Here is a 57,671-nt window from a genome sequence, read left to right on the forward strand (position 1 = left end):
CAGCCGCGCCGATGATAGTGTGGCAGCTGCCATGTGAAAGTAGGTCACTGCCAGGCACCCAATTTAAAAAGCCCTTCACTGATGTGAAGGGCTTTTTTTCGTCTGCGTTAACCGTGAGTGGTGAATACTGCACGAAGGTAGGCACTGCTTTAGCTGTGCAATATTGCGCAGCAATATCTTTGCTCAAGCCCTCCATCTACCACCCCATTGCTAAATTTTAATCAATTCATCGCAACGGTAGGTTTGATACCAGAACTATGACTCACGCACACAATTTTAACATGGATCTCATGTCATTCGGCTGTGTGTTGGCTTGGAGAAAATCAATTGTTATTAATGGGTTAACTTATGACTCTGAGCGCTGTAGCTACGGGTCAGTATTAATTTTCGATATAGATATAGATCACATTTGACTCATTAATGTGAACATTTGCATCACATTAAAATAACACTTATGTTTTTTTTGCGGTATTATGAAGCTGTCTCCTCACCTGGCTAACGCTTTGCAGTGGAGAATGGAGGGCAGTGCCAAACGTCTCAACAGGATGTTGGCCAATAAAAACAGCGGGCAGTGAATGCCGGCGCATTGGCAGCAATTAACAAAGGGATCTGTTATGACCCAGAAAACAAGCACAACACCAAGCAAGAATCATGACTTGCTGTATTCATTACATGATAAACCTGGCTTCTGGCCTTCTTCATTCGCCGCCTTGCAGCATGTACTGGCCAGTTTGGTTGGGGTTATCACACCGACCCTGATCGTAGGTGGTGTCTTGGGGTTGGGCGAACACATTCCTTACATGATCAGTATGGCGTTGATTGTTTCAGGTGTGGGAACTTTTATTCAGTGTCGCCGAATCGGTCCCGTGGGTGCCGGTATGCTCTGTTTACAGGGTACGAGCTTTGCGTTCTTGACCGCCATATTATCGGCCGGCATGATCGTCAAGAGTCGCGGTGGTAGCCCTGAAGACATACTGGCAACGATTTTCGGTGTCAGTTTCTGTGCGGCCATTATCGAAATTTTCTTGAGCCGGGTCATTCATAAGTTACAAAAGATAATTACTCCCGTCGTCACCGGAACCATCATTATCCTGATTGGTATTCCCTTGATTAAAGTGGCGATGACCGATATCGGTGGTGGTTTTGGTGCCGAAAACTTCGGTTCTCTCGATAACTTGTTGTTGGCAGGCATAGTGCTGTTTAGTGTTATTCTGCTGAACCGTTCGAAGAACCCCATGATCCGGTTGGCCGCAGTGGTTATCGGCTTGGTATTGGGTATGACCGTTGCCTTCTTTATGGGACGCCTGGACTTCTCCAACCTGAGCAACCTGCCAATCGTTTCTGTTCCGGTTCCGTTCAAGTATGGTTTTCAGTTTGATTTGGCTGCCTTTATTCCATTGGCCATTCTGTTCTGTGTCAGTGCCATGGAAACAACAGGTGATTTGACGGCAAACTCCACCATCTCCGGAGAGCCAGTAAAAGGCCCGATTTACATGAATCGTATCCGTGGCGGTGTGTTGGCCGATGGCGTGAACTCCATGATTGCCGCTACCTTCAACAGCATGCCTTCTACTACCTTTAGCCAGAATAACGGTGTTATCGCCCTGACGGGTGTAGCCAGTCGGTTTGTCGGTATCTACATTGCTGCCATTCTGGTCATCATGGGTATTTTCCCCATCATTGGTGGCGTACTGCAGCAAATGCCCAAGCCCGTTCTGGGTGGCGCCACGCTAATTATGTTTGGTACTGTGGCCGTTGCAGGTATCCGTGTATTGTCTCACGCCAAGCTGGATCGTCGCGACATGATGATAGTGGCTATCTCGGTAGGCTTGGGTATCGGTGTTTCCAGCGTGCCTACAGTGTTGCAAGAGTTGCCAAAAACTCTGGCCAACATTCTGAGTTCACCGGTTGCCATGGGTGCCATTAGTGCCATTCTGCTGAGCATTATCCTGCCCGAGCAGAAGCATGAAGACGATGAGATTGAGGTGGTCGATACTACCTCGGCAGATCCTATGGCGGAAAAAAAATAGGTGAAGTTAGTTAACACTAACCTATAACGTAGTACTACAGCGCTAACCCTGGCTCACCTTCCCGGATTGTGTGTCAGGGTTTCTTACATCCGGGGTTATGCACACTTTCATTTTTATAGGAGTCGAAAGTCTTATGCAAAGCCCAAAAAGTATCTGGATAAAGCATCCATTGGCAACCTTGAGCCCCGACCACGCCGGTGGTCTGGTGGTGACAGATAACCGCATTACCGAGCTGGTCGCGGCAGGTCAAACGCCCTCTTTACCAGTCGATGAAGTATTTGATGCCAGTCAGCATGTCTTGTTGCCGGGCCTGATCAACGCCCACCACCATTTTTATCAAACCCTGACCCGTGCTCATCCGGTTGCCTTGAACAAGGCATTGTTTTCCTGGCTGACGTCACTGTATCCGGTATGGGCCAAATTACGGCCGGAAATGGTAGAGGTTTCTACCCAAATCGCGCTGGCGGAATTATTGATGTCGGGCTGCAGTACGGCCAGTGATCATCATTATTTGTTTCCGCAGGGGTTGGAAGATGCCATCGATATTCAGGTGGCACAGGCAAAACAACTGGGTGTGAGGGTGCACTTGACCCGTGGCTCCATGAGCCTGGGAGAAGAGCAAGGCGGTTTGCCACCACAAAGCACGGTCCAGGACGAAGCGACCATTATCGCCGACAGCGAGCGCTTGATAAAACGCTATCATGACCATCAGTCGGGCGCCATGGTTCGGGTCGCGCTGGCCCCTTGTTCGCCATTTTCGGTGAGTACCGAGCTGATGAAAATGTCGGCTCAGCTGGCAGAGCAGCATGATGTGCAGTTGCATACTCATTTGGCTGAAACCCATGATGAAACGGCATTTTGTCAAAAAATGTTCGGTATGCGCCCTGTCGATTATCTGGAATCGGTCGGCTGGCTCAGTAATCGAGTCTGGCTGGCTCATGGCATTCACTTCAATGACGAAGAGATAGGTCGGTTGGGTCAGGCAGGGGTGGGCATCGCTCATTGTCCTTCTTCCAACATGTTGCTGGCATCTGGCCAATGCCCGACGCTCGATTTGGAAGCGGCGGGTTGTCCGGTCGGCATAGGTGTGGACGGCTCCGCTTCTAACGATGGCTCCAATATGATCACCGAAGTGCGGCAAGCCCTGTTATTGCAGCGTTTGCGCTACGGTGCCAATGATATTACCCATCATAAGGTACTGGATTGGGCAACGCGCGGCTCAGCGGCCTGTTTGGGACGTGACGATATTGGCAAGATAGCCGTGGGCAAACAAGCCGATCTGGCGCTTTTTCGCCTGGACGATATTCAATTTGCCGGAGCGGGTGACCCATTGGCTGCGTTGGTATTGTGCGGTGCCAAACAGGCCGATCGTATGATGGTGGCGGGTCGCTGGCGACTGATTGATGGCACAGTGTGTGGACTCGATATTGAAGCCCTGAAAGCGAGACAGCGCGAATTGGCAGCACAGCTTATTTAATGATATCAGTCTATTACTAACCTAAAGATAGTTCAGGGCGCCATTATCGGCGCCCTTTATTTTGGCCATATTTTGTCGTTATGCCTGCATTATCTGTTGCTATCTGGTATAAACAGAGCCCATTTATCAAGACAAAAGATACGGGTATGCGTTGGGATCTTAAAGGCTGGGCCGCGCTGCATGTGCTGGCACTATTACTGTTTTTTACCTGGTGGTTTGGCTATTGGCAAGGGCTGGACGAAGGCATCTTCTGGTGGTTTAACCAGCGTCTGGTTACGGTGTCCGGTTTTGCCGAGTTCGTGGCGTTTGTCAATCAACGATGGATTGACGGTGCGGTCGCTATCTTGATGGCCGGATTCGTGTTCCGCCATGCCTGGCAAGTGACAGGGCGTGAGCGGGCTAAAATGGGCTGCTTGCTGTTGCTGATGGCCGGCTGTTTTTCACTGCAGGCGGCGGCCGGTAAAGCCTTGCCCGTCGAGCGAGCCAGCCCGACCATTGTGTATGAGCAGGCGGAACGGGTGAGTCAGTTGGTGCCCGAGATCAAGGCTAAAGACGCGTCGGGCGACTCTTTCCCCAGTGATCATGGCATCGGCTTCGCCACTTTTTTATTATTTGCCTGCTATCGCTTCCCACGTCGCTATTTATACGTGGTTGCGCCTTTGGTCTTCATTCTGGCTATGCCCAGAGTCATGTCGGGCGCGCACTGGTTTACCGACTTTATCTGTGGCTCCATCCCCTTGGCACTGATCACCGGAGCCTGGCTATTCCATACGCCTCTGGCTCATAGACTGACCGAGATTATGGTGACGCCAGTAGATAAATTGCTCACAAGATGGCGGCTGCAAGGCTAAGCCAGACCCTTGAGGTAGCTGTCAGCGAGCCGTTAAGCAAGGCACTAGGCAAAGGGCGACATTCGTGTCGCCCTTTTTATTACCTCACGCAGACAGGGTGACGCGTTCGCTGCAGGGCAGTATGTCGTAATCGACCATCACGGTTTCATTGGCAAGGTGACGACGCAGCATGTCGAGTGCGGCAAAGGCCAGCAAGCGGCGTTGAGAAAGCGGATCACGAAAGTGCATTTGCAGGGTTTGCACCTGGCAGCCTTGCTCGGTTTTCAGTGCCACAGGTACCCCTTGTGGCCCTTGGGCGCCAATGGCCAGGGTCATCGGTCGGGCAGAGGCCTGTAGCCAGTTTGCCAGATCCAGAGCTTCATCCGGCAATCCCGCCAGATAATGCCCTTCAAACTCCCGGGTAATGGTGCTGATGGTATCGGTCAGGCGCCCGCCGCTGGCATCTTCAAAAACCATCAAGTCTCTATCCAGCAATTTCGGACCAAGACTGGCGGCAAAATTCATCTCATCGCGCGCGACCAGATGCGTACCTACCTGTGCCAGCAGTTGGGCTTCGGCGATGGCAATGATGTCTGCGTTATCGGTTTCAATAATCAGTTTCAACTCTATGGTCGGCAGGTTGGCTCGATAGCCCAGAGTGACGCCGGAAGGCCAGGTTAAAGAGTCCAGCTTGTCGCTTAGCCCAGATTCCGAGAGTCCGAACAAGAAAAAACGACGCACCTGACTGTGACCATTTTGGCCCAGTTGGCGACGCATTCGCGGCAAGATCTCGTCTGTCATCATCTTTTTCAGCTCGGATGGCACGCCGGGCGTAAAGAAAAAGATGGCGCGATTAAGCTTGACCGCAAAGCCGCAGGCGGTGCCGACCGGGTTATCGACCAGCTCGGATCCCTGAGGCAACATGGCTTGTTTGCTGTTGCTTTTGGGCATGGCACGATTGCGGCTGGCATATTTCTGCTCCATGACATCCAGCCAGTGCTGATTCAGCTCGAGCGGCACACCGGCGGCGTCGGCCATGGCCTCGGCACTAATATCATCGGAGGTGGGGCCTAGCCCGCCGTTGACGATCACCAAATCGGCATGATGGCTGCGTTGTTCGAACAGCTCTACCAGATCGGCCTTGTCGTCACCCACGGTGAAACGGCGACGAACCTGCCAGCCCTGTTCCAGCAGTAGCTGAGAAAGCCAGCCGGCATTGGTGTCGGTAATTAACCCGGTGAGTACTTCATCACCTGTGCTTACCAGTTCAATAACGGGTTCCATAGTTGTCTTGTCCTTAAGGGGCGTTGGGCTGATTTTAACGTATATTGCGGCTTTGGCACACGTCAAGGATGACAAGACCCGCTGCTTTGTTGTAGATTTCTAGATGTCTAGACTTTCTTACCGATGCTGTACATGGAGTGAGCAAATGCCCATCAGAATTCCGGATCGCCTGCCAGCGGCCAATGTCCTGTCTCAGGAAAACATCTTCGTGATGACGGAGACCCGAGCGGTCAATCAGGAAATCCGCCCGATGCGCGTGCTGTTGCTTAACCTGATGCCGAAAAAAATTGAAACCGAAAATCAGCTGCTGCGCATGCTGTCCAACTCGCCGCTGCAAATTGGCGTCGACTTGCTGCGTATTGACGATCGCCCGTCAAAAAACACTCCCCAGTCGCACCTCGAAAGCTTTTATCATGACTTTGAACAGGTCAAGGATCAGTTTTATGATGGCTTGATTATTACCGGTGCTCCGCTTGGGCTGACCGATTTTTGCGATGTGGTGTACTGGGACAAAATAGAGCAGATTATCGACTGGGCCAAGAGTCATGTAACTTCTACCCTGTTTCTATGCTGGGCGGCGCAGGCGGGACTCAAAATACTTTATGGGCTGGATAAACGTACCCGATTAGAGAAGCTATCCGGGGTGTATGAGCACAATAACCTGGATCAATATGATCCCCTGGTGCGGGGCTTCGACGATGTGTTTTTGGCACCGCATTCTCGCTATGCGGATTTTCCGGTCGAGCTGTTGCGCGAAAAGACCGATTTAAAAATACTGGCGGCATCAGACAAGGCCGGCGTGTATCTGGCAGCCAGCCCGGACGGGCGTCAGGTGTTTGTCACCGGGCACCCCGAGTATGATGCCCATACTCTGCATAATGAATATCTGCGAGACTCAGAGGTAGGTATAGAACCTCAAATGCCGGAGAATTATTACCCCGATAACAATGCGGATAATTCACCACGAGCGACCTGGCGCAGTCATGGGCATTTGTTGTTTGCCAACTGGCTCAACTACCATGTTTATCAGTTGACGCCGTATGATCTGAACACACTCAGTGCCACCGGCGAGTCGCTCACCCGAGACTGAATACGATCATACGCCAGTTTCTCCGTTATACAGGGGCTGATACAAAAACGCCGACCGCATAATAGGGTCGGCGTTTTTCCAGGTCAAAAAGCTATCTACTCGATGGGAAAACCGGCCTTTTCAGCGGCTTTGGCCTTGTTGATCATGGGGGTAATGGTCATGCCCTGCACGATAATCGAGAACAAGACTATGGCGTAGGTCATCATTAAGATCAGATCTCGCAGCTCGATTTGGCCATCTGTGCCCAACTTGATGCCGGCAGGAATAGACAGCGCCATGGCCAGCGACAGGCCACCCCGTAAACCGCCCCAGGTCAGAATGCGTATCGAGAACTTGTTGTAGCCCCGAAAGCGGCGAAAGCCGACATAGGGCAGGGCCACGCTGATAAAGCGACCGGCCAGCACCAGAGGAATGCCGCACAGCACCAGAATCCAGGCTTGCCAGTGGAATTCCACCAACAGCATGGCCAGACCAATCAGCAGGAACAGCAGGGCGTTCAAGAATTCGTCCAGCAGATGCCAGAACTGATCCAGATATTTCTCACTCTGTTCGGAAAAGCCGGTATAGCGGGTCCAGTTACCGATCATGATACCGGCGACCACCATGGCCAGCGCGCCCGACACACCCAGCACATTGGCCAGCGCAAAACCGGCGGTCGGAATGCACAGCGTCATCAGTAGCTCCATGGAGCCGTCATCGGTGGCGCTGATCATCAGGTGTGCCATCAGGCCCAGCAGGGCGCCAAAAATGATGCCGCCAACCGCTTCATGAGTGAACAGTGTCATCACAGAGCCAAAAGTCGCTTCTGTGCCATTAAATGCGACGGCAAAAATGGTCAGGAAAATCACCAGTCCAATGCCGTCGTTAAACAGTGACTCACCTTCTATCTGGATGGCAATCTGCTCCGGTGCCCCCAGTTTTTTCACGATGGCCAGTACGGCAATGGGGTCGGTCGGGGAAATTAGCGCACCAAACAGCAGGCAATAAATAAACGGCAACGGAATGGCGGCGACATAGGCTAACAGCCAGAGGCCCGCAGCCACTATGGCGGTAGAAATCAGCACGCCAAAAATGACCAGTATCGATATTTCCCACTTCTGACTTTTCATGGCGGGCAGATTGATGCCCAGGCCACCGGCAAACAGCAAGAAGCCCAGAATCCCCTGCAGCAGAAACTCGCCAAAATCGACGGTTTCCAGGGTGGTAACCGCGTGGATCTGCAGTTCTGGCCAGGTGGTTTTTCCTAGAATTAACATCAGGATAGAGATAATGAGGGCGCCAAAGGTAATGGCAATGGTGGTTTGTATTTTCATTATGTATTGATTGACGAAAGCGATCGTGATCGCCGTAGCCGCCAAAAAACACAAAGTGTAATAGACGCTCATAAAGACAGTTCCGATTTAGAGATTTTATTATAGTTGCAAGCTAAGTTAGCTGGTCGTTGCCAGCGGTGCATAGTGTGCCTTAATTGCATAATCTTCCCTAGAAAAAACTGCGGTTAAATCGCGCACTTTTGCCAATTTTTCGGGCTTTTTTATTATCGGCCCTGTAGATGGCTGGATTTCCAATCACGTATTTTGTGATAGCATGGGGATCGCTTAAGGAATCAGGTTGTAACAGGAGTTAGCAGTGTCCAGATCCCCCGTTTTTTCCCAGCTCGAACAGGCTCTCGCCGAACGTATTTTGATCATCGACGGTGGCATGGGCACCATGATCCAGTCTCATCGACTGGACGAAGCGGCTTATCGCGGTGAGCGCTTTGCCGATTGGCCATCCGATCTGAAAGGTAACAATGACCTGCTGGTGCTGAGTCAGCCTGAGCTGATTGCCCAAATTCACAGCGACTACTTTGCCGCTGGCGCGGACATCATAGAAACCAACACCTTCAACGCCACTCATATCGCCATGGCCGATTACCAGATGGAATCGCTGGCAGTAGAAATGAACTATGAGGCGGCCAAACTGGCACGCCGGGTGGCGGATGAATGGACGGCCAAAGAGCCCCATAAACCGCGCTTCGTGGCCGGGGTACTGGGCCCAACCAACAGAACCGCGTCCATTTCTCCCGATGTAAACGATGCCGGTTACCGTAACGTAACCTTCGATCAACTGGTGGCGGCTTATACCGAAGCCACTCAGGCATTGCTCGACGGTGGCGCCCACTTGATCATGATCGAAACCATTTTCGATACCCTGAACGCCAAAGCCGCGGTATTTGCCATCGAAACCCTGTTCGACAAGCTGGGAACCCGAGTGCCGGTGATGATTTCGGGCACCATTACCGATGCCTCCGGCCGTACCCTGACCGGCCAGACCACGGAAGCCTTTTATCACTCGCTGCGTCACGCCAACCCTATTTCCTTTGGCTTGAACTGTGCGCTTGGCCCCAAGGAATTACGCCAATATGTAGCCGAGTTATCCCGCATCAGCGAAACCTATGTCTCGGCGCATCCCAATGCCGGCCTGCCCAACGCCTTCGGTGAATATGATCTGGAAGCCGATGAAATGGCCGAGCATATTCGCGAATGGGCCGAAAGTGGCTTTTTGAACCTGGTGGGGGGCTGCTGTGGCTCCACGCCCGAGCATATTCGGGTAATGGCCGAGGCGGTGGCTGGCATCAAGCCGCGGGTGTTGCCCGAGATCTCGGTTGCCTGTCGCTTGTCCGGTCTGGAGCCGTTTCAGATCAGCGCCGACACCATGTTTGTCAACGTGGGCGAACGGACCAACGTCACCGGTTCTGCCAGGTTCAAACGGCTGATAAAAGAAGAGAAATACGACGAGGCGCTGGAAGTGGCGCTGCAACAGGTAGAAAGCGGCGCCCAGATCATCGACATCAACATGGATGAAGGCATGCTGGATGCGGTGGCCTGTATGACTCGCTTCCTCAACCTGATTGCCGGCGAACCGGATATCTCCCGCGTGCCCATCATGCTCGACTCTTCCAAATGGGAAGTGCTGGAAGCAGGCCTGAAGTGTATTCAGGGCAAGGGCATAGTGAACTCCATCTCGATGAAGGAAGGGGTTGAGCCGTTTATCGAACAGGCCAAACTGGTGCGCCGCTACGGTGCAGCCGTGATCGTGATGGCGTTCGACGAGGTCGGTCAGGCCGATACCCGGGAGCGAAAGTTCGAGATCTGTCAGCGGGCCTATCGCATTCTGGTTGATGAAGTGGGCTTTCCGCCGGAAGACATCATTTTCGACCCCAATATTTTCGCCGTGGCTACCGGTATCGAAGAGCATAACAACTATGCGGTCGAGTTTATCGAGGCGGTGAAAGACATCAAAACCCACCTGCCGCATGCCATGATTTCCGGCGGTGTGTCCAACGTATCGTTTTCGTTCCGCGGTAACGAAGTGGTGCGCGAGGCCATTCACTCTGTGTTCTTGTATCACGCGGTACGCAACGGCATGGACATGGGCATAGTGAATGCCGGTCAGCTGGCGATTTACGAAGATATCGAGCCCGAGCTGAAAGAAAAAGTCATCGCCGTGGTGCTGAACGAGAACGAAGATGCCACCGAGGCCTTGCTGGAAATCGCCGAGCGTTATCGTAACAGCGGCAGTGAAGCGGTGGATCCACGAAATCTGGAATGGCGCAGCTGGCCGGTAAACGAGCGTCTGGCCCATTCACTGGTAAAAGGTCTGACCGACTTTATCGAGGAAGATACCGAAGCGGCGCGACAGGAAGCGACTCGTCCGTTGGACGTGATCGAAGGTCCCTTGATGGACGGCATGAACGTGGTGGGCGACCTGTTTGGCGAGGGCAAGATGTTCCTGCCGCAGGTGGTAAAGTCGGCACGCGTCATGAAGCGCGCCGTGGCCTACCTCAACCCCTATATCGAGGCCAGCAAGGAAGTGGGCCAGACCAACGGCCGCGTGGTAATGGCCACGGTCAAGGGCGACGTGCATGACATCGGCAAGAACATCGTTGGCGTGGTGCTGCAGTGTAATAACTTTGAAGTGATCGACTTGGGTGTAATGGTGCCCTGCGAGAAAATCCTGCAAACCGCGCGCGAAACCAATGCCGACATGATAGGCCTCTCTGGTCTTATCACACCGTCACTGGACGAAATGGTCAACGTGGCCAAGGAAATGCAGCGCCAGGGCTTTACCATACCGCTGCTGATCGGTGGCGCTACTACATCCAAGGCGCACACGGCGGTTAAAATCGAGCAGAACTACGATGAGCCTGTGGTCTATGTATCCAACGCTTCCCGCGCCGTAGGCGTGGTGCAAACCTTGCTGAGTAAAGAAAACAAACCGGCGTTTGTGGATCGCCTGAATAAAGAGTATGACGTGGTGCGTGATCAGCACGCCCGCAAAAAGCCGCGTACCAAGCCGATCCCCCTAGCCAAGGCGCGCGCCAACAAGGTTGACGTCGACTGGGCAAACTATGTGCCACCGGTACCCGCCAAGCCGGGAGTACACGAGTTCCATAACACGCCGATTTCTATCGTGCGCGAATACATCGACTGGTCTCCCTTCTTCATGACCTGGGGCCTGGCGGGCAAGTATCCGCGTATTCTGGAAGACGAAGTGGTGGGCGCTGAGGCCACCAAATTGTTTGCCGATGCCCAGGCCATGCTCGATAAACTGGAGCAGGACGGCACACTCAGTTGCGCCGGTGTGATTGGCTTGTTCCCGGCCAACAGTGTGGGTGACGACGTAGAAATTTACGCCGATGAGTCACGCAGTGAAGTGGTGCAAACGCTGCGTTTCCTGCGCCAGCAAACCGAGAAAAAAGACGGCTTTCCCAACTATTGCCTGGCGGACTACGTGGCCCCCAAAGGCACCCAGCCCGATTATGTGGGTGGCTTTGCGGTAACGGGGGGGATTGGAGAAGAAGACATCATTCGTCGTTATAAAGAGGCGGAAGATGACTATAACGCCATCTTGGCGGGTTCGGTGGCTGACCGTCTGGCGGAGGCCTTTGCCGAGTATCTGCACCTGCGGGTGCGCCGTGAATACTGGGGTTACGCTGCCGACGAGCAGCTGGCGAACGACGAATTGATCCGCGAAAAATACGTCGGTATTCGTCCGGCACCCGGTTATCCGGCCTGTCCCGAGCATACCGAAAAAGGTACGCTGTGGGACTGGTTAGAGGTAGAAAAACGTATCGGCATGAAATTGACCGAGTCCTACGCCATGTGGCCCGGTGCTGCCGTGGCCGGCTTCTACTTTTCGTATCCGGATACCCGCTATTTTGCGGTGGCACAGATTCAGGAAGATCAGTTGCTGGATTATGCCGATCGCAAGGGCATGACACGCGAAGAAGCAGAAAAATGGCTGGCGCCCAACCTGAGCGCCTAACGGTGTTGAGCGCTAGACGCTATTGAAGCTGACTGTGATTGACAAGGCGCCATTGGCGCCTTTTTATTAGTGAATTCTCGGCTCAACAGCACTAGCAATCACCTATTTACGGCAGGAGCGAGTATGCTTATCTGTAGGGTAGCCATCGCGTGAAAAACGGGCTGGTATCCTGCAATAAATGGCTGATTAAAAGCTGGACAGAATTCAGGCGATAACGTAGCTTCTGCGAAATTTATATTACCTTCAGACAGAGGGCCTGCCATGGCGGTTGCAACACCTGTGAAAAAGATGAGATGGCTGCTAGTAATGGTGCTGTTGTGTGCGGGAATCGGGCAGGCCAGCGCCGAGGCCAACCCTCGTTATGCGGCCATAGTATTGGATGCCGACAGTGGTGAAGTACTGCATGCGGCGCATGCCGATGCGCCGCGCTATCCGGCCTCGTTAACCAAGATGATGACGCTGTATCTGCTGTTCGACGCCATGGACAAGGGCCTGATGCGACTCGACACCGCCATGCCGGTGTCGGCACATGCGGCCTCCATGCCACAAACCAATATATCGCTGAAAAAAGGCGACCGGCTACGGGTGCGTGATGCTATTCCGGCACTGGTGGTACGCTCGGCCAACGATGCGGCTGTGGTGGTTGCAGAGGCGCTGGGTGGAACCGAGAGCGAGTTTGCCAGGATGATGACGGCCAAGGCCAAGGAAATGAAAATGACCTCGACCACGTTTCGCAATGCCTCTGGGTTGCCTAATGCACAGCAACGCACCACCGCCCGCGATCTGTCTATCCTGTCGATGCGATTGATGCAGGATCACGCCGATTATTACCACTATTTTTCGACGGCCTCTTTTACCTATGGGGGGAAAACCTACAATAGCCATAATCGCATGATTAAAAATTACCCGGGTACCGACGGCATGAAAACCGGTTATATCAATGCCTCGGGCTTTAACGTGGCGACCTCGACACTGAGAGGCGATCATCGTTTAATCGGCGTTGTCATGGGGGGACGCTCGGCCCAATCGCGCGATGCCGAAATGGTGGCATTGCTGGACAAGAGTTTTATACGAGCCGAACAGTTGGCCAAGTTGTCGCCCAAGGCGGCCAAACGCAGCCCAGCAGCCCCACCCAGCAAGGTGGTGGTGAGCACGCAAACGGTGCGCCAGGTGACTCGCCAGGCAACCAATACCCAGGTTAAAACGCAGCCGCCAGTCGTGGTCAAGACACTACCTCGGCCACTGGTTGGGGCTTCGCAACCTCAGGCCGTGTCCAGCGGACGTTTGTCTGCCGATTTGGGGTGGGCGGTGCAGGTGGGTTCTTTTCGTGCCTCAGAGCAGGCAAGGGATCGGGCCTCGGATGCGGCTCGCCGATTGGATGATATCGAGTTTGCTCAAGTTGCGGTGAACGAGGTGAGTATCAGTGATCGCACCTTGTTTCGGGCACAGTTGATTGGCCTTCAGCAAGAGCAGGCCAAACGCGCCTGCGAGCGTTTGGTGCTTCAGGGCATGGACTGTCTGGTCATTAAAATGCCGAACAGTTAAGCCTTTCGGGCAGCGGTATGCCTTAAGCGGTAATCGTTCATACACAGGGAAATACGAAACATATCCTGCCTGTCGTGATGCCGGACCTGCTTTGGCATCTTGCCAGAAAAAGAAATAGAAAAAGGGGCAACCTGAGTTGCCCCTTTTTGGGTCGTCTGCTTGGTTTAATCCGTAAACCGATATTGCTCCCTGCAATCCCTGACGTGCCTGTTCCCTGTTGGCGTTCCCTTTCCCGATCCGTCGGGCTGTCCCTGATGTCATCCTGACCGTTCGTCTTCCTGACTGAACGTGCCTCTCCATCCTGGAGGTATCCCTCTACCACGCCCGTGGTTGTCCTGTGCCGTCTTGGCAGCCTGTCATCCTGACTGGCTCTGTGCTCCCTGCGAGATAAATAATACCCCGATTCTTGAATCATTTTGCTCATCATAACAGTGATCTTGTTGCCTGTTAGTGCTTGAGTTTTTATCAAGGCTTTGAAAATAAAGAGTAATATATTTTTTTAGTGGCTGAAGGCGTCATCAGAAAGCGAATATTCCTCTCGCTCTTTGAGAGATCTCGCACAAGGAGTAACGCCAAACTCTTCTATTCAGGGCGCTGCGTTGGCTGTTGATGCTCGTGTTCCAGCAACCAGGCCTTGCGCGCGATGCCGCCGGCATAGCCCACCAGCTTGCCACTGGCGCCAATGACCCTGTGGCAGGGAATAATCAGCGCGATGGGATTGCGGCTATTGGCCAGCCCCACGGCGCGAACGGCCTTGGGATTATCGATCTGCAAGGCGATATCTTTATAACTGCGGTGCTCGCCATGGGGAATGCGTTGCAATGCCTGCCATACCCGCTGCTGAAAGTCGGTGCCTTGGGGAGCCAGTGGCAATTCAAAATGCTGGCGCTGGCTGGCAAAGTACTCATCCAGCTGCCGGCAGGCCTGATGTTGCAGTGGTGAGCCAGGGGCCATGGATTGTGTTATTTCATCACTAAAATGCAAGGCCGTAATCACTTCCGTCTGAGTGGCGTCGATGTCGGTTTCCAGGGTAATCCATCCCAGTGGGCAGGCGTGGGTGCAAAGGCTAGCCATGGCTGGCTCCTGTATAGATAGCGAGAGATAAATAATGAAGAGCGAGGTGCAAAGGCGAGGTCGCCTGCGATGCGGTGGCTTTTCTCCTCACACTTTACTCCTCACTGTGCATAAGATCACTCAGTTGCCAGACATCGAAGGCGGGCTCTTCGTAAGGATGTGCTTTGCGCAGTGCCGCAATGGCAGGGCGGATCAGGGCATCGTCACATACCAGCTCAACCCGTACCTCTGCTACCTGCTCAAGCGCGCCCGCCTGGCCGATAAAGGGAGTGGCATTGGCCAAGGGTCTGAACTGGCCGGTGCCACGGGTTTCAAAGCAGCATTGCTCGTAATCGCCGATTTTGCCGGCACCGGTTGCAAATACCGCCGCCTTCACCTCGGCAAGATGTGACTCGGGGACGAAAAACACCAGCTTATACATGACAACCTCAACTTATTATCCAAACGCTTAGATTAGGCTTTTTTCAGAAACTTGGGAATTGGACAGGCAGATATTCCTGGCCATGGTACCGCGTCTGACAGTAAAACCACATTCTTTACATCCAGCTCCTTGATCCGGGTAGCCGAGTTACCGGCAGTCAGGCCAGTACCTTTACTGCCGGTTCCAGGCTGCACATGCTATCGTTCAGGCAGCGCCAGTGGTTTTGATCCTGTGGTGAGTTTAGCTCTTGCTGACAGATGGCACTCAACAAAGCGCAGTGTACTGCGCTGTCTTCATCGTGCGGTCACAGCCTTGCTCGCGACGGGCTAATCATTATTGTGCTATCAACGCGGCTTGTGTGCCCATTGTCATAAAAAGACGGCGGATCCCAGTATAAAACCACCTTGCTGTTGTGGTTATGATATTGATGCCGGACAATAAAAGTCTCGTATGAGTTGTTTTATCAGGGGCCCACGCAATGGAAAATAACGTCCCAACATTAACTATAAAAGCGGATAGTGCCCAGCTGCAGGGCGCCTGGACGCTAGAACATTACGCTCAGCTGAAACGCCGTCTTGGCGCAGTAAAACCGGCCTTGCGGCGGTTAGAGGCAAGCCAGCTGAGCGAACTGGATACGGCCGGTGCCGCCTTGTTGGTCGAGCTGCTGGGTGCCCGGGCGTTATGCCAGCTGCTGCCCAACGCCACTGGCCTGTCGGTAGAGCGCCAGGCCTTGCTGTTGGCAGTGGCCGAGGCCATGAGTGATCATGAGCCGCCAGCGCAACCTCCATCCAGCTGGAGCGACAGCCTGGCCGCTCTGGGTGAACAAATGCTCAGTGGCTGGCGGCAGTTTGTCTTGCTGCTGGGGTTTTTGGGGCTCACTCTGAGCACGCTGGCCGGCACTGTGTGGGTGCCCAGTCGCTGGCGTGTGACGGCTCTGGTGGCACAGATACATCAATGTGGCCTTAACGCCGTACCTATTGTCGCCTTGCTGACCTTTCTGGTGGGGGCCGTGGTCGCCTTTCTGGGCGCTACCGTACTGGCCAACTTTGGCGCCACCATTTACACGGTCGACCTGGTGGCTTATTCCTTTTTACGCGAGTTTGGCGTGCTGCTGACCGCCATTTTACTGGCGGGGCGCACCGCCAGTGCCTTTACTGCACAACTGGGCTCGATGAAAGTTAACGAAGAACTGGATGCGCTGCGTACCCAGGGGCTGGATCCCATTACGCTGCTGGTATTACCCCGTATGCTGGCGCTGGTGATTGTGTTGCCCCTGCTGACCTTTATTGCCATTTTGTCCGGTTTTTTGGGCGGCGCCATGGTGGCGTTACTGTCGCTCGATATTTCACTGACCCAGTATTTGTCCATAGTGCAGCAAGTGCCGATCCGACACCTGTGGATTGGTCTGGGCAAGGCACCTGTATTTGCCTTGTTAATTGCGCTGATTGGCTGTCTGGAAGGGTTCAAGGTGGAAGGAAGCGCTCAGTCGGTGGGGCAGCATACGACCTCCAGTGTGGTGCAATCGATCTTTGTGGTGATTTTGCTGGATGCCATCGCCGCGCTGTTTCTCATGGAGATGGGATGGTAAACAACGCTGAAAATACCGTGATCGAGGTACAAAAGCTGGTGAATCGCTTTGGCAGCCATGCGGTGCACGATCAACTGGATCTGGCGGTGTATCGCGGCGAGATCCTGGGCGTGGTGGGCGGATCCGGCACCGGCAAGTCGGTATTGCTGCGCTCCATCGTTGGGCTGCTGCAGCCCAGGGCCGGCATCGTCAAGCTGTTTGGTCATGACTTGCCGGCGTTATCCGACGAGCAACGCAGTCAGTTGCAAAAGCGCATGGGGGTGCTGTTTCAAAAAGGCGCCTTGTATTCGTCGCTCACCCTGGAGGAAAACGTGGCGCTGGCTTTGATTGAGCAAGCGGGTTTGTCACGCCGGGATGCCACTGCCTTGGCGGTGGTCAAGCTGGCATTGGTGGGGTTGCCGGCCGCGGCGGGCAGCAAGTATCCGGCCGAGCTATCGGGCGGTATGATCAAGAGAGCGGCACTGGCGCGGGCCTTGGCGCTGGATCCCGATATTCTGTTTCTGGATGAACCGACCGCCGGGCTGGATCCCATTGCCGCTGCCGCCTTCGATCGCTTGTTGTTAACTTTGCGCGATGCTCTTGATTTAACGGTATTTTTAGTAACCCACGATCTTGATACCCTTTATGCCTGTTGTGATCGTGTGGCGGTATTATCGCAAAAACGGGTCTTGGTGGCGGATCGGCTGGAGGTAGTGGCCGCCACCGATGATGACTGGATCCGCGATTATTTTCATGGTCCTCGTGGCCGGGCCGCTCAGCAGTCGGCCAAATCATCTGCTCAGGAGTAAACCATGGAAACCCGAGCTCATCATGTATTGATTGGTATTTTTACCCTGGCGGTGGCCGCCGGTATTTTACTGTTTAGCTTGTGGTTGGTTAAAGCCGGCAGCCAGCAGGATTCGCGTTTATATGACATCGTCTTTCGCGAGGCAGTCAGCGGCTTGAGTGTAGGCAGTGCCGTTGAATACAGTGGTATTCGTGTAGGGGAAGTCGAGCAGTTATCGCTGGATCCGGACGATCCGCGTCAGGTGTGGGCGCGAGTGAGAATTGCTCGGCAAACACCGGTTAAAACCGACACCCGAGCTCGCCTGGCGCTGGCCAATATAACCGGCGCCGCCAATATTCAGCTCAGCGATGGCTCCCCCGACAGCCCGCGGCTGCAAGCCGAAGATGACGCCATCCCCGTGATCGTGGCGGACCCCTCGCCAATCGCGCAACTGCGCTTGAACAGCGAGGAGTTATTGAGTGGCTTCAAGTCGCTGATCGAAAATGCCAATGCGTTATTTTCCAAAGAGAACGGTGAACATTTCAGCCAGACACTGGCCAACCTCAATGCCACGACCGGCGTGATAGCCGAGCAGAAAACCGACTTGCGTCAAGGCATACAGGATTTGGTGCAGGCCAGCCAGCAAATGAAAGTCACCATGGATCACGCGGCAACGCTGCTGGGCAAGCTGGAAGGGCAGTTCAATGATAACGGCGAGCGATTATGGCGCAATGCCGATCAGGCGGCGGCATCGCTGGCGCGCAGTTCGGCACAGATTGAGCGGCTATTAACCCATAATCAGCAGGCACTCCATTCGGGGTTGCAAGGTATGGGCGAGCTGGAACCGACGTTGCGCGAGTTGCGCAGCACGCTGGAAACCCTGGGGGAGGTATCACGCAAGCTTGAGCAAGACCCGAGTGATTTCTTGCTGGGTGGCGAACGCATCAAGGAGTTTCAGCCATGATCATGACGCAAAGACTTGCCTGCTTTAAACTGGCTAAAAATATGCTGTGGCTGCTGCTGCCGGTGATACTGGGCGCCTGTAGCCTGCTGCCCGAATCGTCACCGGTGACCTTTTATCGTCTGCCCCCGCCACAGCTGGCCACCCCCCAGAAGCCGGTTGTGCAACGGGCGGTTACGCTACGGGTCAATCGGCCCGAAACCAGCGGTTTGCTGTCGGGTAATCGCATTGCCGTGATCCCGCAACATAATCAGCTAAGCGCCTATCAAGGGGCGCGCTGGGCGGCCAGCGTGCCGGTGCTGTTTCGCGATCAGTTAATTGAGACTTGGCAACAGCCAGGCGGTATTCAACATATTATTAGCGACAGTGAGGCATTGCAGGCCGAGATTGAGTTAAGAGGCACTCTGCGCGCTTTTCATACCGAATATCGCCAGGGCAAGCCGGTCGTGGTGATCCATTTTGATGCGCAGCTGGTTGATCCAGGAGACCGGCGCCTTGTCGCCAGCCGACGTTTTGCCACCGTAGCAGCGCCGGTAACCGCCGAAGTTCCCGACGTAGTGACGGCGTTTGGTGTGGCTCAGGCGCAGTTGAGCAGTGAAATACTGGATTGGATATTGATGACCATGGAGAGCAGGGAGCGGCGTTAAATGAGCCAGCCCAAAAGAAGGCTACGCCAGTTGTTTACCGGTCCGTCTAGGAGCCTGCTGCCTCTGGTGATGATGGGTTGCGTCATTGGCGTGGTCGCGGGCCTGGTGATGGCCAGTTTTATTGCTTTGTTGAACCTGGTGCTGGGATGGTTGAATGGCGCCACGCTGGAAGACTTTGAGTCGCTGTCGTGGGGCTGGCGCCTGGGCTTGCCTGTGCTGGGCAGTGTGTTGCTGATTCTGCTGTATCGTATTACGCCGACCTCGGCCCAAACGGTGGGGCTGGCTTATGTATTGGAGCGTTTGCAGTTTGGTCGCGGCCGCTTGCCACTGGCCAATACCCTGTTTCAGTTTGCGGCGGCGCTGATTTCACTTGCCTCCGGGCATAGCGTGGGGCGAGAAGGGCCGGCCATACAGATGGGCGCCGGGGTGGCCAGCCTGCTGGGCCAGTACACCCACAGGCCGCCCAGCCAGCTGCGTTTGTTGATAGGCTGTGGTACGGCAGCCGCTATTTCTGCAGCCTTTAATACCCCGCTGGCAGGTGTGTTGTTTGCCATGGAAGTGGTGCTGATGGAATACAGCATCCTGGGATTCGCGCCCATTATTGCCTCGGCCATTACCGCTTCTGCTTTTACTAGCTCACTGGTGGGCACGCACTCGATATTAACGCCCACTCGCTTGTCATTGGCTCATTATGGCGATATTCCCAGTTTGCTGTTAACGGGTATCTTGCTGGGACTGGTGGCGGTGCTGTTTCACACCCTGGTACGGCTGTTTTTGCGCCTGCCACTTGAATCCAGAGCCGCCCGATTACTGCTGGCCGGAGTGATCACCGGCTGCCTGGCCTTGCTGGTTCCTCAAATTCTGGGATCAGGCTACGATACGATCAATGCCACTCTGAGTGCTCAGCTTCCCTGGCTATTGTTACTGTTGATTTTGGCGGCCAAACTGATTGCCACCGCCGCCGCCATCGGGCTGGGAGTGCCGGGTGGGCAAATCGCCCCCATGCTGATGTTGGGCGTGTGTGCCGGTGGCATGGTCGGTGCCTGGGTGCCGGGCGGATCTGAGCCGGGTTTATATGCGTTGCTGGGCATGGCCGCCATGATGGGCGCCATGCTGCATGCCCCATTGGCGGCGATTGCCACTGTATTGGAGTTGTCACTGAGTGCCGAGGCAATGTTTCCGGCCATGACGGTGGTGCTCACCGCAAACCTGGTATGCCAGCATGGCTTTCGCCAGCCTTCCTTGCTTTTGACCTTGCTTAAGCAGCAGGGGCGCCTGTTGCAAACGCACCCCTTGCGCGCCGCGCTGGCGCAGCGTTATTTGTCCGAGCTGGCCAGTTTTCGGTTTGTGGAAATCGACCTGACGGCGGATCATAACTTGGCGGCGATTCTGGCGCAGCCATTACCCTGGTTGGTGATCCGGCAGGCAGAACAATGTTATTTGCTGAAACGCGACGTGCTTGAACAGGCCTATCAACAGCAGGATCCTGAGCAAGCCGTTACCCTGGCGGAGCTGCTGGCGCCCTTGCTGAATGCCAACCGACAATTACAGGAGCTCACCGAAGACACCTCTTTGCTGGCCGGCTTCAAGATTTTACAAAAGGAAGATATTCGCGGTTTTTTAATCCCGGTTGGCCGTCAGGGCATGGGGTTGGTTACCCGCAGGAGGCTGGCAAAAATGCTTACCTCGGATGAGTCTATGTATTGAAGAACAGCGCCGAGCGTCCAGCACCGAGCTAAAAAACCGAACCAGCGGGTTCGGTTTTGTTGTTTATAGGGGGGAGTGCGTTAGCCAGGCGCTTGCGCCGTTATTTGGGTTAACGCCTGTTTGGCGTGTTGTTGCCATTTTCCGGGCAGGGCGGCGGCGTGGCGCAGGCTGGTTTTTGCTTTTGCGGTCTGCCCCAGGCCTTGCTGGGTCAAGCCTAAATTAAGCCAGGCGGCGGCCAGTGTCGGGTCCTGCTCGGTGGCTTGCTTAAAGGCCTCGGCGGCGGCTTCGGGAGCGCCGTCGGCATGGCGGGCATTCCCCAGCGCAAACCAGCCCAGGGCATGTTCCGGCCAGCGGTTAACCACGGCTTGCCAGGCAGGGATGGCGGCACCGGCACCCGCCGTTGCTTCAAAGGCGGCGATGCTGTCGGTGGCGACCTGTGGCGAAACCGTGTGTGGTAACTGACCTGCCGGTAATGCCACCATGGCCCAGCGATCGCTGCGTGCCCAGGTGGCGTCGAAACGGCTCATGTCGGTCACCTGCCGGGATTGTTCACCACTGTGCAGTAGCAGCTGCTCTCTGGAGTGGTCGTAGCCGATCACGACCGCATAATGCCACATCGGCATTATGGGCAGTGCCAGATTTTGCAATACCACCACCGGATGCCCCGCACCCACTTCCGTTAACAGGGCCTCAAAACCGCCGGTTACCGGGTAGCTGATGCGTTGATGGCGGCGAACGGTAGCCAGCATTTCGGGTTGCACGCTGCCTTCTCGACCAGGCAGAAACACCTGCGGGATCAGCTGATCAACGCTCACGTCTTTGCCACTGGCGCCCAGCGCCATGGCCAATGCGGCAGGGCCGCACTGGTAGTCCCGCTGACTGTGAAACGGCACACCGGTCACATAAGACTGGGTGGGTAGTTGCGCCAGGGTGCTGGCAGATAGCTGAGGCTGGGCAGCGCAGCCGCCAAGCAGCAGGCCGAATAGTAAAACGCCCGCCAGGCGGACGTTTTTTAAAGATATTGAGCGGTTCATTAACGAGTGAACGGAAAGACGTTGGTCAAGCCCAGCAAGTCGGTCACCAGCAGCACGATAAAGACGGTGAGCAAGGCACCAATCACGGCATTGGCACCGGCGGGCATATTATCCAGCTGGTCGGCCATTTGCAGTACTTCCTGATCCGACAGCGCGGCTACCCGGGCTTCCACTTCGTTCAATTCCACACCATAATTGACCAGCTGCTCGCGCACGTCGCTTCTAGCCAATAAATCATTGATGCGTTCACGCTCTGCACTGACCTGCACGGCATCCAGTGCACTCTGGGTAGATACCAGCTGGCTGGGCTGTGCCTGTACGGCCATCGGCATGGTGCCCATCATTAAAGACAGAATCAGTAATGGATTAAGAATTTGAAATAATTTTTTCATGGTGATTATGCTCCTGAAAAAGTGAACCCCGATAGCGGGTAATGACTGCAGGCGTTCTGCCCAACTGCAGTATGACTCTCATCTTCGTTTGATTTATTAATATTAAGCGTAGCGAATCTCCATTTAAATGAGGATGATAGCAAGCATCTAGCTGTTTTGCTGGCGTCAGCTTTCGTCGACATCAGTGCCGGAATCGTTATTCATCAATGTCTTAGCCCCATTTGAATCATTTCTGGATTGCGACAATTATCGACACTCACTCGCCCTGGCCCCTTGCCCAGCAATAGCAGAGTGGCCGCGAGCCTCTTTTTAGTTTTTAGCACAGCTTTTTACTTTTAGCTCTGCGTGACGGCTGTCTTTATACGTTAGTGACATGTTGAAAAAGGATCATCATTATCAAGGTATTGAGTATGGCCCAAGGTGCCGGGCTGCTGCTGTCCGTTTTGCTATGCAGTTTGCCAGTACACGCAACCCATCAGTCTGTAGAGCAGTTAACCGTCGAAGTCATCGAGCGGTTGCCTCACGATACCCGGGCGTTTACCCAGGGGTTGGTGTGGCACCAGGACATGCTTTATGAAAGCACTGGCCTGTATGGTGACAGCAGCCTGCGCAAGGTGAATCCGCTGACCGGCGAAGTGCTGGCCAAACTTGCGCTGGATCCTGCTTATTTTGGCGAAGGGCTGGCACTGGTGGGCCAGCAGCTTATTCAGCTGACCTGGCGTGAGGGGCTGGCGCTGGTATATAACCGGGACGATTTAAGCTTGCAGCAGGCATTTCAATATGGCGGCGAAGGCTGGGGCCTGTGCTTTGATGGCCACGAGCTATGGATGAGTGATGGCTCCAGCCGTTTATACCGACGTAGCCCACACGACTTCGCCCTGCAAGGGCAGTTAGTGGTCACACTCAATGGCCAACCTCAACCTAAGCTGAACGATCTGGCCTGTGTGGGGGGGCACATTTATGCCAATATCTGGAAAGAGCCGCGGCTGGTGCGGATCAACAAAATCAGCGGCCGTATCGAGGCCGAGATAGATGCCAGCGCGCTGGTGGCAGAAAGCGGGAAGGGAAGAGATCCGGAGGCGGTACTGAACGGTATCGCCTATGATGAGCAGGCCGAGGTGTTTTACCTGACCGGCAAGCATTGGCCCACCCTGTTCAAGGTGAAATGGCAGAATAAATAGCACCGAGCATCAAGCGCCCAGCTAAACACCTGCCGTCATCCTGATGGAAATCAGGGTCTGTTTTGAGTTTTTTAGTGGTTTGTAAAAAGATACCGGGGCAAGCCCGGTAAGACGGCATGGGAATGGTGTCTGTCTTTAGTTCGGCGCAGTCATTCCCAGCATGGGCCGCAAGAAGCGGGCTGTGTGTGAACTGGTGTGAGCGGCCACTTGCTCCGGGGTGCCTGCGACCAGTATCTGACCGCCACCGCTGCCGCCTTCCGGACCCATGTCGACAATCCAGTCGGCGGTTTTCACCACATCCAGGTTATGCTCGATAATGACCACCGTATTACCGTGGTCGCGCAGCCTATGCAGCACGGTCAGCAGCAGCTGAATGTCCTGAAAATGCAGGCCTGTGGTGGGCTCATCCAGAATATATAGCGTTTGGCCGGTATCGCGCTTCGACAGCTCCTTGGCCAGCTTGACCCGCTGCGCCTCACCCCCCGACAAAGTGGTGGCCGACTGGCCGAGACGAATATAGGACAGGCCTACGTCCATCAGGGTTTGCAGCTTGCGATGAATGGCCGGTACGGGGGCAAAAAACTCGCAGGCGGCTTCTACCGTCATATCCAGTACTTCATGAATGCTCAGCCCCTTGTATTTTATCTCCAGGGTTTCGCGGTTATAGCGCTTGCTCTTGCACACATCGCAGGGCACGTACACGTCGGGTAAAAAATGCATTTCTACCTTGATCAGACCATCGCCCTGACACGCCTCGCAGCGCCCGCCCTTGACGTTGAACGAGAAGCGGCCCGGTTTATAGCCCCGGGAGCGGGCTTCATGGGTGGCGGCAAACAGCTCTCGAATCGGGGTGAAAATACCGGTATAGGTGGCCGGATTGGAGCGCGGGGTGCGGCCAATCGGGCTTTGATCGATATCCACTACCTTATCCAGCTTGTTCATGCCCTCTATGCTGCGATAAGGGGCCGGCTGGCTCACGGTGGCCTTGTTCAGCTCACGGTGGGCGATAGGGAACAGGGTATTGTTGATCAGAGTCGATTTACCCGAGCCGGACACGCCGGTGACGCAGGTCATCAACCCCAGTGGTATTTCCAGGTCGACGTTCTGCAAGTTGTTGCCCTTGGCCCCCTTCAGGGTGAGCCAGTGCTCACCCACAGGCGTGCGCTCGGCAGGAATGGCAATGCACTTGGTGCCGGACAGATACGCGCCGGTCAGGGAATCGGGATTGGCCATCACTTCGGCAGGCGTGCCCTGGGCGACGATATAGCCGCCGTGCACGCCGGCACCCGGGCCAATATCCAGTACATGATCGGCGGCGCGAATGGCATCTTCATCATGCTCCACCACAATCACCGTATTACCCAGGTCACGCAAGTGGGTCAGGGTAGAGAGTAAGCGTTCATTATCCCGTTGATGCAGGCCAATACTGGGCTCATCCAATACGTACATGACACCGACCAGGCCGGCGCCAATCTGGCTGGCCAGACGAATTCGCTGGGCCTCACCGCCCGACAGCGTATCGGCGCTGCGCGACAGCGTCAGATAATTCAGGCCCACGTTAACCAGAAAGCCGAGGCGGGCGACAATTTCCTTGAAAATCTTGTCGGCAATTTGTGCCTTCTGGCCGACGAGTTCCATGTTGGTAAAAAAGGCATGGGCCTCGCCAATAGCCATGTCTGCTACTTGCGGCAGAGTATGGTCGGCCACAAACACGTTGCGCGGGCCTTCTTTCAGGCGGGCGCCGCTGCAGCCGGGGCAGGCGCGGTGACTTTGATATTTAGCCAGCTCTTCGCGCACCGAGTTGGACTCGGTTTCGCGGTAGCGGCGTTCCATATTATGCAGAATGCCTTCAAAGGGGTGCTTGCGTACCAGCACATCGCCACGGTCGTTCATGTACTTGAAGTCGATACTGGTGCGACCCGAGCCATACAATACTGCCTGTTGCACGGCCTCGGGCAGCTCCTGATAGGGCACTTCCAGATCAAAGTCATAATGCTCGGCCAGGGACTTGAGCATTTGATAATAGTAATAGCTGCGCTTGTCCCAGCCGCGAATGGCGCCGCCAGACAGGCTGAGCTCGGGGTTGCTGATCACCTTCTCGGGGTCGACAATCTGCTGCACCCCCAAACCATCACAGGTGTCGCAGGCACCGGCCGGGTTATTGAAAGAAAAGATCCGCGGCTCCAGCTCGGCAATGGAGTAACCACATTGCGGGCAGGCGAAGTTGGCGGAAAACACCAGTTCGGTCTGGCTGCTGTCGTCCATGGCCACCACCGAGGCGATGCCGCCGGACAGTTCGAGGGCGGTTTCAAAGGATTCGGCCAGGCGCAGCTGCAGATCGTCGCGCACCTTGAAACGATCGACCACCACTTCAATGGTGTGTTTCTTTTGCAGTTCCAGGGTCGGTGGATCCGACAAATCACACACTTCGCCGTCGATGCGAGCCCGGATAAAGCCCTGGGCGGCCAGGTTTTCGAGCAGCTTGGTGTGTTCGCCTTTGCGATCCCGTACCACGGGAGCCAACAGCATCAGCTTTTCGCCTTCTGGCTGCTCCAGCACCTTGTCGACCATCTGGCTGACGGTTTGTGCCGCCAAAGGCAATGAGTGAGTCGGGCAGCGAGGCTCGCCAACCCGGGCAAACAACAGGCGCAGATAATCGTAAATTTCGGTGATGGTGCCCACGGTGGAGCGCGGGTTATGAGACGTGGACTTCTGCTCGATGGAAATGGCGGGCGACAGGCCTTCTATGTGGTCGACGTCCGGTTTTTCCATCAAGGAAAGAAACTGGCGGGCGTAGGCCGACAGTGACTCAACGTAGCGACGCTGGCCTTCTGCATAAAGAGTATCGAAGGCAAGCGACGACTTACCCGATCCGGACAGGCCGGTAATGACAATCAGCTTGTCTCGGGGCAAGTCCAGACTGATATTTTTCAGGTTGTGGGTTCTGGCTCCGCGAACTTCGATTTTATCCATCTGCAACATCACCTTGGTGTAAATTCGACCGGCTAGTATGGCACTGGATCATAAGCCCGCCAAGTTAGAATAAGGATTAATCTTGACTGCGTCCCCGTGCTAAACTAGCGCCTCTTTCCATCTTATGTGACTGCGCAAGAGGACTCATGAGCGACGAGCACGGCTTCAGCCCCCGCGAACGACGGGCTTCCTTTACCCTGGCGAGCATCTTTGGCATGCGAATGCTCGGCTTGTTTATGATCATGCCGGTGTTCGCGTTATACGGTAAAGACCTTATTGGATTTTCGCCCTTGTGGGTGGGGATAGTGATCGGCATTTATGGCCTGACCCAGGCGGTACTGCAAATTCCGGCCGGTTGGCTGTCGGATCGCATCGGCCGCAAGCCGGTCATTTATGGCGGCCTGACGTTATTTGCCCTCGGCTCTGTCGTGGCCGCCATGTCGGATTCGGTGTACGGCGTGGCCGTTGGCCGCGTGCTGCAAGGCTCGGGCGCCATTGCCGGTGCTATTCTTGCGTTGGCCGCAGACATTACCCGAGAAGAAAATCGCACCAAGGCCATGGCCATTATTGGTGTGTGTATCGGTATTTCGTTTGCCATTGCCATGGTGTTGGGCCCGGTATTGGCATCGCTGTTTGGGCTGTCGGGGGTATTTTGGACGACGGCGCTGCTGGCAGTAGTCGGTATTTTAATGGTGCGCTTCCTGCTACCGGACTCGGTGCACCGTGGCCAGATCCGTGATGTCACAGCCGCCCCCGAGTTGTTTGGCCGGCTGTTAAAAGACAAGCAGTTATTACGGCTCGACTTTGGCATCCTGTTACTCCATTTGACGCTGACCGCGGTGTTTGTGGCCTTTCCGCTGACTTTGCTCGATGCTGGTCTGGCGGCCGAGCATCACTGGTGGCTGTATCTGCCTGCTTTGTTACTGTCGTTTGTGCTGATAGTGCCATTCTTGATCCTGGGTGCACGGCGCAACATGAACAAGCAGCTGTTTCAGGCTTCTATTCTGGTGATGATGGTGGCGCTGATCCTGATGGCGGCAGGCAAGGGACATATTGCCGTGCTGGCGCTGGCCATGGTGCTGTATTTTACCGCCTTCAACTTTATGGAAGCCTCGCTACCGGCGTTCTTGTCGATGTTGGCACCGGCGGGGGCCAAGGGCACGGCGATGGGCATTTATTCGACCAGTCAGTTTTTTGGTGCCTTTTTAGGGGGCGTGCTGGGCGGTTTGCTGTTTCAGCAGCTGGGCGGCTCAGGGGTGTTTTTGCTGGTCGCGGCCTGCATGGCAGTCTGGTTCTGGCTGGCAGCGGGTATGAGCAATGTCAGCAAGGTGCGGTCTCATATCTTGCCCATCGGTGTTAATATAGAAAATACAGAACGCCGAGAGCTTTTACTGGCGCAACTGTTAGCGTTGCCCGGTGTGCATGAAGCCTTGATTATCCCGGAAGAGGGATCGGCCTACCTTAAGGTAGACGGCAATATTTTTGAATTGGATCGAGCGCAAAGCTTGATTAACCTGTAAGTACGGAGCGAGTTATGGCCAATAGAGGCATTAATAAAGTTATCCTGATCGGCCATCTGGGTCAGGATCCGGAAGTGCGTTACTTGCCTAATGGTAATGCGGTGGCAAATATTACCTTGGCCACCAGTGAAACCTGGCGCGACAAGCAATCCGGCGAGCAGAAAGAACGTACCGAATGGCACCGGGTGGTGTTTTTCGGCAAGTTGGCCGAAATTGTCGGTGAATATCTGCGCAAGGGCTCTCAGGTGTACGTTGAGGGCCGTCTGCAAACCCGTAAGTGGCAAGACCAGAGCGGCCAGGACAAGTACACCACCGAGGTTGTGGTCGATATGGGCGGCACCATGCAAATGCTGGGCGGTCGTCCACAGGGCGGTGGTCAGCAGCAGGGTGGCGGCCAGGGCAACTGGGGCCAGCAAGGCGGACAGCCACAAGGTGGTCAGCAATATGGTGGCCAGCAGCAGGGCGGTCAGGGCAACTGGGGTCAACAAGGCGGTCAACCACAAGGTGGCCCGCAATCTGCACCTCAGGGACAACCACAATATGGCCAGCAGAAACCTGCCGGGCCACAAAATCAGCCCGCCCCGGCGCCCACCTACAATGAGCCGCCAATGGACTTCGACGACGACATTCCGTTCTAGGATTCATTTGAGTTTGTTCTGTGTGTTCAAGCCTCCGCGAAAGCGGGGGCTTTATTTTTAGTGAAAGCTGAGTCATTAATGCCAGAAAGTTTAAATAACAGAGCTATCTGGTGACTCTGTAACCATCGGCGAAGAGTCGATTTCAACGCCTGTTATCGCGTAGCGAAAACAATCAGCGGTCATGGTTTAAAGCAATAAAGAAGGCCAGCAATGATGCTGGCCTTGAGCATTAAGAAAGTGAGCCAGGTTGCTAAACCGGGACGGTTTCTTTTTCGTCGATGACCGCGGCGCCTATGATGTCGCCGGTGACGTTAGAGGCGGTGCCGCCCATGCTGATCAGCGCATCTACACCGGCAATCAATGCCACAATTTCCAACGGCAAACCGAACAGACTCAACACCGCAGACAAGGTAACCAAACCGGCGGCGGGGATGCCGGCGGTGCCTATGGATAATACAGTGCCGATCACGACTATGGTCACGAAATCAAACCAGGCCAAATCCAGCCCCATGATGTTGGCGGCAAACACCAAGGAAACCCCCATACGCAACGCGCCGCCATCGGAATTGAAAATGGCCCCCAATGGCAGGGCGAAGTTGGCGGTGCGATCCGATATACCGGCCTTTTTGGCGGCTGCAATGGCTACCGGCAAGGTGGCCAGGCTGCTCGAAGTAAAGAAGGCGGTGGCATAGGCTTCTTTGGTATTGGCAAAAAACGGCCGTATCGAATGGCCCGACATTTTCAAAAAGAAGGTGTAGACCAGTGACCACAATAGCAGCAACCCCAGGTAGAAGGTGGCGGTAAACATCAACAGCGAGGAGAGCGTTTCCCAGCCTTGAGTGCCAAAAGTCGCGGCGCTGATCGCAAATACGCCGATGGGCGCATACAGCAAGATCCCCTTCAATAACTTGTAGAAAAGCTCGTTAAAAGCAGAAAACAACTGTTCAAGCAGGGCGCCGTGGCTTCTCATCTTTTCATCATCGGCAAAGCACATGCGCGACATGGCCATGCCCATGATGATGGCAACAAACAGAATGGCCATTAAGTCGCCCCCCGAAAAAGCAGCAAAGATATTCTCGGGCACTATCTTGATCAGCATATCGGAGACAACGGGAATATCCGGCTGTTTGACCGTAATATCGGGCAGTGACAACTGGTTACCCGGGCTGAGCAACAACGCCACAGATACGCCGATGAGTACCGCCATGGCGGTGGTGGCTGCATAGTAGAGAACGAGCTTGCCGCCCAGTCTGCCCATCTGTCGGATATTCATTCGGCCAATAGCGAGTGCGACCGTTAAAAAAATCACCGGCGTGGCTATCAGGCTTAACAAACGAATGAATATGGTCCCCAGAGGTTTGAGCACCGCCGCCTGCTCTTGGAACACAAGCGCCACCAGAATGCCGAGCAGGAAGCCGGCCGACATCTTGATCACCAGTGAGGTGTCGTTATATTTCTTCCATATATTCATCAAAACTCGACCAGGTTGCTTGGGGTTGGGATGCCGGCCGGCATCACTGCAGAAGCCATTAAAATAGCTATCAAGAGCCGTTTATCATTGCTGGGGGTTATATCCTTAATCTCTGCATCTCCTGTTACTGTTTTTCGTCACCCGTCATCAATCATTCAGTGAGCCACAGCGGCGTGCAGCTGAATGGTCTGTATGCCAGCCGAGCTTATGGTACATGAAAAGCTCAAGACCGTTGAAAGGCGAGGTTAGTTTCAGTGGCAATAAAATGGCCCACCGGAAAAGGCCGTGATAAGCCAGCTGGACGATAAATGTTATTACATAATGCTACGTATTTGGTCGTGTTGACACAAAGTGACGCACCAAAGCGCAAACATTGCTTAAATAACGATAAAAACGCGTTATGGGTGTCTGTAGCATTAGCGTTGGTGTTTTAACGACTAGGCTAGGATAATGATCAATATGGGTTGTTCAGCGTAGTTTTGGATCGTAACAACAGCATTCAGGGAAGAAGGCCGGAACTTACCGGTATTATAGTCAGGGATTTTTGATGAAATTTACCAATCAGCTTACTGCCACTATCAGTTTGTGCATATTGGCGGCCGTGATGATGGTGCTGATAGGGGCTGGTATCAGCTTCTATCAAATGGGGGCTGTTTATCAGCAGCGCCAGGTCGACTCGGTAGTGCGTCTGGTGAATGAAACCTGGAAAACCGGAACCGAGCAGCAAGAGATTATCGATACCTGGCTGCCGGCATTTCTGGATGTTAACGATATCATCGACTTGGTGGTGTTGCAGGAAGACAAGCCCCTGTATCGCTATGATGCACCGCAGTCGTTGTCCGCCAACGAGTTGTCACTGGAATATCAACGCTCGCTAAGTGCCTACCCTCAGTTAAGCCTTCAACTGGTGCTGCGGCCACCTTTCTACCAGTTGGATCATTCCATGGCCGCGCTGTCTGGCGTTACCGGGGCTATCTTGCTGGTGTTTCTGGGCACCCTGTTTATTTTACGCTGGTTCAGGCGTCAGTTGCGTGGTGCCGAGCTACTCGATTTGCGTGGGCAGTTTATTCTGCAGGGAAAGCTCAAGTTACTGCAGCATGATCCCAAGGAAGAGTGGCCGCATTTTGCCAGCCAGGCATTGGACAAGCTACTGCTTGAGCTTAAAGACGCGGGCAAGGAACGCAGCCGGTTCGATACCTATATGCGTGCCAATGTGTTTGTGGACAAGAAAACCGGTATCGGCAACCGGGTATTCTTTGATAATCGGCTGGAGGCGGCACTCAACGATTCTGCCAGTCATTCCGGCGCCTTGCTGTTGGTCGAACTGCAGGATCTGGAACAAATCAATTATCACCTGGGATACGAGCGTGGCGATGAAATATTGTCTTCCGCCTCCATTTATTTAAGCCACTTCATTCGTCGTTTTCCCGGCGCCCTGCAGGCGCGTTATAACGGCAATACCTTTGCCTTGCTGTTTCCCAACCTGGTGGAAAGCGAAGCCCTGGAAGCCGCGCGGCAGGTAATGAAATTATTGCGCCGGCTGCACTGGCCAGATGATGTGAGTGATCCTGCCCTTTATATCGGTGGTGTCTGTTTTCGCTATGGAGAGCAGTTGCTGCAGGTTCAGGAAGAAGCCGAATTGGCTCTGCGCAGTGCGGCCCTGCAGGGAGGTGACGGCTATTTTATGTACTACAAGGGCGTTACCGAAGAAAGCATGGGCAAGGGCACAGTGCGCTGGCGCACCCTGCTGAGTCGCCTGCTGGAGCAGGATTTGATTATGCTGGACCGCCAAGGCGTGTTTACCGACGCAAAAAAGCCACCCATCAAATACGAGCTACTGGCTCGTATTCATGATGAGCAGGGGCGGGAATTGTCGGCGGGGCACTTTTTGCCGATGGCGGAAAAATGCGGCTTGCTGAAAGAGCTGGACAAGGCGCTGGTGGTGCGCGCACTGGCACTGTTACAGCAAGATGAGCAAGAGACGACTTTGTCGCTCAATGTCTCGGCAGACAGCCTGCTGAACGGTGACTTTCATAGTTGGCTGGTATTTGAGTTGATCCAGCGGCCCAAGTCGATGCTTAACCATCTGGTGATTGAATTGTCGGAGGCCCAGGTCAGCCGTCATTTTCAGGCGCTGAGCAAACCCCTGCGTGCTCTCAAGGCATTGGGATGCCGGCTGGCGGTTGATCATGCGGGGCAGGATGTGGTGAGTGCGCAATATATCAAAGACTATGAGCTGGACTATCTTAAACTGCATTCCAGCCTGGTACGGGACATCAACAGCAAACCCACCAACCAGATGGCGGTAAGAAGTTTGATTGGTAATTGTGTCGGCACGCAAACCCAGGTGATTGCCATGGGCGTGGAAAATGCTGCCGAATGGCAGTGTTTGTCGCAATTGGGAATCCACGCCGGTCAGGGCTACTTTTTCGCCTGTCCAGAGCGCTTAGCGCAGCCCTTGCGTGCCACGAGCTCCCTGCAGGCCCCCGGTGTGAATAAACACTAACCGGCTGCCCGCAGGGTAGACACCGGCAGCAATATCGCGAAACAACCCCAGCAGCGCCTTGCCGCTGTAAATGGGCTCTAGCGGTATGCCAAGTTGGCTGGCCAGTGTGTCGATCTCGGCTCTATCACTGGCGGAGCATTTGGCGTAACCGCCACCATGATGGTCAAGCATCAGCTGCCAGCCGGCGTCCTGCGCCGCCGGTGGATACAGGCGACAGATTTCATCGGTTAACCAGTGGGCTCCCTTCAATACCGCATAGCCCCTTACCCTGCAGTGGGCCGAGCGGGCCGACAGCAGTCCCGCCAGGGTGCCGCCGCTGGCCACCGGTAATATAACTTCATCTATCTGCTGCTCTGCTTGTCTCGGCTCTTGCCATAACTCTTGCCACAATTCGGCCACGCCGGGTAAGGCCAGGGCGCAGCTGCCACCTTCAGGCACCATTAGGTAACCCGGGTAGCGGAGCGCCAGTTCGGCCAGCCAGTCGGCATCCTGGCGGCGGCGATATTGCTGGCGGTCGACAAATTCCAGTGTCATGCCCCAGTGGCGGGCGTCGCTCAGGGTGGGATTGTGACGGCTGCTTGCTTCTCCGCGAACGATACCGACGGTGGGCAGGCCCAGCTGATGACCTGCCGCGGCAAGGGCATGCAGATGATTGGAGTAGGCGCCGCCAAAACTGAGGATGCCGAGGGCTTGATCCGACAGGGCCTGGCGCAGTATATATTTTAGTTTGCGCCATTTGTTGCCGGAAATCGTGGGGTGCAACAGATCATCACGCTTGAGCCAGAGTGTCAGACCGTGTCGAGACAGCAGCGGATGGCATAGCGGTTGCAGCCCTTGAGGTGAGGAGGGTGATGAATAGAGGCGGTGCCATGAAGATAACGTCATCACGAAAAATAAAATAAAAGGAATAATTGGCTAAGTCTAGGGAACTTATTGTTTTATTGAAACTCATACCGGCTCATGTGTGGTTTTAGGTATGCTTGTTCCTTGCCAGTAATAGGCTGCATTGATAAAGTTAGCCGCACTTTTTCTGCTTTCTTAATCCAGGGTCTCCTTCAGCATATGTTTAAAAAGCTAAGAGGCATGTTTTCCAACGATCTTTCGATCGATTTGGGCACGGCCAACACACTCATCTACGTTAAAGATCAAGGCATTGTTCTTAACGAGCCTTCTGTTGTGGCCATTCGCCAGGAGAGATCCGGCCAAAGCCAAAGTGTTGCCGCCGTCGGTCATGCTGCCAAACAAATGCTGGGCCGAACCCCGGGTAATATTGCGGCCATTCGTCCCATGAAAGACGGCGTGATTGCCGATTTTTATGTGACCGAAAAAATGCTGCAGCACTTTATCAAACAGGTGCATGACAATAATTTCTTTCGCCCCAGCCCTCGGGTTCTGGTGTGCGTGCCTTGCGGCTCTACCCAGGTAGAGCGCCGAGCCATCAAGGAATCGGCGCTGGGCGCCGGTGCCCGCGAAGTCTACCTGATTGACGAACCCATGGCGGCGGCCATAGGTGCGGGCTTGCCCGTGTCCGAGGCAACCGGCTCCATGGTGGTCGATATTGGTGGCGGTACCACGGAAGTGGCGATTATCTCGCTGAACGGTGTGGTGTATTCGCAGTCGGTACGAATAGGCGGCGATCGTTTTGACGAGTCTATTATCAATTATGTGCGCCGTAACTATGGCTCCTTGATTGGTGAAGCCACGGCCGAGCGTATCAAGCACGAAGTGGGTTCTGCCTATCCGGGCGATGAAGTACTGGAAATTGAAGTACGCGGTCGTAACCTGGCAGAAGGGGTGCCCCGCAGCTTTACCCTTAATTCCAACGAGATTCTGGAAGCACTGCAAGAGCCGCTGTCGGGTATTGTGAGTGCGGTGATGGTGGCGCTGGAGCAGTCTCCTCCCGAGCTGGCGTCGGATATTTCCGAGCGCGGTATGGTACTGACGGGCGGTGGTGCCCTGTTGCGTGATCTCGACCGTTTACTGATGGAAGAAACCGGCATTCCGGTCGTTGTGGCTGACGATCCCATGACCTGTGTGGCCCGTGGTGGCGGCAAGGCATTGGAGATGATCGACATGCATGGCGGAGACTTGTTCCATTACGATTAATAACGAGGCCGAGCTGCTCGGCCTGTCTATTGCCCCATGAAACCGATTTTTGGTCGAGGTCCCTCTCTCCCTATCCGCCTGGCGTTGGCGGTGGTGTTGTCGTTGGTACTGATTATTGCCGACAGCCGCTACCAAAGCTTTAACTGGGCCAAGGTGTACCTCAATTCATTGGTCAGCCCCTTGCAGTATATGGCGAACAGTCCCCGGATCCTGCTTGATTCGGCATCCAGCCAGTTGATGTCGAACCAGGCGCTGCTGTCCCAGTCACAACGACTGGAGCAGCAGTTGTTTTTGCTGCGAGATGATTTGCTGCGCCTGCGTCATCTGGAGCAGGAAAACAAACGGTTGCGCGACTTGCTGGGATCACCGGTGCGTTTCGATACCCGCCGCATGGTGGCTGAGATTATGGCGGTCGACACAGATCCCTTCTCTCATCAGGCGGTGATAGACAAAGGCAGCCTGGAAGGGGTGTTTGAAGGTCAGCCGGTACTGAACGAGCAAGGGGTGGTGGGCCAGGTGATTTCGGTGGGTAAAACCACCAGTCGCGTGTTGCTGATCACCGATACCAGCCATGGTATTCCGGTGCGGGTGGCGCGTAACGACATTCGGGCCATTGCCAGCGGCAGTGGCCAGCTGGACCGACTGCTGCTGCACAATATCACCCGCAATACCGATATCCGAGAAGGCGACATACTGCTGAGTTCCGGCCTGGCGGGGCGTTTTCCGGAAGGTTACCCTGTGGGGCGGGTCAGTCGCGTTGGCTACGAAGAAGGTCAGCCCTTTGCCGATATCCGGGTACAGCCTTTTGCCGCTTTGGACCGGGTTCGCTATTTGTTGCTGCTGTGGCCTGCGCCCAGAATCATTGATGTGGATGCCGCGGTCGCCCAGCGCCCCGACACCGGTGAGCAAGTATCCCAATGAGAACTTTTTCTTTTAAAGGACGTTTGGTCATTGCCGTCAGTTTACTGCTGGCGCTCATTTTATCGATTCTGCCGCTGCCCGATCTCATTGCTCCCTTTCGACCAGACTGGCTGCTGGTCACCCTTATTTACTGGACCATAGCCCTGCCGCACAGGGCCAACGTGGGCACGGCGTTTTTTTCCGGTCTGGTGCTGGATGTGCTGCTGGGTTCCGTACTGGGCATACATGCACTGGCGCTGGTGATCCCGGTGTATTTAGCGGCCTACCAGTTTCAGCGCATGCGTAACTACTCGGTCTGGCAGCAGGCTTTTGTAGTGGGGGCGCTGGCCATTATCAACAAGCTGTTGATCTTCTGGGCCGCCTACATGAACCGGGACGTGCAGCTCGACTATCATTACTTCTGGTCCATCGTCAGTAGCATGGTGTTCTGGCCGTGGATCTTCCTGCTGTTGCGCAAATGTCGTCGCCAGTTTGCCCTGTCCTGAGATTGTCTATGATGCCCCGGATTTATCTTGCCTCTGCTTCTCCTCGCCGCCGTGAACTACTTGCCCAATTAGGCGTGACCTTCGAGTTGCTGCTGCCTCGGGTTGAAGAGTGCCAGGCCGATGAAGATGCCGCTACCTATGTACTGCGCCTTGCCCGTGACAAGGCGCGGGCCGGTCTGGCCATGGCGCCTCAGTCTCTTCCTGTGCTGGCCGGCGACACCATAGTGGTACTGGACGGTGATGTGCTGGAAAAACCCCAAGATCAGGCAGACGGTTATGCCATGCTGCGGCGCTTGTCTGGCCGTACCCATCAGGTAATGACGGCGATGGCGCTGGCATGCCCCCAACAGCTGATAGACGTGACCGTTTGCACCCAGGTGACCTTTCGCGAGCTGAGCGACGCCGATATTGCGCGATACTGGGCCAGTGGCGAACCCACCGACAAGGCTGGCGGTTATGGCATTCAAGGGCTGGGAGGGCGCTTTGTCACACGCATTAATGGCAGCTACAGCGCCGTGGTCGGCCTGCCATTGGTAGAAACAGAAGCCCTGTTGCGCCAGGCCGACGTGCTGTTGGACTGATGATTCGGGTCTGTTGCACTTTACGGTTAAACGAGGTTGACGAAAAACGCGTTTGGCCGACCCCGCAGGTTTGCAAAAATCACCCTGAAACATCAACCGTCCCTCAACCCACCGTCATTCTATGGTAGTTTAGGGAACATTAACTTCTTCTATGGACGGTGCAAGCATGTCGGCAGAATTGATTATCAATGTGACTCCCGCAGAAACGCGAGTCGCGCTAGTAGAAAACGGAATTCTGCAGGAAGTGCATGTCGAGCGTCAGTCACGCCGCGGTATTGTCGGCAATATCTACAAAGGCAAAGTCAGTCGGGTGCTGCCCGGCATGCAGGCCGCCTTTGTCGATATTGGCGGCGAACGAGCCGCCTTCCTGCACGCCTCGGATATAGTGCCTCACACCGAATGTGTCGATACCAAGGAGCAGGCGCATTTTCAGGCTGGTAACATTGCCGAGCTGGTCCGTCAGGGCCAGTACATAGTGGTGCAGGTAGTCAAGGATCCACTGGGCACCAAAGGCGCCCGACTGACCACGGATATTACCCTGCCTTCCCGTTATCTGGTGTTTATGCCTGGCAGCGCCTACGTAGGGGTGTCGCAGCGTATCGACTCGGAGCAAGAGCGCGATCGGCTCAAGCAAATCGTGGGTAGCTATGTGGATGAGCAGGGTGGTTACATCATTCGCACCGCCGCCGAAGGCGTAGGTGAAACCGAGCTGGCACAGGATGCGGCTTTTCTTAAGCGCTTGTGGCGTAAAATTCAGGAACGTCGCGGCAAGACTTCTTCCTGCTCCATGTTGTATGAAGATCTGGGGTTAAGCTGTCGTATCGTACGCGATTTTGTGGGGACCGAGCTGGACCGGATCCGCGTTGATTCTCGCAGTACTTGCGATGCACTGGGGGGCTTTGTCGAAGAGTTTGTGCCTGAATTGTCGGGTAAAATCGAGTATTATCACGGTGAGTCGCCCATTTTCGATCTTTATGATGTGGAAAATGAAATTCAGCGTGCGCTGGACAGAAAGGTCGAGCTCAAGTCCGGTGGTTATCTGATTATCGATCAAACCGAAGCCATGACCACGGTCGACATCAATACCGGTGCCTTTGTTGGCCATCGCAATCTTGAAGAAACCATTTTCAACACCAACACCGAAGCCACTCAGGCCATCGCCCGTCAGCTACGGCTGCGTAATCTGGGCGGTATCATCATCATCGACTTTATCGACATGTACGATGCCGATCACAAACGTCGGGTGCTGCACAGCCTGGAAATGGCGCTGGCAAAAGACAGGGCCAAAACCAACGTCAATGGTTTTTCTCAGCTGGGGTTGGTGGAAATGACCCGCAAGCGCACCCGAGAGAGTCTGGAACATGTACTGTGCGGCGCCTGCCCCGAATGTAATGGTCGGGCGCGGGTAAAAACCGTCGAAACCGTCTGCTACGAAATATTGCGTGAAATCACCCGGGTCAACAAGGCTTACGATGCCGACAAGTTTGTGGTCTATGCCGCACTGGCGGTGGCGTCTGCGCTGCAAGAGGACGAGTCGCACATGCTGGCCGAACTGGAAGTCTTTATCGGCAAGCAAGTGAAAGTCAGTAGTGAACCTCTGTATAACCAGGAACAGTTTGATGTGGTGATGATGTAGTGTCTGTGGTGTTTCGGCGAAGCGTGAACTGGGCCTGGCTAAGCCTGGCCGCGACGGCAGTGTTGCTGGCGGTGCTGGTGACGCTGTTGCGCTTTGGCTCGCCCTGGCTGGCCAGCTGGCAACAACAGTGGCTTGGGCAACTGCTTGATGAGCAGCAGTTTACCCTGGAGGTGGGACAGCTTGGTCTCAGCTGGCAGGATTATGGCCCGGTACTGGTGGTGGGCCAAGTAAGCCTGCATCAGGAAGATGCACCGGCTATTACCCTGCGGCGGGCTCTGGTGAATGTCCAGCTGTGGCAAAGCCTTCGCCAGTGGCGGCCGGTGTTGAACGAGCTGACGCTGGAAGGCCTGCGACTTCCCATTACTCTGGGGGCAAATGCCGACGCCAAATCGCAGGCCATCGACTGGAATGGCTTGCAGCATCTGGTGCTGGAAGGGGTTGAGCAGTTTTCTCTGCAAGACGCCTTGCTTACCGTCAGCAGCCCGGACAAAGACTTGTTCGAACTGCACCTTCCCGATTTACACTGGCAAAATGCCCCCGGCCTGCATCAGGGCCAGGGGCGGCTGGGCTTTGGCTCTGATGTCAGCCAGCAATTTCAGCTCAGCAGTCATTTTACCGGGCCACTGGATCGGCTGGATGGCAGTATTTATCTGCAGGCCGATGGCGTAGATGCATCCGAGGTACTCAGCCGGATTCGGCCTGACGATTCGGCAGTAAGCGCGAAGGTAAACTTCGAATTCTGGCTCGAATGGCAGCAGGGGCAACTGAGTGCCGGTGTGCTTGAGCTGGGTGAAAATCGCCTCGGTTGGGGCGAACAGCATCAGGTTGCCATCAAAGGGGGCCGCATTCAGTGGCAACCCACCTCGGCGGGCTGGCAATTGGCCAGCAGTAATATCGATATTAGTGTGGATGACGAAGCCTGGCCGAGTTGGCATGTGCAGCTGGACCGGCATCAGGATCGTCTACAGGGGTATCTCAACCGCCTTACCTTTACCGACCTGGCGTTATTGGCCCAGTGGGGTGAAAGCTTCTGGCCCGGTCCGGCCCGGCAACTGGCGGGCATAGCGCCACGCGGTGAGCTGACCGAGGTGTATTTTTCTGCCGACGCCAATGCAGACCATTGGCGCTGGCAGGGCGAGCTGCACGACATCAGCACCCAGGCCTTTGACTGGGCGCCGCAAACCCGGGGGCTGAATGGTCATTTCGTGGTGGCGGCAGACGGCGGAGAGCTGAATATTCAACAGCAAGAAGCTGTCGACTGGACCTTTGACGAGGCGTTTCGGGGGCCCTGGCCCATGCAGCGATTGTCTGCCGAGCTGCAATGGCAAAAACAAACCGAGGGATGGCTGCTGTGGAGCCGCGAGCTGGAGGTAGACACCCGGGATCTCACCTTGCAGGGCTGGTTCAGCCTGCTGCTGCCCCGGCAGGCGTCGCCTTTGCTCAGTGCCTCGGCGCGCGTAGATGTGCTGCGAGCAGAGCAAGCCTACAGTTATTTTCCCGAGCCGCTGATGGGGCCGTCCTTGGTGGACTATTTGCAAGGCGCCATCGTCGGCGGCCAGGCTAAAGGAGCCGAGGTGCTCTGGTATGGCCGGCTCAGAAATTTTCCCTATCACGACGGCAAGGGTATTTTTCAGGCGCGGGTGCCATTGCGTCAGGCACAATTCCGTTTCGATCCCCATTGGCAGCCCTTGTCGGACTTAAGCCTGGATTTGCTGTTTGAAAACGAGGGCCTTTATATGCAGGGCAGCCAGGGCCGGCTAGGGGCGGTCAATGCCAGTGCCATCGATGCCCGTATCGTTCCGCTGAACGAAACCGCCAAGCTGGAGCTGAGTGCCGAGATCAGCGGTGAAGGCGAAGCGGTAACCGCCTATTTGCAGGACTCTCCACTGGCCAGCTCCGTGGGCATCACCCTGGAGCAGGTACAAGTAAGCGGCACGCTGGCTGCCCGTCTGGCCCTGAGCATTCCATTGCATGGGGGTGAGGTGGGGGTTGATGGACAGGTAGATTTTGCGCGTAACCAGGTGCGGGTCAAGCCCCTTGATTTACCGCTGCGTGAGGTGAGTGGTCGTTTGCTGTTTGACAAGCAGCAAACCCAGTTCAAGGATCTGCAGGCCCAGTGGAATGGACAGCCATTGCGGCTGGATTACACTGGCCAGGATACAACAGAAGGTTATGAGGTAAAGCTGGGAATAAAGGGGCAGTTGCAGGCAGCAAAGCTGCACTCCTTGTCTTCGCCGTTAACGCAGTTATCCGGCACTGCCGACTGGCGTGGCCAGCTGGATTTGACCCTGCCTGACCAAGGCCCGCTGCACTACCGCTTTAGTGCGAACTCGGCGTTAACCGGACTCGGTAGCCGGTTGCCAGCGCCACTCGATAAACAAGCCGGACGTCGTCAGCCCAGCCAGTTAACGGTGACAGGCGGTGTTGAACAGGCACAGCTCGAGCTCAACCTGGGCGAACACATTCATGGTCAGGCCAGGCTGGCGTTTGCTGATTCGGGCGCTCGGGTGCAGCAGTTATGGCTGTCGGCCGGTGCCGGTGTGAATGCCGCCTTGCCCAGGGCGCCGCTGGATATCGCGGTGCGGGTACCGGATCTGCCACTGGATGACTGGTTGGCGTTACTGAGCAATCTGCAGGCGTCCTCGCCGGGTCATGACGGTGCTACGTCGGCCAAAAGCGGTATCAGCTGGCCCAGTCCGTATCGGGTGGCGGTACAGGCCAACCGGGCGCAGCTTTGGCAGCAGCCTTTGAATCAGCTTCAGTTATCCCTGACTCCCCAAAGCAAGGCTCGGCATCAGTTGCGCATTCAGGCCGAGCAGGCCGCCGGCCTGGTCAGCTTTGGCGGGGAACAGCCGTTGCAGGCCGACTTTACGCGCTTGTGGCTCGGCCAGGATTCAAAGACGGCCACATCCGCCGGCAGCAAGCCCTTTCCCGAGATAACAATAGAGCCCAGCCAGATACCGGCACTGCAGTTTCAGTGTGATGATTGTCGCTGGCAGCAGTTGGCACTGGGCAAGTTGTCATTCGAGTTGCAACCACAGCCAACAGAAAATGGCATACAGCTTGCCAACCTTGTTGTGGATGGCCCCTTGCTGCAGGCTCAGGCTCACGGCCAGTGGTTGCAGCAGCAAAGTGTTAACCTGAGTCGCCTGGAGTGGCAAAGCAGCAGTGGCTCTTTACAGCGGCTATGGCAGGCTCTGGGCAAAGAGTCGCCCTTTAGCGATACCTCGGCTCAACTCGACGGTGAATTGCGCTGGCTGGACGTGCCCTGGCAGCCCGAGCTTGCCAGCATGAACGGATCTCTGGCGGTCGACACCGGGGCCGGCGTATTACGCGAAATCAACGACCGGGGAGCCGGCCTGCTTTCCGTGTTCAGTCTGGAGTCGGTATTGCGCCGCCTGCGGCTGGACTTTAGAGATGTATATGCCGAAGGTTTTTATTTTGATCGCATCAGTGCCAGTGGCGTGCTGCGCAATGGTGTGCTGCAAAATGATGACTTGTTACTGAAGGGGGCGGCGGGCGACTTGCGCGGCCAGGGTCAGGTCGACCTGGCTGCCGAACAACTCGATTATCAATTCGAGCTGACGCCCAATTTAACCGGTAATCTACCTGTGCTGGCGGCGTTTGCCGTGACGCCGGTGGCCGGACTGTACGTGCTGGCCTTGTCCAAGGTGCTGGGGCCGGTTGTGGATGTATTTACCCGCATTCGCTATCAGGTCAGCGGGCCGCTGGCACAACCCAGTTTGACCGAGCTGGGCCGGGACAAAAAACGGGTCTCGGTACCAGAATAAACTCGGCCTCGAGCGCTCTCACCACACTCAACATGGGTGGCTGTTTGCTGTAGGCTTCATATTGTATGTACCTAGCATTCAACTTTACCATGGTGATGGGCAAGGTGTGGAGACACCATAAACAAGGAGCAGACGATGGAGTTGGTCGCGATACAGATTAATGCCGGATCCGATTGGGAGGCCAATCGATCCCGTCTGGCCAGCTTGTTGCAGCAATTACCTGCCCAGCGTCCGTTATTGGTGTTGTTACCCGAAAATAGCGTGGTATTCGGCAGCAAAAAAGCCATACAGCAAGCGGCTGAACCGCTGGGCGAAGGTCCGATTCAGGCTCAGTTCAGTCAGTGGGCGAAAGAGCTGGGCATCTGGCTGGTGGTTGGCTCCACGCCAACTCGCATCAAGGGCAGTGAACGCCTCCATGCCACCAGTCTGGTCTATAACGAGCAGGGCGAGCTGGTCGGGCACTATCACAAGTTGCACCTGTTTGATGTGGATGTGGCCGATAACCAGGGACGATATCGAGAGTCCGACAGCTTTGCGCCCGGTGATGATCTTTGCGTGATAGACAGTCCCTTCGGGCGTTTGGGGTTGTCTATCTGTTATGATTTGCGTTTTCCCGAATTATATCGGGCGCTGCGGGCCAAGGGCGCCGATATCTTACTGGTGCCGGCCGCCTTTACCCGGGTCACCGGTCAGGCGCATTGGCTGCCCCTGCTGCAGGCCCGCGCCATTGAAAACCAGTGTTATGTGCTGGCGGCTGGCCTGTATGGTGAGCAAGGAGAGCGGCAAACCTGGGGACATTCGGTGATTATCAGCCCCTGGGGAGAAGTCGAGCGCTGTTTGCCCAAGGGCGAAGGGCTGATAGTGGCGCCCATAGATACAGAGCGACTGGCCCTTATTCGTCGGCAAATGCCAGTGGCACAACATGCCCGCTTAAGCGCGGTTTGGAGAAATGAATGAGTATTGAACAAATTAACCGCAGTATTCTGGTGCCCAACGAACTGGATATGGCGTTGCTGGATGCGCAGCTGGCGCGACTGAGCCGGCATCAGATTGATTTTGCCGATCTGTATTTTCAAAACAGCGTGCACGAGTCCTGGGTGCTGGAAGACGGCATCGTAAAAGACGGCAGCTACAACATAGAGCAAGGTGTGGGCGTGCGCGCCGTCAGCGGTGAAAAAACCGGTTTTGCCTATTCCGATGAACTCACGGCCAGCTCGCTGGATCAGGCGGTGAGTGCCGCCCGGGGCATTGCACAAAAGGGCGGTGATGGTCGCTTTAAAATCGGCCAGGAGCGTCCCGTGACCAGCCGCTATATGGCGGTGAATCCGCGGGACAGCCTGACTCGCGAGCAAAAAATCGAGCTGTTACAGCAGATGGATGCCTTTGCCCGCAGCCTGGATCCGGCGGTGCATCAGGTGATTGCGTCTATTTCCGGTGTTTACGAAGAAATTATGGTGCTGGCTACCGATGGTACGCTGGCCACCGACCTGCGCCCATTGGTGCGTCTGAACTGCTCGGTACTGGTCGAGCGCAAGGGCCGTCGTGAACGTGGCGGCAGTGGTGGTGGTGGCCGAGTGGGCTACGAGTTTTTCCTGGAAGAAGTCGACGGCCAGCCCAGAGCCATGGGCTACGTAAAGGAAGCGGTACGCCAGGCGCTGGTGAATCTGGAGGCCATTGATGCCCCAGCAGGTACCATGCCGGTGGTACTGGGTGCCGGTTGGCCGGGGGTCTTGCTGCACGAAGCGGTAGGTCATGGGCTGGAAGGCGACTTCAACCGCAAGGGGTCGTCGGCCTATGCAGGGCGTATCGGTGAAAAAGTGGCGTCCAGCCTGTGTACCATAGTGGATGACGGCACCCTGGACAATCGTCGCGGCTCCTTGTCCATAGACGATGAAGGCACGCCTACCGGCTACAATGTGCTGATCGAAAACGGCATACTCAAAGGCTACATGCAGGACAAGCTGAATGCGCGATTGATGGGCATGGCGCCCACCGGTAACGGCCGTCGTGAGTCATACGCCCATCTGCCGATGCCGCGGATGACCAATACCTATATGCTGGCCGGAGAAGCCTCGCCGGAAGATATCATCAAGAGCGTGAAGAAGGGCATTTATGCCCCCAACTTCGGTGGTGGCCAGGTCGATATTACTTCGGGTCGATTCGTGTTTTCTGCTTCCGAAGCCTATCTGATTGAAGATGGCAAAATCACGGCACCCATCAAGGGCGCGACCCTGATTGGTAACGGGCCAGAGGCCATGAGCCAGGTGTCCATGGTGGGTAACGACCTGGCCCTGGATGCCGGCGTGGGTGTATGTGGCAAAGACGGCCAGAGCGTACCGGTCGGCGTTGGCCAGCCCACCCTGAAACTGGACCAGCTGACCGTGGGTGGTACACAATAAGAGACAGCTGTCAGCGGTAAGCTTCAAGCTATCAGAAAAAGATCACTGCACTTTATGCTAGGGCGTTTCAGCAGCCAGATACAGAGTTAACTTTTTCTGGCGCTGAAATCAGCCCCCTCATTATCAAAAAAGGCACCGCATCTACTGATGCGGTGCCTTTTCTTTAACTGACAGCTTACGGCTGACCGCTGTTTTTTTATTCTTCTTCAATATTCGTTTTCAGATACTGAAACAACTCGCGGTAGGCGGCGGGTGGCAGGCCGGCGGCCAGCTCCTTGCGGCCGGTGCGAGCCAGCTGGCGCAGTTTTTGCCGATCCAGATGACGGTGCTCGAACATCAGCGCATTCACGCCTTTATCACCTTCCTTGATCAGGCGGTCACGCCACTGTTCCAGCTTGTGGAACTTGGCGTTGGCCACGGCGCTTTTATGCTCGAAGCCGGCCAGTGCCTTTTGAATGTCGGTCACGTCCCGGGTGCGCATCAGTTTGCCGATATAGGCCATGTGGCGGCGCAGACCTTCCCGCTTGTTATGAAGTTTGTGTGCCAGATCAATGGCTTCCTGCAAATCTTCATCAAGAGGAACCTTGGCCAGTTCATGGGGCTGAAGCTTGACCAGTGTCTCGCCCAGCTTCTGCAGGGCGCGACTGTCACGCTTCATTTCACTTTTACTGACCCACTCTATTTCATCGTCTTGCTCTGGGGCATCGTCATGGTGGCGCATAGCTTTTCCGTCTTTATTAAGAATTACATATATATTAACAGCTTCTCCCAAGGCGCGCAGGGGTCTGTTATGCTAACTGCAAACTGAGCCAGCGATATTAATCATGACCCCAGCAGATATTCAAAACGAACAGCGCCAGCTAGAGCTGGCAGTAGAACAGGCACTCGCCAGCGCCAAGCGCCTGGGTGCCGACACCGCCGAGGTGTCGATCAGCAAACAAACCGGCTTGTCGGTGAATACCCGCAACGGCGAGCTGGAAAATATCGAGTTCAATAAAGACGGTGCACTGGGCATCGCAGTCTATCGGGATGGCCGTAAAGGTTCGGCCTCTACTTCCGATTTACGGCCCGACGCCATCGCCCGTACCGTGGCGGCGGCGATGGACATTTCGCGCTATACCACCGAAGACCCGTTTTCCGGTTTGGCGCCTGCCGAGTCATTGGCCTGGGATGCCCCCGAGCTGGAGCTGTGTTTTCCTCATCCTCTTGAGCCCGCCGATGGCATCGAGCTGGCCTTGCGCTGTGAACAGCAGGCGCTGGGCCGCGATCCGCGCATCAAGCAGTCGGACGGCGCCAGTTTCTCGACCAATCTTGGCATCAAGGTCTACGGCAACAGCCACGGCTTTATCAAAGGCTATGCCGGCAGCCGCTTTGGCATGAGCTGTGTCTTGATCGGTGAGCAAGACGGCGATATGCAGCGTGAGTATGGCTATACCTCGGCGCGTAGCTTCGACGACCTCTGGACGCCAGAGCAAGTTGCCGATGAAGCGGTCAGCTGCACCCTGGGCCGCCTGGGTGGGCGCAAAATAGGTACTACTCGCGCGCCTGTGCTGTTTCATCCCGACGTAGCCGCCAGCCTGTTCGGTCATCTGGTGATGGGCATCAGCGGCGGCAACCTGTATCGGCAGTCATCCTTTTTGCTCGATACCCTTGGGGAACGCATTTTCCCCGACTGGTTCGATATTCACGAGCAACCGCACCTGCACAAAGGGCTGGCCAGCTCGCCGTTCGATAACGAAGGCGTGCGCACCATAGACAGGCGCATTATCGAGCAGGGGCGGCTGCAAACCTATTTGCTGACCAGCTATGCGGCGCGCAAGATGAATATGGAACTCACCGGCCATGCGGGCGGCATTCATAACTGGACCATCGCCAACACCGGTCAGAGCCATGAGCAACTATTGAAAATGATGGGCACCGGCCTGCTGGTGACCGAAATGATGGGCCAGGGCGTCAATATCGTGACCGGTGACTACTCACGGGGCGCGGCCGGCTTTTGGGTCGAGAACGGCGAGATTGCCTATCCGGTGGAAGAGATCACCATTGCCGGTAATCTGAAAGACATGTTTGCCGGTATTCAGGCGGTGGGTACCGATGTTGAAACCCGCTCCAGCCTGCAAACCGGCTCTGTGTTGATCGATGAAATGAAAATCGGCGGACAGTAACTGCAGAGAATTGGGACTGGGGACTGGTGATTAGGGATTAGCTACGTTTATCGCCAATCTACTATTCCCTATTCCCTATTCCCTATTCCCTATTCCCTATTCCCTATTCCCTATTCCCTATTCCCTATTCCCTATTCCCTATTCCCTATTCCCTATTCCCTATTCCCTATTCCCTATTCCCTATTCCCTATTCCCTATTCCCTATTCCCTATTCCCTATTCCCTATTCCCTATTCCCTATTCCCTATTCCCTATTCCCTATTCCCTATTCCCTATTCCCTATTCCCTATTCCCTATTCCCTATTCCCTATTCCCTATTCCCTATTCCCTATTCCCTATTCCCTATTCCCTATTCCCTATTCCCTATTCCCTATTCCCTATTCCCTATTCCCTATTCCCTATTCCCTATTCCCTATTCCCTATTCCCTATTCCCTATTCCCTATTCCCTATTCCCTATTCCCTATTCCCTATTCCCTATTCCCTATTCCCTATTCCCTATTCCCTATTCCCTATTCCCTATTCCCTATTCCCTATTCCCTATTCCCTATTCCCTATTCCCTATTCCCTATTCCCTATTCCCTATTCCCTATTCCCTATTCCCTATTCCCTATTCCCTATTCCCTATTCCCTATTCCCTATTCCCTATTCCCTATTCCCTATTCCCTATTCCCTATTCCCTATTCCCTATTCCCTATTCCCTATTCCCTATTCCCTATTCCCTATTCCCTATTCCCTGGTCAGTGAATCAAGAGCAGGGTCGCCAGGCCCAGGAAGGACAGCAAGCCGATAATATCGGTGATGGTACTGAGTGCCATGGAACCGGCGAGCGCGGGGTCGATATTGAACTTGCGCATCACCAGCGGAATCGCGGCACCGGCCAGCCCGGCGACCGACAGGTTGATAAACATCGCCAGGCCAAGCACCATGCCGATTTGCCAGCTCTCTTTCCAGAAGCCGACCACTATGGCTACCATCAGTGCCCACAAGATGCCGTTAAGCAAGCCCACTAGCGCCTCTTTGGTCAGCAACCAACGGGCGTTGCTGTTACCGATATGGCCTACGGCCATGCCACGGATCACCAGTGCCAGGGTCTGATTGCCGGCAATGCCGCCCATGGAGGGCACTATGGTCATCAATACCGCCAGGGTAGCCAGTTGTGACAAGGTGGCTTCAAACATATTGGACACGCTGGCGGCCAGCAGGGCGGTACCCAGGTTGATGGTCAGCCAGATGGAACGACGTCGGGCACTGGTGAGCACGGGGGCAAAGGTGTCTTCGTCGTCGTCCATTTTCGCCATCGCCATCATGGTGTGCTCGCCATCTTCACGAATGATATCGACCACATCATCTATGGTGATCCGACCCATCAGTTGATAGTTTTCATCCACTACCGGGGCCGACAACCAGTCGTGCCGCTCGAACAGCTTGGCTGCCTCGGTATCGCTCATTGTCAGTGGAATGGCTTCCACCTGAGTGTCCATGGCTTCGGACACGGGAGTGTCGGGATCCTGTACCACCAGGCTGGCCAGCGAGATATCGCCCAATAGCCGGTTGTTCTGATCGACCACATACAGGGTGTCTGTGCCTTCCGGCAATTCGCTGTGCAACCGCAGATAACGCAGTACCACTTCTATGCTGATATCGGAGCGTACGGTAATGAACTCGGTGTTCATGATGGAGCCGGCGGTATCTTCCGGATACGACAGCGCCTGTTGCGCCCGTAGCCGGTCTTGTTCGTCCATTTCCGTCAGCACCTGGTTCAACAGCTGCTCGGGCAGGTCGCGCAGCACATCGGCCAGATCGTCCGACTCCATGTCTTCCAGAGCGGCGGCCAGCTTGCTGGGCTCCATCAGTCGTACTATGCCGTCTCTGACTTCTTCCGAGAGTTCTTCGAGAATTTCGCCGTATTCATCGGGATCGATAAGCTGCCATAGCACTTTACGGCTGGGAGTCGGAGACGCTTCCAGCAACCAGGCCACATCACCCGGGCGCATTTGCTGCAAACTACGCCGAACGTGCACGAACATGCCGCTGTTAAGAGCCTGGGTTATGTTGACCAGATGATCTGGGGTGCTGGGTTTTTCGGGGGATTCTGTCATCTGGTGTTCCGCTTAAATATGAAACGGCTGAGCAAGTTTTGTTATTCAGCCTCGTTGAAGCGGTCGGCGACAAGACGAGAAACGGCGTTCATGGCCGCTTCGGCATCCTGACCTTCGGCGACCACTCGAATGGCGTGGCCCTGGGCGGTTTCCAGCATCAACAGGCCCATTACACTATTGGCGGGGGCCTGTTTTTCCTGGCTGCATACGGTGACGGTGGCATCAAATTGTTGTGTCAACTGTACCAGCTGAATGGCGGCGCGGGCATGAAGCCCCAGCTTGTTGACGATTTGGAGATCGCGCTCAATTCTCGACATATTGCTTTTCCAGGGTGCGGTGGCGCAGCTGCACGCTCTTGCCCATTTTTTTAAACGATTGGGCCAGCTGCTCTACCAGATACACGGATCTGTGCTTGCCGCCGGTACAACCTATGGCCACGGTGACATAGCTGCGATTGTTGCGTTCCAGATGCGGCATCCAGGTGACCAGCAGGTTTTCAATCTGCCACAGGTATTTGGTGACTTCAGCCTGGCTGTTCAGGTAATTGGCCACCGGCTCGTCCCGGCCGGTAAAGGGCCTGAGCTCGGCTATCCAGTGGGGGTTGGGCAAAAAGCGGGCATCGAACACGAAGTCCGCGTCTTGCGATATGCCAAACTTGTAGCCAAAGGATTCGAACACCCAGTTCAATTCACGCTCTTTCTTGCCCAGAATGCGGGCGCGAATGATTTCGCTAAGATCATGAATACTGAGATCCGAGGTGTCGATGCGTAAATCCGCTTCCGAAGACAGGGGAGACAGTAAGTGGGTTTCCCGGCGAATGGCTTCATCCAGTGTCAGGCTGAGTCGTGACAGGGGGTGGAGCCGGCGGGTATCGCCAAAGCGGCGGATCAGTGCCGCATTGTCGGCATCAATAAAGATGCTGGACAAGCTCACGCCCTCCATGGCGCGGACCTCAAGCAGACAAGCTTCCAGCTTGTCACTGCTATCAGGCAGGTTGCGTACGTCAATACTCACGGCAACTTCACCGGGTTTGTCGCGGCGCATTTTAACCAGGTCGGGTAGCAGCTCTACCGGCAAGTTATCGACGCAGTAATAGCCCAAATCTTCGAGTACCCGTAACGCGACGGTTTTCCCCGAACCAGAACGACCACTGACGATCACCAGCTGCATAGTATCCTCCTCAGGAAGAAATCATGATTTGATAGAGTTCGTCATCACTGCTGGCTTGACGCAACTGTTTGCAAATTTGTTTGTCACTGAGTTTTTCTGCAATCAATGACAGGGTTTTAAGGTGCTGTTTGCACTCTTGCTCGGGAACTAACAGAGCAAAGACCAAACCGACCGGCTGGTTGTCGATAGCATCGAATTCCACCGGTTCGGCAAAGGTGAGTAACACCGCGGTTGCCCGGTTTTCATCGCTGATGCGGCCATGAGGAATGGCGATACCATTGCCTATGCCGGTACTGCCCATTTTTTCTCGTGCCAGCAGACAGTCAAACAACTGTTGACTGCTGACATTCAAATGCTGGGCAGCCAGTTCGCTGATGATTTCCAGAGCGCGTTTTTTGCTCGTGCAGGGGACTACACTGCGCGTGCAGTCCCTGCTCAGTATGTCGGCGACTTCCATGGTTATTTTTGCTTGAGCTTCTCTTTGTGTTTGATGACTTGACGATCGAGTTTATCGAACAGACCGTCAATGGCCGCGTACATGTCTTCATGTTGAGCATTGGCAAAAATTTCGCCGCCGCTGAGGTGAATCTTGGCTTCTGCCACTTTCAGCAGTTTTTCCAGGGTGAGAACGACGTGTGCGTTGGTCATGTTGTCGAAATGACGCTCCAGTTTGGAGAACTTGCTGTTTACATAATCACGCAGCGAGTCTGTGATTTCTACATGGTGTCCAGTCAGGTTTATTTGCATAACGTCTTCCTTCTAGGTCTGCCTTAAATCAGGCGTTTACGCTGATTGGAAGGGGGGATGGCCAGTGACTCCCGGTATTTGGCGATGGTCCTTCTGGCCACCTGTATCCCCTGTTCGGCCAGTAATTGCGCGATTTTGCTATCGCTCAATGGCTTAGCCGGGTTTTCTGCTACCACTAACTTTTTGATTAATGCCCTAATGGCGGTGGAGGAACATTCGCCGCCGGTATCGGTTCCTACATGGCTGGAGAAAAAATACTTCAGCTCATACACCCCCTTGGGGGTGTGCATAAATTTCTGGGTCGTGACCCGCGAGATGGTGGATTCGTGCATTTCCACCACTTCGGCTACCTGGTTCAACACCATGGGTTTCATGGCCTCGGCACCATACTCAAAGAATGCCTGTTGTTGGTCAACAATACAATTGGCAACCTTGAGCAAGGTCTCATTTCGGCTTTCCAGACTCTTGATAAACCATTTGGCGTCTTGCAGGTGGTTACGAATAAACTGGCCGTCGTCCCCGTTTTTGGCACCTTTTGCCATGGCGGCATAGGTTTGATTAAGCCGCACCTTGGGCATGGCATCCGCGTTCAGCTCTGCCACCCACGCGCCTTGCTGTTTGCTGACCAGCACATCGGGAATCACGTACTCGGAGCTCGATTGCAAGATGCGGTTACCCGGCCTGGGTTCAAGCTGCTGGATCAAGGCCAGCACGTCTCTCAGTTCGTCTTCTTTCAGCTTGGTTTTGCGCTGCAGGGTGCGGTAGTCACGATTGCCAAGCAAGTCCATGTGGTGCTCAATAACCGACAGGGCTTCTTCCAGCCAAAGGGTCTCGGCAGGCAGAGACTCGAGCTGAATGCGCAAGCATTCCTGTACGCTGCGCGCGGCCACGCCGAGAGGATCGAAATGCTGGATGCGTTTGAGAACGGCTTCTACCTCGTCCGCTTCAATATCCTGCTCGCCGCCAGATACGCTGGCCAATATGCCTTCTATGTCGAGGTCGAGATAGCCGGCTTCATCAATGGCATCGATAATGGCCAGGGCGATGGCTTGGTCGGTATCACTGAAAGGCGTCAGGTGCATTTGCCACAGCAGATAATCCTGCAGGGTTTCGGTGGTTTCCCCCTGGTATACCGTTTCTTCTATGCCTTCGGGCAGGCCGGCGCTTCCGCTGCCACCGGCAGAGGCGGTATAAATCTCGTCCCACTGGGTATCCATCGGCAGCTCATCGGACAGCTTGTGCTGTTCCATGGCGGTATCGGTGGCCATTTGCTCATTCTGTTGCGGCGCCATGTCGATGGCGTCCTGATCCTCCTGTTCTTCTTGTTCGAGCAGGGGATTATTATCCAGGGCCAGTTGAATTTCCTGCTGCAGCTCCAGACTGGACAGCTGCAGCAGACGAATGGCCTGCTGCAGCTGGGGGGTCATGGTCAGCTGCTGACCCATGCGTAACTGAAGAGATGCCTTCATCGTTGAAAAAATCCTTCCATGTCAACCGCTGGGCTCACCGGCGGCAAAGCTAGAGGCTGAACTGCTCACCAAGATAGACTTTCTTGACCTGCTCGTTATCGAGTATTTCGGCCGGCGTACCGGCGGCAATACGATGACCATGGCTCACAATATAGGCACGTTCACACACATCGAGCGTTTCCCGTACGTTATGGTCGGTAATGAGTACACCCAGGCCACGATCCCGCAGGTGCAGAATGATTTTTTTGATATCGAGTACCGAAATGGGATCTACGCCCGCAAAGGGCTCATCCAATAAAATAAAGCGTGGATCCGCCGCCAGTGCCCGGGCAATTTCGACGCGCCGGCGCTCGCCGCCCGACAGGCTCATACCGATGCTGTCACGAATATGAGTGATATTAAACTCTTCGAGCAGCTGCTCCATTTTCTCTGTACGGTCAGCGGCGCTCAGCTCCTTGCGGGTTTCCAGCACGGCCATCAAGTTGTCGGCCACGCTAAGACGACGAAAAATAGACGCTTCCTGAGGCAAATAGCCGATGCCGGCACGGGCTCGCACATGCATCGGCTGATGGCTGATGTCCTGATCATCTATGGTGATGCTGCCCGCATCGCGCTGTACCAGCCCCACTATCATGTAGAAGGACGTGGTTTTACCGGCACCATTGGGGCCTAGCAGGCCAACAATCTGGCCGGTTTTTACCGTCAGGCTGACATCGGCCACCACTTGGCGTCCTTTGTAACTTTTTTGCAAATTACGGGCTTTTAAGGTCGCCATCTTTAGTTTTGAGCCTCTTTATCATTCATGTTTTGCAGCTGCTCGGGCAAAAATATCGTGGTGACACGGTCTTTACCGCCCTGGCTTTCGGCTTCCATCTGTTCGCGGTCTATGTGATAGCGAATACGGTAGCCGGTAACGATATTGTCGTTCTGCTTGATTTTGGCATCGTTCAACAGCGTTATGGTGCGAGCTTTTATATCGTAATGGATCTGTTTTGCCTCGGCATTGATCGGCTGACCGCTGTCCAGTATCTGATAGTAGGTGGCCGGAGAGCCATGAGCCGTCATGGATTGCAGACCCTTGTCGTTGCGGATCACCACCAGCTTGCTGGCCCGCACATCCATGGTGCCCTGTTTGACGACCACATTGTCGGTAAAGGTCACCTTGTTATCTGCCAGCTCTACCAGTTGACGACCGGCATCTATGGTTACCGGCTGCTTGTAATCAGACTCTTTGGCCTGAGCCAGATTCAGGCTTAATGCCAACAGGCCGCCAATGCTAAGGAGTAACGTACGTTGCCCGGGTTTCATGCAGTAATTCCACCGTTTGTTGATCGATTTTTCCCAGCAGGCCCAGGCCCTGAGCCTGATAGTTGGGGCTGGTTAACTGTACCGCCCGGTTAGAGCGCAACTGGTTATTGATAAAATCCAGTTCCAGGTATTCGGTTGTCAGGGTGTGTACCACCGCATCCGGTTGTAGTCCCTTGCCCACGACGGTGCCGTTCAGCACGGCGTTGTCGTTGGTATTTAAAATGCCCTCGTCACCGCTGAGCCGCCATTCGGGCTGGCCATCGGGCGAATAGAGCAAGATAACAGGTTTTTCCATTAGGGTCATGGCCAGCGGTTCATAGTGCTCCGCATAGTCGGCATTTAACCCGCGATAGGGCAGGCCCAGCTGATTGTATTGTACGCTGGCCAGATTTTTGGCAATAAAATCCGGATGATAGTTCTGCTGGGTAACCGGTTGTTCGGCGGTGGGGTTGAACCATTGCCAGCACGCCAGTGCCACGACAAACAGGCCAGCAAACCAACCGGTTTGACGACTCATATGCTCATTCCCTGGGCGTGCAGCAGCATGCCTCGCGCTTCCAGCATCAGGTCGCATAATTCACGCACTGCGCCCCGGCCACCGGACAGACGGGTTATATAATCGGCTTTTTGCCGCACCAGCGGGTGCGCATCGGCCACTGCGACCCCCAGGCCGCAGTCCAGCATGACCGGCAAGTCGACTACATCGTCGCCGATATAGGCGACGTGTTCCGGGGTGAGCTCAAGATCGGCCAGCAACGCCCGATAGCTGTGCATTTTATCACACTGGCCTTGATAAACGTGCTGTACGCCCAGTGATTTCATGCGCTCAGCCACAATGGATGAATTACGGCCGGTAATCACTGCCACGGCCATTCCCGCATTTTGTATTGCCTTGATGCCAAAGCCGTCTTTGGTGTTAAAGCTTTTGTATTCTTCTCCCTGGTTGCCCAGGTAAATAGCACCGTCAGACAAGACGCCATCTACGTCGCAAATCAGTAACTGAACCCGAGCCAGCTTGCGCCATACCGTGGTGGCAACCGGGCCATATAAACCGGATTCTTCCATTAGATCACTCCTGCCAGTAACAAGTCGTGCATATTGAAGGCGCCTACCGGATGTTGTTCCTCGTCCAGCACCAGCAGGCCGCTGATTTTTTTCTCTTCCATCAACTGTACCGCTTCCGCCGCCAGCATGGTGGCGTGTACCGTGGTGCAGCGTCGGGTCATGACCTGCTCAATAGCAGTGTGGTGCACATCTATCTTCTGATCCAGAGTACGCCGCAAGTCGCCGTCCGTATACACGCCAACCAGTCGTTGCTGATCATCCACCACGGCGGTAAAGCCAAGGCCGGTGCGGCCAATTTCCAGCAGGGCGTCAATAATCAGGGTAGTGAGTGCCACCCTGGGCACCTTGTCGCCTTGATGCATCAGATCGCCGACGCGTAGCAGCAGCCGCTTGCCCAGAGCCCCACCGGGATGGCTGAGTGCGAAATCGTCGGCGGTAAAGCCGCGAGCTTCCAGCAGTGACACCGCCAGTGCATCACCCATTACCAATGCGGCTGTGGTGCTGGCGGTGGGCGCCAGACCCAGGGGGCAGGCTTCTTGCTCTACGCGGGTACACAGATGCACATTGGCCTCGCGCGCCATGGTGGAGGCTGGATTGCCGGTGAGGCACACCAAGGGAATGGCCCGGCGTTTGAGCACCGGCAACAAGGAGATGATTTCGCTGCTCTCACCGGAGTTGGACAAGGCCAGCACCACATCATTCTTGCTGATCATGCCCAAATCGCCATGGCTGGCCTCACCCGGGTGCACAAAAAAGGCCGGCGTCCCTGTGCTGGCCAGGGTGGCCGCAATCTTGTGGGCAATGTGACCCGATTTGCCCATGCCGGTCACTATGATCTTTCCCGTGCACTGAAACATAAGCCGACAGGCATGATTAAAGGCCTGGTCCAGATATTGATAAAGGCCGTCAATGGCCGCCTTTTCAATATCCAGCACGCGCTGGGCCGTTTTCTGGTAGTCAAATTCCACAGTCATATATTCCTCCACAAACAGACCCTATGCGCGGCCATTATAGAAAAGCTTGTGTTGATAAGCGACTGGCAATCGGCAACGCAGACGATGCAAACGCCTATTATTTGCGAGACCCACCACAAAAAAATGGCTTTATTGCATTTCCCAGTCATTTAATGGCGCACCAGGAGGTTAAAAACCGAGTCTTGGTTGCCCATCTACCTGGGAACTCATACAATTCCTTCTTTTCGTTGGGGAATCAGTTTGAGCCAGAACCTTGTTGAAATAAGGGATCTTTGCTTTGGCCACGGTGACCGGCCGCTGTACGACAACATCAATCTGCAGATCCCGAAAGGCAAAATTACCGCCATCATGGGCCCCAGTGGGATAGGTAAAACCACGCTGTTAAGACTGATTGGCGGCCAGATAAAGCCCAGCCATGGCGAGATACTGTTTGATGGCCAGTCGATTCCTGCCATGAGCCGCTCGCGGCTGTATCGGGAACGACAGCGTATGGGCATGCTGTTTCAAAGCGGTGCCCTGTTTACCGGCATGTCGGTCTTCGACAACGTAGCTTTCCCGTTGCGCGAGCACAGCGGCTTGCCGGAAGCCATGATTGAGACTCTGGTACTGATGAAGCTGGAAGCCGTGGGGTTGCGTGGTGCCGCACGGCTCATGCCTTCCGAGCTGTCCGGTGGCATGGCTCGTCGTGCAGCTTTGGCGCGAGCCATAGCGCAAGACCCCGAACTTATCATGTATGACGAGCCGTTTGCCGGCCAGGATCCGATCAGCATGGCGGTGTTGGTCAAGCTGATTGCCGAACTCAATAAAGCCCAGGGGCTGACCTCTATTGTGGTCACCCACGATGTGGATGAGGTGATGAATATTGCCGATTACGCCTACATTATCGCCAATAAAAAAGTGATAGCGGCAGGTACGCCAGAAGAACTGCGACAGCAAACCGACGCGCAACTGGTGCAGTTTCTGCAAGGTCAGGCCGACGGTCCGGTGGCTTTTCATTATCCTGCACCCTCATTCAGGGAGTCATTAACCCATGTTGATTGATGTAATAGGGCGCCTGGGGCGTCGGGGCATCGATGGTCTGACTGCCGGTGGGCGAGCCGGCATCATGCTGCTGCACACCCTGGTGGGACGACCACAGCCGAAAAAGCATTTTCCGTTACTGGTGGAACAATTGCGGGTGGTGGGCGTGCAGTCGGTCGCCATTATACTGGTATCCGGCCTCTTTATTGGTATGGTGTTGGCGCTGCAAGGTTATAACGTGCTGGTGGATTTTGGCGCCGAAGGCATGCTGGGGCCTCTGGTTTCCCTGTCGCTGTTGCGCGAATTGGGACCAGTGGTGACCGGTCTGCTGTTTGCCGGCCGTGCCGGCTCCGCCTTGACCGCCGAGCTGGGCCTGATGAAAACCACCGAACAGCTGTCGAGCCTGGAAATGATGGGTATAGATCCGCTGCGCCGAGTGGTAGCCCCGCGCTTTTGGGCCGGGATTATCAGCATGCCACTGCTGGCACTGATGTTCAGCCTCATTGGTATCTGGGGTGCCAAGCTGGTGGGCGTAGATTGGCTGGGCGTTGACGAAGGGGGGTTCTGGTCTGCCATGCAGGCGGCCGTCGACTTCAAGCAGGACATTATGCAGGGCTTTATCAAGAGTCTGGTGTTTGCCCTGGTGGTGACCTGGATTGCGCTGTTCAATGGCATCGATGCCAAGCCGACGGCAGCCGGGATCAGTCAGGCCACGACGCGTACCGTGGTTCATTCTTCTTTGGCGGTACTGGGGCTTGATTTTGTCCTCACCGCCGTCATGTTTGGATAAATAGTGATGAAATTCAGCAAACTAGAATTCAGCGTTGGCTGCTTTATGTTAGCCGGAATCGGGGCCTTGCTGCTGTTGGCGTTTAAAGTGGCGGGAGTCAGCGTTAACGGCCAGGGGGAAAGCTATACCCTTTATGCCAAGTTCGATAATATTGGCGGACTTAAAGTACGCTCGCCCATCAAGGTGGGTGGAGTCGTGGTGGGTCGAGTCAGTGAAATAAAACTGGATCCTAAAGATCAGGTGCCTGTGGTGACGTTAGTCGTTAGTCGCAGTGCCGGTGAATTTGCCGAAAGCAGTACCGCAGCCATTCAGACCTCGGGATTGCTGGGTGAACAATATCTGGGGCTGAGCCCAGGTTTTGCCGATGAAGAGATGGGTATCGGCATGCTCAAGGATGGCGATACCATTACGGACACCCAGTCGGCACTGGTATTGGAAGAGCTGATTGGAAAATTCATTTACTCTATTGGTGATAACTAAGCCATAGCCCACTCCCTAGG

At 55.1% G+C, this 57,671-nt stretch carries 49 protein-coding genes; 27 read left to right on the top strand and 22 right to left on the bottom strand.

The features are described 5' to 3' along the window. The coding region (locus tag IEW52_RS15675; RefSeq protein WP_229667770.1) for a hypothetical protein at positions 1-187 on the bottom strand (187 nt) is incomplete at its 3' end. A 427-nt stretch (positions 188-614) separates the two neighbouring features. On the opposite strand from IEW52_RS15675, the gene IEW52_RS03350 reads away from it, so the two are divergent. From IEW52_RS03350 to IEW52_RS03360, 3 genes are all read left to right on the top strand, one after another. Continuing rightward, entirely contained in the window at positions 615-2,030 is a 1,416-nt protein-coding gene (locus tag IEW52_RS03350; RefSeq protein ID WP_188628668.1) for a nucleobase:cation symporter-2 family protein, read from the top strand. Between the two features lie 133 nt (positions 2,031-2,163). Then, on the top strand, positions 2,164-3,507 hold the full coding sequence (locus IEW52_RS03355; protein WP_188628669.1) for an 8-oxoguanine deaminase: 1,344 nt from the start codon (positions 2,164-2,166) through the stop codon (positions 3,505-3,507). Between the two features lie 146 nt (positions 3,508-3,653). After that, on the top strand, positions 3,654-4,358 hold the full coding sequence (locus IEW52_RS03360; protein WP_188628670.1) for a phosphatase PAP2 family protein: 705 nt from the start codon (positions 3,654-3,656) through the stop codon (positions 4,356-4,358). Positions 4,359-4,442: 84 nt separating this feature from the next. On the opposite strand, the gene IEW52_RS03365 is transcribed toward IEW52_RS03360, so the two are convergent. Continuing rightward, positions 4,443-5,621 carry a CinA family nicotinamide mononucleotide deamidase-related protein gene (locus IEW52_RS03365; RefSeq protein ID WP_188628671.1) on the bottom strand — a complete coding sequence of 393 codons (1,179 nt, stop codon included), beginning with the start codon at positions 5,619-5,621 and terminating at the stop codon, positions 4,443-4,445. Between the two features lie 145 nt (positions 5,622-5,766). Between IEW52_RS03365 and metA the strand changes: the two genes are divergently transcribed. Continuing rightward, a complete protein-coding gene (gene metA, locus IEW52_RS03370; protein WP_188628672.1) occupies positions 5,767-6,711 on the top strand; it encodes a homoserine O-acetyltransferase MetA in 945 nt (314 codons plus the stop codon). Between the two features lie 95 nt (positions 6,712-6,806). On the opposite strand, the gene IEW52_RS03375 is transcribed toward metA, so the two are convergent. Then, on the bottom strand, positions 6,807-8,096 hold the full coding sequence (locus IEW52_RS03375; protein ID WP_188628673.1) for a cation:proton antiporter: 1,290 nt from the start codon (positions 8,094-8,096) through the stop codon (positions 6,807-6,809). A 244-nt stretch (positions 8,097-8,340) separates the two neighbouring features. Between IEW52_RS03375 and metH the strand changes: the two genes are divergently transcribed. Continuing rightward, positions 8,341-12,021, top strand: a complete 3,681-nt coding sequence (gene metH, locus IEW52_RS03380) for a methionine synthase (RefSeq protein ID WP_188628674.1) — start codon at positions 8,341-8,343, stop codon at positions 12,019-12,021. A gap of 288 nt (positions 12,022-12,309) precedes the next feature. Further along, positions 12,310-13,566, top strand: a complete 1,257-nt coding sequence (locus tag IEW52_RS03385; protein WP_229667771.1) for a D-alanyl-D-alanine carboxypeptidase — start codon at positions 12,310-12,312, stop codon at positions 13,564-13,566. A gap of 582 nt (positions 13,567-14,148) precedes the next feature. Here IEW52_RS03385 and IEW52_RS03390 read toward each other — a convergent pair. After that, on the bottom strand, positions 14,149-14,640 hold the full coding sequence (locus IEW52_RS03390) for a methylated-DNA--[protein]-cysteine S-methyltransferase (protein WP_188628676.1): 492 nt from the start codon (positions 14,638-14,640) through the stop codon (positions 14,149-14,151). Positions 14,641-14,734: 94 nt separating this feature from the next. Next, positions 14,735-15,061 carry a YqfO family protein gene (locus IEW52_RS03395; RefSeq protein ID WP_188628677.1) on the bottom strand — a complete coding sequence of 109 codons (327 nt, stop codon included), beginning with the start codon at positions 15,059-15,061 and terminating at the stop codon, positions 14,735-14,737. A gap of 478 nt (positions 15,062-15,539) precedes the next feature. Here IEW52_RS03395 and IEW52_RS03400 point away from each other — a divergent pair, with 478 nt between their 5' ends. From IEW52_RS03400 to IEW52_RS03420, 5 genes are read left to right on the top strand one after another with little or no spacing between them, the layout of a single operon-like run. Further along, positions 15,540-16,649 carry an MlaE family ABC transporter permease gene (locus IEW52_RS03400; protein ID WP_188628678.1) on the top strand — a complete coding sequence of 370 codons (1,110 nt, stop codon included), beginning with the start codon at positions 15,540-15,542 and terminating at the stop codon, positions 16,647-16,649. After that, positions 16,643-17,437 (top strand): ABC transporter ATP-binding protein, encoded by a 795-nt coding sequence (locus IEW52_RS03405; RefSeq protein WP_188628679.1) that lies wholly within the window; start codon positions 16,643-16,645, stop codon positions 17,435-17,437. Before IEW52_RS03400 ends, IEW52_RS03405 begins: the two co-directional genes overlap by 7 nt. 3 nt (positions 17,438-17,440) lie before the next feature. Continuing rightward, positions 17,441-18,379 carry an MlaD family protein gene (locus tag IEW52_RS03410; protein ID WP_188628680.1) on the top strand — a complete coding sequence of 313 codons (939 nt, stop codon included), beginning with the start codon at positions 17,441-17,443 and terminating at the stop codon, positions 18,377-18,379. Between the two features lie 2 nt (positions 18,380-18,381). Next, complete coding sequence (locus tag IEW52_RS03415; RefSeq protein ID WP_188628681.1) at positions 18,382-19,023, top strand: ABC-type transport auxiliary lipoprotein family protein; 642 nt, start codon at positions 18,382-18,384, stop codon at positions 19,021-19,023. After that, positions 19,024-20,730: a chloride channel protein gene (locus IEW52_RS03420; protein WP_188628682.1), complete on the top strand. Its 1,707-nt coding sequence runs from the start codon at positions 19,024-19,026 to the stop codon at positions 20,728-20,730. It begins immediately after the preceding gene. 80 nt (positions 20,731-20,810) lie between these two features. On the opposite strand, the gene IEW52_RS03425 is transcribed toward IEW52_RS03420, so the two are convergent. Further along, complete coding sequence (locus tag IEW52_RS03425; RefSeq protein ID WP_188628683.1) at positions 20,811-21,764, bottom strand: PA2778 family cysteine peptidase; 954 nt, start codon at positions 21,762-21,764, stop codon at positions 20,811-20,813. Next, positions 21,764-22,156, bottom strand: coding sequence for a PA2779 family protein (locus IEW52_RS03430; RefSeq protein ID WP_188628684.1), 393 nt, complete (start codon positions 22,154-22,156; stop codon positions 21,764-21,766). The genes IEW52_RS03425 and IEW52_RS03430 overlap by 1 nt, the downstream gene beginning before the upstream one ends. Before the next feature lie 410 nt (positions 22,157-22,566). Here IEW52_RS03430 and IEW52_RS03435 point away from each other — a divergent pair, with 410 nt between their 5' ends. Further along, the gene (locus IEW52_RS03435) at positions 22,567-23,337 is read left to right on the top strand and encodes a glutaminyl-peptide cyclotransferase (RefSeq protein ID WP_188628685.1); all 771 of its coding nucleotides are present in this window, start codon (positions 22,567-22,569) and stop codon (positions 23,335-23,337) included. 135 nt (positions 23,338-23,472) lie between these two features. Here the strand turns inward: IEW52_RS03435 and uvrA are convergent, their stop codons facing one another. Then, a complete protein-coding gene (gene uvrA / locus IEW52_RS03440; protein WP_188628686.1) occupies positions 23,473-26,310 on the bottom strand; it encodes an excinuclease ABC subunit UvrA in 2,838 nt (945 codons plus the stop codon). Positions 26,311-26,456: 146 nt separating this feature from the next. Between uvrA and IEW52_RS03445 the strand changes: the two genes are divergently transcribed. Both IEW52_RS03445 and ssb read left to right on the top strand, forming a co-directional pair. After that, positions 26,457-27,830, top strand: coding sequence for an MFS transporter (locus tag IEW52_RS03445; RefSeq protein WP_188628687.1), 1,374 nt, complete (start codon positions 26,457-26,459; stop codon positions 27,828-27,830). A gap of 14 nt (positions 27,831-27,844) precedes the next feature. Beyond that, entirely contained in the window at positions 27,845-28,468 is a 624-nt protein-coding gene (gene ssb / locus IEW52_RS03450; protein ID WP_188628688.1) for a single-stranded DNA-binding protein, read from the top strand. Positions 28,469-28,718: 250 nt separating this feature from the next. On the opposite strand, the gene IEW52_RS03455 is transcribed toward ssb, so the two are convergent. Beyond that, entirely contained in the window at positions 28,719-29,939 is a 1,221-nt protein-coding gene (locus tag IEW52_RS03455) for a dicarboxylate/amino acid:cation symporter (RefSeq protein WP_188628689.1), read from the bottom strand. A 547-nt stretch (positions 29,940-30,486) separates the two neighbouring features. Here IEW52_RS03455 and IEW52_RS03460 point away from each other — a divergent pair. After that, on the top strand, positions 30,487-32,445 hold the full coding sequence (locus tag IEW52_RS03460) for an EAL domain-containing protein (RefSeq protein ID WP_188628690.1): 1,959 nt from the start codon (positions 30,487-30,489) through the stop codon (positions 32,443-32,445). Here the strand turns inward: IEW52_RS03460 and IEW52_RS03465 are convergent. Continuing rightward, entirely contained in the window at positions 32,386-33,330 is a 945-nt protein-coding gene (locus tag IEW52_RS03465; protein ID WP_188628691.1) for a 1-aminocyclopropane-1-carboxylate deaminase/D-cysteine desulfhydrase, read from the bottom strand. The genes IEW52_RS03460 and IEW52_RS03465 overlap by 60 nt on opposite strands. Positions 33,331-33,507: 177 nt before the next feature. Here IEW52_RS03465 and IEW52_RS03470 point away from each other — a divergent pair, with 177 nt between their 5' ends. The 8 genes from IEW52_RS03470 (at position 33,508) to tldD (ending at position 44,364) form a co-directional block, all read left to right on the top strand. Beyond that, complete coding sequence (locus IEW52_RS03470) at positions 33,508-34,551, top strand: rod shape-determining protein (protein ID WP_188628692.1); 1,044 nt, start codon at positions 33,508-33,510, stop codon at positions 34,549-34,551. Between the two features lie 36 nt (positions 34,552-34,587). After that, positions 34,588-35,472, top strand: a complete 885-nt coding sequence (gene mreC, locus IEW52_RS03475) for a rod shape-determining protein MreC (RefSeq protein ID WP_188628693.1) — start codon at positions 34,588-34,590, stop codon at positions 35,470-35,472. After that, the gene (mreD, locus tag IEW52_RS03480; protein ID WP_188628694.1) at positions 35,469-35,957 is read left to right on the top strand and encodes a rod shape-determining protein MreD; all 489 of its coding nucleotides are present in this window, start codon (positions 35,469-35,471) and stop codon (positions 35,955-35,957) included. Before mreC ends, mreD begins: the two co-directional genes overlap by 4 nt. 8 nt (positions 35,958-35,965) lie before the next feature. After that, the gene (locus IEW52_RS03485) at positions 35,966-36,538 is read left to right on the top strand and encodes a Maf family protein (RefSeq protein WP_308424518.1); all 573 of its coding nucleotides are present in this window, start codon (positions 35,966-35,968) and stop codon (positions 36,536-36,538) included. A 166-nt stretch (positions 36,539-36,704) separates the two neighbouring features. Next, entirely contained in the window at positions 36,705-38,174 is a 1,470-nt protein-coding gene (gene rng / locus IEW52_RS03490) for a ribonuclease G (protein WP_188628695.1), read from the top strand. Next, entirely contained in the window at positions 38,174-41,965 is a 3,792-nt protein-coding gene (locus tag IEW52_RS03495; RefSeq protein WP_229667772.1) for a YhdP family protein, read from the top strand. The genes rng and IEW52_RS03495 overlap by 1 nt, the downstream gene beginning before the upstream one ends. Before the next feature lie 135 nt (positions 41,966-42,100). Continuing rightward, positions 42,101-42,922 (top strand): carbon-nitrogen hydrolase family protein, encoded by an 822-nt coding sequence (locus tag IEW52_RS03500; RefSeq protein ID WP_188628696.1) that lies wholly within the window; start codon positions 42,101-42,103, stop codon positions 42,920-42,922. Beyond that, positions 42,919-44,364, top strand: coding sequence for a metalloprotease TldD (tldD, locus tag IEW52_RS03505; RefSeq protein ID WP_188628697.1), 1,446 nt, complete (start codon positions 42,919-42,921; stop codon positions 44,362-44,364). The genes IEW52_RS03500 and tldD overlap by 4 nt, the downstream gene beginning before the upstream one ends. A 196-nt stretch (positions 44,365-44,560) precedes the next feature. On the opposite strand, the gene yjgA is transcribed toward tldD, so the two are convergent. Then, positions 44,561-45,085, bottom strand: a complete 525-nt coding sequence (yjgA, locus tag IEW52_RS03510; RefSeq protein WP_188628698.1) for a ribosome biogenesis factor YjgA — start codon at positions 45,083-45,085, stop codon at positions 44,561-44,563. Between the two features lie 103 nt (positions 45,086-45,188). Here yjgA and pmbA point away from each other — a divergent pair, with 103 nt between their 5' ends. Beyond that, on the top strand, positions 45,189-46,529 hold the full coding sequence (pmbA, locus tag IEW52_RS03515; protein ID WP_188628699.1) for a metalloprotease PmbA: 1,341 nt from the start codon (positions 45,189-45,191) through the stop codon (positions 46,527-46,529). 737 nt (positions 46,530-47,266) lie between these two features. Here pmbA and mgtE read toward each other — a convergent pair. From mgtE to IEW52_RS03570, 11 genes are read right to left on the bottom strand one after another with little or no spacing between them, the layout of a single operon-like run. Further along, a complete protein-coding gene (mgtE, locus tag IEW52_RS03520; RefSeq protein WP_188628700.1) occupies positions 47,267-48,628 on the bottom strand; it encodes a magnesium transporter in 1,362 nt (453 codons plus the stop codon). A 41-nt stretch (positions 48,629-48,669) separates the two neighbouring features. Then, on the bottom strand, positions 48,670-48,945 hold the full coding sequence (locus tag IEW52_RS03525) for an HPr family phosphocarrier protein (protein WP_188628701.1): 276 nt from the start codon (positions 48,943-48,945) through the stop codon (positions 48,670-48,672). Then, positions 48,932-49,798: an RNase adapter RapZ gene (gene rapZ, locus IEW52_RS03530; RefSeq protein WP_188628702.1), complete on the bottom strand. Its 867-nt coding sequence runs from the start codon at positions 49,796-49,798 to the stop codon at positions 48,932-48,934. Before rapZ ends, IEW52_RS03525 begins: the two co-directional genes overlap by 14 nt. 10 nt (positions 49,799-49,808) lie before the next feature. Next, the gene (gene ptsN, locus IEW52_RS03535; RefSeq protein ID WP_188628703.1) at positions 49,809-50,255 is read right to left on the bottom strand and encodes a PTS IIA-like nitrogen regulatory protein PtsN; all 447 of its coding nucleotides are present in this window, start codon (positions 50,253-50,255) and stop codon (positions 49,809-49,811) included. A 2-nt stretch (positions 50,256-50,257) separates the two neighbouring features. Then, the gene (gene hpf / locus IEW52_RS03540; RefSeq protein WP_188628704.1) at positions 50,258-50,545 is read right to left on the bottom strand and encodes a ribosome hibernation promoting factor; all 288 of its coding nucleotides are present in this window, start codon (positions 50,543-50,545) and stop codon (positions 50,258-50,260) included. Between the two features lie 23 nt (positions 50,546-50,568). Further along, positions 50,569-52,014, bottom strand: coding sequence for an RNA polymerase factor sigma-54 (locus IEW52_RS03545; RefSeq protein ID WP_188628705.1), 1,446 nt, complete (start codon positions 52,012-52,014; stop codon positions 50,569-50,571). Positions 52,015-52,063: 49 nt separating this feature from the next. Then, positions 52,064-52,789: an LPS export ABC transporter ATP-binding protein gene (gene lptB / locus IEW52_RS03550; RefSeq protein WP_188628706.1), complete on the bottom strand. Its 726-nt coding sequence runs from the start codon at positions 52,787-52,789 to the stop codon at positions 52,064-52,066. Between the two features lie 2 nt (positions 52,790-52,791). After that, positions 52,792-53,322, bottom strand: a complete 531-nt coding sequence (gene lptA / locus IEW52_RS03555) for a lipopolysaccharide transport periplasmic protein LptA (protein ID WP_188628707.1) — start codon at positions 53,320-53,322, stop codon at positions 52,792-52,794. Next, the gene (lptC, locus tag IEW52_RS03560) at positions 53,291-53,839 is read right to left on the bottom strand and encodes an LPS export ABC transporter periplasmic protein LptC (protein WP_188628708.1); all 549 of its coding nucleotides are present in this window, start codon (positions 53,837-53,839) and stop codon (positions 53,291-53,293) included. The genes lptA and lptC overlap by 32 nt, the downstream gene beginning before the upstream one ends. Beyond that, positions 53,836-54,387 carry a 3-deoxy-manno-octulosonate-8-phosphatase KdsC gene (gene kdsC, locus IEW52_RS03565; RefSeq protein WP_188628709.1) on the bottom strand — a complete coding sequence of 184 codons (552 nt, stop codon included), beginning with the start codon at positions 54,385-54,387 and terminating at the stop codon, positions 53,836-53,838. The genes lptC and kdsC overlap by 4 nt, the downstream gene beginning before the upstream one ends. Next, positions 54,387-55,361: a KpsF/GutQ family sugar-phosphate isomerase gene (locus tag IEW52_RS03570; protein ID WP_188628710.1), complete on the bottom strand. Its 975-nt coding sequence runs from the start codon at positions 55,359-55,361 to the stop codon at positions 54,387-54,389. The genes kdsC and IEW52_RS03570 overlap by 1 nt, the downstream gene beginning before the upstream one ends. Before the next feature lie 240 nt (positions 55,362-55,601). Between IEW52_RS03570 and mlaF the strand changes: the two genes are divergently transcribed. From mlaF to mlaD, 3 genes are read left to right on the top strand one after another with little or no spacing between them, the layout of a single operon-like run. Continuing rightward, positions 55,602-56,402 carry a phospholipid ABC transporter ATP-binding protein MlaF gene (mlaF, locus tag IEW52_RS03575; RefSeq protein WP_188628711.1) on the top strand — a complete coding sequence of 267 codons (801 nt, stop codon included), beginning with the start codon at positions 55,602-55,604 and terminating at the stop codon, positions 56,400-56,402. After that, a complete protein-coding gene (gene mlaE, locus IEW52_RS03580; RefSeq protein WP_188628712.1) occupies positions 56,392-57,171 on the top strand; it encodes a lipid asymmetry maintenance ABC transporter permease subunit MlaE in 780 nt (259 codons plus the stop codon). Before mlaF ends, mlaE begins: the two co-directional genes overlap by 11 nt. A 6-nt stretch (positions 57,172-57,177) precedes the next feature. Then, complete coding sequence (mlaD, locus tag IEW52_RS03585) at positions 57,178-57,651, top strand: outer membrane lipid asymmetry maintenance protein MlaD (RefSeq protein WP_188628713.1); 474 nt, start codon at positions 57,178-57,180, stop codon at positions 57,649-57,651. Positions 57,652-57,671 lie beyond the last annotated feature (20 nt).

It is taken from the genome of Oceanisphaera marina, assembly GCF_014643915.1.
GTDB lineage: Bacteria > Pseudomonadota > Gammaproteobacteria > Enterobacterales > Aeromonadaceae > Oceanimonas > Oceanimonas marina.

What these genes read in the sequence shown, in the direction of transcription:
- IEW52_RS03500 (WP_188628696.1), top strand. Translation starts at nt 42,101, where the DNA reads ATGGAGTTGGTCGCGATACAGATTAATGCCGGATCCGATTGGGAGGCC.
- lptB (WP_188628706.1), bottom strand. Translation starts at nt 52,789, where the DNA reads ATGGCGACCTTAAAAGCCCGTAATTTGCAAAAAAGTTACAAAGGACGC.
- IEW52_RS03445 (WP_188628687.1), top strand. Translation starts at nt 26,457, where the DNA reads ATGAGCGACGAGCACGGCTTCAGCCCCCGCGAACGACGGGCTTCCTTT.
- IEW52_RS03465 (WP_188628691.1), bottom strand. Translation starts at nt 33,330, where the DNA reads ATGACGTTATCTTCATGGCACCGCCTCTATTCATCACCCTCCTCACCT.
- IEW52_RS03365 (WP_188628671.1), bottom strand. Translation starts at nt 5,621, where the DNA reads ATGGAACCCGTTATTGAACTGGTAAGCACAGGTGATGAAGTACTCACC.
- IEW52_RS03385 (WP_229667771.1), top strand. Translation starts at nt 12,310, where the DNA reads ATGAGATGGCTGCTAGTAATGGTGCTGTTGTGTGCGGGAATCGGGCAG.
- lptC (WP_188628708.1), bottom strand. Translation starts at nt 53,839, where the DNA reads ATGAGTCGTCAAACCGGTTGGTTTGCTGGCCTGTTTGTCGTGGCACTG.
- IEW52_RS03390 (WP_188628676.1), bottom strand. Translation starts at nt 14,640, where the DNA reads ATGGCTAGCCTTTGCACCCACGCCTGCCCACTGGGATGGATTACCCTG.
- metA (WP_188628672.1), top strand. Translation starts at nt 5,767, where the DNA reads ATGCCCATCAGAATTCCGGATCGCCTGCCAGCGGCCAATGTCCTGTCT.
- IEW52_RS03375 (WP_188628673.1), bottom strand. Translation starts at nt 8,096, where the DNA reads ATGAGCGTCTATTACACTTTGTGTTTTTTGGCGGCTACGGCGATCACG.
- IEW52_RS03485 (WP_308424518.1), top strand. Translation starts at nt 35,966, where the DNA reads ATGATGCCCCGGATTTATCTTGCCTCTGCTTCTCCTCGCCGCCGTGAA.
- IEW52_RS03460 (WP_188628690.1), top strand. Translation starts at nt 30,487, where the DNA reads ATGAAATTTACCAATCAGCTTACTGCCACTATCAGTTTGTGCATATTG.
- uvrA (WP_188628686.1), bottom strand. Translation starts at nt 26,310, where the DNA reads ATGGATAAAATCGAAGTTCGCGGAGCCAGAACCCACAACCTGAAAAAT.
- IEW52_RS03395 (WP_188628677.1), bottom strand. Translation starts at nt 15,061, where the DNA reads ATGTATAAGCTGGTGTTTTTCGTCCCCGAGTCACATCTTGCCGAGGTG.
- IEW52_RS03355 (WP_188628669.1), top strand. Translation starts at nt 2,164, where the DNA reads ATGCAAAGCCCAAAAAGTATCTGGATAAAGCATCCATTGGCAACCTTG.
- hpf (WP_188628704.1), bottom strand. Translation starts at nt 50,545, where the DNA reads ATGCAAATAAACCTGACTGGACACCATGTAGAAATCACAGACTCGCTG.
- IEW52_RS03455 (WP_188628689.1), bottom strand. Translation starts at nt 29,939, where the DNA reads ATGAATATATGGAAGAAATATAACGACACCTCACTGGTGATCAAGATG.
- lptA (WP_188628707.1), bottom strand. Translation starts at nt 53,322, where the DNA reads ATGAAACCCGGGCAACGTACGTTACTCCTTAGCATTGGCGGCCTGTTG.
- rapZ (WP_188628702.1), bottom strand. Translation starts at nt 49,798, where the DNA reads ATGCAGCTGGTGATCGTCAGTGGTCGTTCTGGTTCGGGGAAAACCGTC.
- IEW52_RS03570 (WP_188628710.1), bottom strand. Translation starts at nt 55,361, where the DNA reads ATGACTGTGGAATTTGACTACCAGAAAACGGCCCAGCGCGTGCTGGAT.
- IEW52_RS03360 (WP_188628670.1), top strand. Translation starts at nt 3,654, where the DNA reads ATGCGTTGGGATCTTAAAGGCTGGGCCGCGCTGCATGTGCTGGCACTA.
- mlaE (WP_188628712.1), top strand. Translation starts at nt 56,392, where the DNA reads ATGTTGATTGATGTAATAGGGCGCCTGGGGCGTCGGGGCATCGATGGT.
- IEW52_RS03545 (WP_188628705.1), bottom strand. Translation starts at nt 52,014, where the DNA reads ATGAAGGCATCTCTTCAGTTACGCATGGGTCAGCAGCTGACCATGACC.
- IEW52_RS03415 (WP_188628681.1), top strand. Translation starts at nt 18,382, where the DNA reads ATGACGCAAAGACTTGCCTGCTTTAAACTGGCTAAAAATATGCTGTGG.
- pmbA (WP_188628699.1), top strand. Translation starts at nt 45,189, where the DNA reads ATGACCCCAGCAGATATTCAAAACGAACAGCGCCAGCTAGAGCTGGCA.
- kdsC (WP_188628709.1), bottom strand. Translation starts at nt 54,387, where the DNA reads ATGGAAGAATCCGGTTTATATGGCCCGGTTGCCACCACGGTATGGCGC.
- mlaD (WP_188628713.1), top strand. Translation starts at nt 57,178, where the DNA reads ATGAAATTCAGCAAACTAGAATTCAGCGTTGGCTGCTTTATGTTAGCC.
- IEW52_RS03405 (WP_188628679.1), top strand. Translation starts at nt 16,643, where the DNA reads ATGGTAAACAACGCTGAAAATACCGTGATCGAGGTACAAAAGCTGGTG.
- mgtE (WP_188628700.1), bottom strand. Translation starts at nt 48,628, where the DNA reads ATGACAGAATCCCCCGAAAAACCCAGCACCCCAGATCATCTGGTCAAC.
- yjgA (WP_188628698.1), bottom strand. Translation starts at nt 45,085, where the DNA reads ATGCGCCACCATGACGATGCCCCAGAGCAAGACGATGAAATAGAGTGG.
- ptsN (WP_188628703.1), bottom strand. Translation starts at nt 50,255, where the DNA reads ATGGAAGTCGCCGACATACTGAGCAGGGACTGCACGCGCAGTGTAGTC.
- IEW52_RS03470 (WP_188628692.1), top strand. Translation starts at nt 33,508, where the DNA reads ATGTTTAAAAAGCTAAGAGGCATGTTTTCCAACGATCTTTCGATCGAT.
- IEW52_RS03400 (WP_188628678.1), top strand. Translation starts at nt 15,540, where the DNA reads ATGGAAAATAACGTCCCAACATTAACTATAAAAGCGGATAGTGCCCAG.
- tldD (WP_188628697.1), top strand. Translation starts at nt 42,919, where the DNA reads ATGAGTATTGAACAAATTAACCGCAGTATTCTGGTGCCCAACGAACTG.
- IEW52_RS03425 (WP_188628683.1), bottom strand. Translation starts at nt 21,764, where the DNA reads ATGAACCGCTCAATATCTTTAAAAAACGTCCGCCTGGCGGGCGTTTTA.
- IEW52_RS03430 (WP_188628684.1), bottom strand. Translation starts at nt 22,156, where the DNA reads ATGAAAAAATTATTTCAAATTCTTAATCCATTACTGATTCTGTCTTTA.
- ssb (WP_188628688.1), top strand. Translation starts at nt 27,845, where the DNA reads ATGGCCAATAGAGGCATTAATAAAGTTATCCTGATCGGCCATCTGGGT.
- mreD (WP_188628694.1), top strand. Translation starts at nt 35,469, where the DNA reads ATGAGAACTTTTTCTTTTAAAGGACGTTTGGTCATTGCCGTCAGTTTA.
- IEW52_RS03410 (WP_188628680.1), top strand. Translation starts at nt 17,441, where the DNA reads ATGGAAACCCGAGCTCATCATGTATTGATTGGTATTTTTACCCTGGCG.
- IEW52_RS03350 (WP_188628668.1), top strand. Translation starts at nt 615, where the DNA reads ATGACCCAGAAAACAAGCACAACACCAAGCAAGAATCATGACTTGCTG.
- IEW52_RS03435 (WP_188628685.1), top strand. Translation starts at nt 22,567, where the DNA reads ATGGCCCAAGGTGCCGGGCTGCTGCTGTCCGTTTTGCTATGCAGTTTG.
- mreC (WP_188628693.1), top strand. Translation starts at nt 34,588, where the DNA reads ATGAAACCGATTTTTGGTCGAGGTCCCTCTCTCCCTATCCGCCTGGCG.
- rng (WP_188628695.1), top strand. Translation starts at nt 36,705, where the DNA reads ATGTCGGCAGAATTGATTATCAATGTGACTCCCGCAGAAACGCGAGTC.
- IEW52_RS03420 (WP_188628682.1), top strand. Translation starts at nt 19,024, where the DNA reads ATGAGCCAGCCCAAAAGAAGGCTACGCCAGTTGTTTACCGGTCCGTCT.
- IEW52_RS03525 (WP_188628701.1), bottom strand. Translation starts at nt 48,945, where the DNA reads ATGTCGAGAATTGAGCGCGATCTCCAAATCGTCAACAAGCTGGGGCTT.